We start from the raw sequence: 57183 nt of genomic DNA on the forward strand, positions 1-57183 counted from the left end.
ATGGCCGCAAGTCTGCTGAATTGCGCTATGGCGAAAACCCGCATCAGCAGGCTGCGCTGTACCTGCCCGTCGGGCCGCACGCCAAGGGCATAGCGCAGGCCCAGCAAGTGCAGGGCAAGGAACTGAGCTACAACAATTACAATGATGCCGATGCCGCGCTGGAACTGTGCGGCGAATTTGCCGGCGGCGATCCGGCCGTGGTGATTGTCAAACACGCCAACCCTTGCGGCGTGGCGCAGGCCTCTACCCTGCTGGCAGCATGGGAAGCCGCGCTGCAATGCGACAGCGTATCGGCCTTTGGCGGGATTGTGGCAGTCAATGTCCCGCTGGATGGCCCGACAGCTGAAGCCATCTGCCAGATCTTCACCGAAGTGGTGGTGGCCCCCGCGGCTGATGAAGCCGCGCGCGCAGCCTTTGCCAAAAAGAAGAACCTGCGCCTGCTGATTACCGGCGATTTGCCTGATCCGCGCCGGCCCGGCCTGATGGTGAAGCCGATTACCGGCGGACTGCTGGTGCAAAGCCGCGACAATGGGACCATTTCGCAAGCAGACTTGAAAGTGGTCACCAAACGCGCTCCGACAGAGCAGGAGCTGAAAGACTGTCTGTTTGCCTGGACCATTGCCCGCCATGTGAAAAGCAATGCCATTGTCTATGCCAGGGACGGGGCAACCGCAGGCATTGGCGCAGGCCAGATGAACCGGCGCGACAGTTCGCGCATTGCCGCCATGAAAGCGGCCGAAGCGGCGGAAACCTATGGCTGGGCGCAAGCGCGCACCGTTGGCAGTGCCGTCGCATCCGATGCCTTCTTCCCCTTTGCCGACGGGCTTCTGTCAGCTGCCGAAGCAGGCGCGACTGCCATCATCCAGCCGGGCGGTTCCATGCGCGACAATGAAGTCATCCAGGCTGCCGATGAGGCAGGCCTTGCGATGGTATTTACCGGGATGCGCCACTTCCGCCACTAGGGACGGTTCGCCGGATCATGCCGGCAAACCTGCGTAAGAACGTCATTTCATCGCCGTAGCGGTGCGTCTGGGCGTGGCTGCTGCGTCTTTTTGCCCCAATTCAGCGTAGTGTAAGTGAGGCCCGTGCATAACGGGGGCGAATTTGATGAAACACATAAGAAGAAAAGAAAGCCCATGGGCCTGTTCAAACCTGATCTCTATCGCAATTTCGCCATCGGCTTCGCGCTCGGCGCGGTCATAGTGGCGTCGCAAATCGGCCCCGATATGTGGCAGCAGATTGTGCCGGAAGCGCATGCTGCGGTCATTAGCGTGATCGACCGTTGATCAGGTCGCTTCCCGTGGTTGCGGCACTGGGTCTCGCCCTGTCCGCCTGTCAACCGGTGGCCATGGCGGCTGAAACAGCGGTTGCGGCCCCTGCGGCTGCCCGTGTTGCCCGCGAATCGGGCGGGCTCAAAACCGCAATTTTTGCCGGCGGCTGTTTCTGGGGCGTGGAAGGCGTGTTCAGCCACGTCAAAGGCGTGACCAGCGCCGTATCAGGCTATCACGGCGGCAATGCCGCCACTGCCACCTACGCCCGCATTGGCACAGGAATGACCCAGCACGCCGAAGCGGTGCAGGTGACTTATGATCCCAAGATCGTGCGTTATGATGAATTGCTGCGCATTTTCTTTTCAGTCGTGGCGGACCCGACATTGAAAAACCGACAGGGTCCGGATGTTGGCCCGCAATACCGGGCCGCGCTGGTGCCGGTCAGCAGCGAACAGCGGGCCGTGGCGACTGCCTATCTGGCGCAGATGAAAAAGTCCGGCAAATGGAACCGCCCGATTGTTACCGCGCTGGAAACGCACAAGAAATTCTACAAGGCGGAGGATTACCATCAGGATTTCCTCGCGCTCAATCCGCGCCATTCCTACATCGTCAGGTGGGACATGCCCAAGGTGCGGGCGTTGAAAACCATGTATCCGCAGAAATACAGCGCCCGTTTCCAGCGCGATTGATTGGCAATCGGCCATGGGCAACGCTATATGCCGCGCATGGCCCAGCACCTGAACAAACCCCAGCAGCAGCATAACCATAGCGAGCATGCCGGCGAAACCCTGATCGATGCCGCGCGCACTGCGCTTACGGCAGCAGGGGAACAATGGACTGGCATGCGTTCAGATGTGTTCGAGGAACTGGCCCGCCACGAACGGCCCGCGTCGGCCTATGATATTGCGGATAATCTATCCAAAACCCGCGGCAAACGGGTCGCGCCCAATAGCGTTTATCGCATTCTCGACCTGTTTGTGAGCAACAACCTCGCAATGCGGGTGGAAAGCGCGAATGCCTATCTCGCCAACACCCACCCCGGCTGCACGCATGACTGCATTTTCCTGGTGTGCGATGAATGCGGCGAGGCCACCCATGTCGATAATGACGACATTTCCCGCAGCGTGCGCGCCATTGCCGAAACGGCAGAATTCAAGGCGGAGCGCCCGATCATCGAAATTCGCGGATTATGTGCTGCCTGCCGATAGGCGCTTGCGTTCAAACCCATGCGCTGTCGTTCATCGACAGGCACGATTTCGCGGTGTAAGCCACCTTTCATGACTTCACGACCCGACACTCCCCTGCTCGACACCGTTGATACGCCAGCCGATCTGCGCAAGCTTGAGCCGAAGCAATTGCGCCAGCTGGCGGACGAACTGCGCGCCGAGATGATTTCCACGGTTGGCAGCACCGGCGGGCATCTTGGTTCCGGCCTCGGCGTGGTCGAACTGACCACGGCCATCCATTATGTATTCAATACGCCGGAAGACCGGCTGATCTGGGATGTGGGCCACCAGGCCTATCCGCACAAGATTCTGACCGGCAGGCGCGACCGGATCCGCACTTTGCGTCAGGGTGGCGGCCTGTCCGGTTTTACCAAGCGCAGCGAAAGCGAATATGACCCGTTCGGCGCGGCGCATAGCTCCACTTCCATTTCCGCCGGGCTTGGCTTTGCCGTGGCCAACAAGCTGGCAGGCACGCCGGGCAAGGCGATTGCCGTCATCGGTGATGGCGCGATGAGCGCGGGCATGGCCTATGAAGCCATGAACAACGCCGAGCAGGCGGGCAACCGGCTGGTGGTGATCCTGAACGATAATGACATGTCGATTGCGCCGCCGGTGGGCGGGCTGTCCGCCTATCTGGCGCGGATGGTGTCCAGCAGCGAATATCTGGGCCTGCGCAGCCTCGCGTCCAAAGTCGCCCGTAAATTCTCCCGCCGCGTGCACACTTCGCTGGAAAAAGCAGAAGAGTTTACCCGCGGCATGGTGACCGGCGGGACCTTGTTTGAAGAACTGGGTTTTTATTACGTCGGCCCGATTGATGGACATAATCTCGATCATCTGATTCCGGTGCTGGAAAATGTGCGCGATTCAGACCAGGGCCCGATCCTGATCCATGTCGTGACGCAGAAGGGCAAGGGCTATGCTCCGGCCGAGGAAAGCGCCGACAAATATCACGGCGTGGCCAAGTTCGACGTAGTGAGCGGCAAGCAGGACAAGGGTCCGGGCGGCGGCCCACCAGCCTATCAGAACGTTTTTGGCGAAACGCTGGCGAAACTGGCCAATGACGATCCGCTGATCTGCGCGATTACCGCGGCCATGCCGTCAGGCACCGGGGTGGATAAATTTGCGCAGGCGCATCCGACCAAGGCTTTCGATGTCGGCATTGCCGAACAGCATGGCGTGACTTTTGCTGCTGGCCTTGCCGCGCAGGGGATGCGGCCATTCTGCGCCATCTATTCCACTTTCCTGCAACGCGCGTTTGACCAGGTGGTGCATGATGTGGCGATCCAGAACCTGCCGGTTCGCTTTGCGATTGACCGTGCCGGGCTGGTCGGCGCTGATGGCGCGACCCACGCGGGCAGTTTTGACATTACCTATCTGGCAACCCTGCCCAATTTCGTGATCATGGCTGCGGCGGACGAAGCGGAACTGGTGCATATGACCTATACCGCCGCCATGCATGACACAGGCCCGATCGCGTTTCGTTACCCGCGCGGCAATGGCACTGGTGTGGCTTTGCCGGAAACCCCTGAATTGCTAAAAATCGGCAAGGGACGCATTGTGCGCGATGGCAGCAAGATTGCCCTCCTCTCGCTCGGCACGCGGCTGGCGGAAAGCCTCAAGGCGGCAGACCAGCTGGAAGCCAAGGGGCTGTCGACCACCGTGGCTGACCTGCGGTTTGCCAAGCCGCTCGACCATGAAATGATCGAACGGCTAATGCGCACACATGAAGTCATCGTGACAGTGGAAGAAGGCGCCATTGGTGGACTGGGCGCGCATGTATTGACGCTGGCGAGCGACAAGGGGCTGACCGATGCGGGTCTGAAAATCCGCACCCTGCGTCTGCCGGACATTTTCCAGGACCATGATACGCCGGACAGGCAGTATGACGAAGCCGGCCTCAACGCTGACAACATCGTCGATACTGTGCTGAAGGCACTGCGCCATAACAGCGCCGGGGTGGAAGAAGCGCGCGCCTGATGCCTGCCTGAGCGGCGCTGCGGCGATTACGCTGGCGCTGGCTTCGCGGCCGACATAATAGCCGCCGATGGACACGCAATTGCTGATAATCTGCCTGCTGACAGCGGGTATCAACCTGATTGGCACGCTGGCCTATGGCGCGCGCATTGCCGGTGTGCGCACGCGGCGTATCGCGATGAGCTTTGCCCTGTTCAACGTGCTGGTGCTGGTGTCGCGCACGTCCAACGGATTTCTCGGGCCATTTTTGGCCAAACGGATCGAAACCCGGCTGGATGATGGCGGCGGCGCCGCTTTGCTGGGCGATTTCCGACTGGTGCTGCTGTCCGCTTCCGTCGCAGTAGCAGTCGGCATAATCCTGGTTCCCACCGCGCAGCGACTGTTCGTCCGGGCTATCGGTTATTTTCAGGAACACCGTTCCACCACGCGGCTGGTAATGCGGACATTTACTCCGCCAGGCCTTCGGACCATGCGTGATTCGATCGCTTTGCCGCGCCGCGACCAGATCCGCGCGCTGGCCAGCCCGCGCGGCGTTGGCTGGGGCGTGCTGCTGGCTAACTGCCTCGCCCAGGCATTGCTGACCGTGGGCGTTCTCGCATCGCTTTATGCAGGCTATCTCAATCCCGAATTCAGGGTGACGGCATCGCAGCTTTCCGCCGTTATCAACGGGCTGGCAACGATCCTGCTATTCGCGCTTATCGATCCGCAATTGTCGGTCATTACCGATGATGTGGTGGAAGGCCGGGTGGCTGAACCCCTGTTCCGCCGCACGATCATCTGGATTTCGCTGAGCCGGCTGGCCGGCACCATTCTGGCGCAGGCCCTGTTTGTGCCTGCCGCGATGGCCATCGCCTTTATCGCCAATTACGTCTGACTGTTGATATTCGGGCTAAAAAAGGGCGGCAGCGCAGTACTGCGCGCCGCCCCTTTTATGTCTCGGCTGGCTTACCAGTCGTACGCCTTCGGCAGGTCGCTTTCATCCAGATCGCGGTACCGGTCGCGCAGGCGGGTCTGGTGGTTGTCCACCGGCTGTTCCACCCCGTCGATGAACACTTTGACCGGCGCTGATGATGTTTCCAGCGGGTCGCCATCCCACACCACCACATCGCCCGCGGCGCCCGGCGTCAGGGAACCGAATTTGCCTGCCATGCCGGCAATTTCCGCCGGGATGGAAGTGATAGCCGCCATGGCCTGCCCCCAGCTCAGGCCGCTGGCGCGCGGCACATTCTGCAATGCCACCAGATTGCCGGCATATTGCGGCAGATAGCGGGGCTGGCGCATGGATGCCGCGTTCAGCGCCACTTTCACCCCTGCGCGCACCATGCGGCCGATATTGCTTTGCGTGGCGGCCAGTTCCTCGAAATTGGCGGGCAGATCGTCCAGCGCATCGGCAATGACCGGGACGTCTGAGGCGGCGATATCATCAGCGACCAGCCAGCCTTCCGTCACGCCGACCAGCACGAGGTCGAGGCGCGGAAATTCGGTTTTCAGCGCCAGCACGGCCCGAATGTCAGCCGCCCGTTCCACCTGCACATAAAGCGGCTGCGTACCGTTCACGACGGGAACCAGCGCCGCCGCATCAAAGCGGGTCAGCAGCGTATCCGTGCCCCGTTCCGCATTATTGTCCAGCATGCGCGGATCGACCGGAATATCATCCCCCGACTGGCGCGGCGCGGATTGCGCTGGCGAGCCGGAAATACGCGCCCGCTTGCCATAATCACGCGCTTCACGCAGCGCATTGCGGAACAGGGCGTGGGCCGCCATGCGGCTGCCGCCCGCCAGCCTGCCGCCAGCTTCGCCCAATGCCACCACCTGGAAGGCACGGCTGCGCGTTACCGCATCGGCATCATTGCCAAGATCGATAATGGCGCCTTGCCCGGCAAAGATGGAACCGGACGGGCTGGCCGACACCGTGGCCCGCGTTACGCCGCCAGCGCGGCTGATCAATATATGCTGCGAGGATGGGTTGATGGCCGGGGCCACGTCCAGTGCCGCGCTGAAGGGTGAATTGCGCGCAGATGTATCATTGCTCTGCTGCACGGCGCCCACATCCCACAGGCCCAGATCGGTCATGGATGCAACGATGCCGGGCGTAACCCAGGTGCCAGTGCCATCGCTGGTGGGGACATCTGCGGGGACGGTCACCCCTGCGCCTGCGGCCACCACCTTGCCGCCGCGCACCACGACAGTGGCGTTCCGGATCGGCTCGCTGCCGTCACCTGTGGCGACAGTGGCATTGGTGATGGCGAAATCCTGCGCATGGGCATTCATGCCGGTAAATGCGCCAACAAAAGCGCAGGCCATGCCCAGTTTGCCCAGTTTGCCCAATGTGCCCAACAGTGTCAGGCGGCGGGGTGTGCGTGCAGCGCTCATTTCACGTCTCCTTCACCGGGCTGGCCCAGCTCGAAATCGCTCACCGGGCGGCGTTTTGCGTCAGTGGCATCGAACAGCAAGGCGCCGTCCACCCACACTTTTTCCGGGCGCGCATAAACGCTCAGCGGATTGCCGTTCCACAAGACCACATCGGCCATCTTGCCCTGCGTCAGGCTGCCGGTCATCGCGTCGATGCCCATGGCCTTGGCAGGGTTCAGGGTCAGCCAGGAAATCACCGTCGCATCGGATATGTCGATGCCCATGCGGCGGCCATCGGCCTGCGCCTTGGCGGCTTCCTGATTCAGCCGCTGGATGTCGTTTTCATCATCGGAATGAATGACAACGCAGGCCCCTTCGCGCTGCAACAGGGCGGCATTTTCAGGAATGCCGTCATAGGCTTCCATCTTGAAACCATACCAATCGGCCCAGATGGCGGAACAGGTGCCACTCGCCTTCAGCAGATCGCCAATCTTGTAGCTTTCCACCGCGTGATGGAAGGCACTTACCTTGTAGCCGAATTCCTTCGCCATATCGAGCACCAGCGCCATTTCATCAGCGCGGTAGCAATGGTTGTGAATCAGGATATCGCCTGCCAGCACACCGGCCAGCGTTTCCTTGCCAAGGTCGCGTTTCTTGCGGTCGCCAGCGGCATATTCCTTGGCATCCAGCCATGTCTGGCGGTTGACAGCAAAATTGCCCATCCGGGTGGAAGGGGCGCGGCCCTTGCCGCCGTAAACGCGCTTGGGATTTTCACCGCAGGCCATTTTCATGCCGTAAGGCGCACCGGGAAATTTCATGCCCTGCACCGTGCGGCTGGGCACATTTTTCAAGGTGACGGAACGCCCGCCCATCAGATTGGCGGAACCGGGCAGGATCTGCAGCGCGGTGATGCCGCCATTGGCCAGCGCCCGGGTGAAGCCGGGGTCTTGCGGCCAGACTGAATGTTCCGCCCAGACTTCCGGCGTAGTCGGGCTGGTTGCCTCGTTCCCGTCGGAATGGGCATCGACCGAAGGGGTCGGGTAATCGCCCAGATGGCTATGAATGTCGATGATGCCCGGCGTGACGAATTTGCCGGTACCATCTACCCGTGTGTAGCCAGCAGGAATGGCCAGATCCGCTCCGCCCACGGCGACCACCTTGCCATCGGCAAACAGCACGGTGCCATTTTCGGTATGGCCGCCTTCGCCGTCAAACACCGTTGCGCCAACCAGCGCGGTGGGGGCGCCGGGATAGGCTTTGTATGTGGAAGCATAGGGCGCTTCGGCATCGGTTTTTGCCGCTCCACTGGCCGGACGGCCATTACCAGTGCTGGCACCAGTGGTGGAACAGGCGGCGAGCGCTACCGCGCCCCCCATGATAAGGCAGGCACGATAGGGCATCGGGTATTTCCCCATTCAGGTTCAGGTGTTGCGAGTGGCCGGGTGAATGCCGGCAGCCTGCGGCTCGCCAACTTCTTTTTGCCCCAGCAGATCGTCACCGACAGTATCATCCACCAGCGTATCGAGATGCATCAGCTTCTTGATCAGCGGGCTGATGACCATGACCGCAATGCCGACCCCCACAGCGGTCCAGCCGACCGTGGAATAGACACCTAGCACGGTTGCCTTGCCTGCCGTTTCGCCAACGCCTTCAGCGCCGGTTGCAGCGGCAATCAGGCCAGCGGCAAAATTGCCCATGGCCGAAGCAAAGAACCATGTGCCCATGATCAGCGAAGCCATGTGTGATGGCGCCAGACGGTTCATCGCGCTGAGGCCAACAGGCGACAGGCACAATTCACCGGTGGTGTGCAGCAGGTAGATCAGGAAGATGAAGATCACCGGCGTCGGCACGTTCACGCCAACCGAATTGGCGCCCCATACCAGCACCAGGAAGCCAAGCCCGACCTGAACAATGCCCAGGCCGAATTTGAGCGGGGTGGAAGGTTCCGCCCCGCGCTTGCCCAGCAATTGCCACATGGCCGCAAAAACAGGAGCCAGCAGCACGATGTAGATCGCATTGATCGACTGGAACATCGATGCTTCGACACCCTGACGGTCAACATGGCGATCGGTAAACAGGTTAAGGCTGGAGCCGGCCTGTTCAAACAGCGCCCAGAAGATGATCGAGGTAAGGATAAGGAACAGGGCAGCAAAGATGCGGTCACGTTCCTGCGACGGCAGTTTTACCACTGCGATATAGATGACGTAAAGCACCAGCCCGCCGCCAAATACGCCGAGGACGGTGCCAACCAGTTCCTGATACTGAACAGCTGCCCAGCACAGTGCGACCATCAGGATGCCGAGGCCGTAGATGGACCATTCACGCGGCATGCCGGCCACTTTCTGCTTCAGCAGAGCCGGATCCTTGGGTTCGCCCTTGCCCTTGAGCAGCGGTTTGCCCAGCACGAAGAAGATGAGGCCGATGAGCATGCCGAAGCCAGCAAGACCGAAGCCATACTGCCAGCCATAGGTCTGGCCCAGATAGCCACAGATGATCGAAGCTGTGGCAGCGCCGACGTTAATACCCATGTAGAAGATGGTGTAGCCAGCATCGCGGCGCACATCGGTGCGCGGGTAAAGCTGGCCGACGATGACCGAAATATTCGCCTTCAGGAAGCCGGAGCCGACAATGATCAGCGCCAGCGCCATCCAGAAGATGTTGATGACCGGGTCACCTTGGCCGCCGTCACCTTCGAATGCCATGAAGAAATGGCCCAGCGTCAGCAGGATGGCGCCGAACAACACCGCCTTGCGCTGGCCCAGATAGCGGTCGGCCAGATAGCCGCCGACAACCGGGGTGATGTAGACCAGCGCGGTATAGGCGCCGTAAATGACGGATGCTTCCGCATCGGAGAACAGCCAGTGCTGCACCAGATAGAAAATGAGCAGGGCGCGCATGCCGTAATAGGAGAAACGCTCCCACATTTCGGCCAGGAACAGCACGAACAGGCCCTTGGGATGGCCGGCGAATTCATCGCCCTTGGTAGTGGTCGTGATGACGACCCCACCTAGAAGGAATGCTGCCAGGACGACGATAGCGCCCCAGAACAGGATAAGTTCAAAAGTCATGGGCCTGCGACCTCTCCGTAATTTTATGGCGGCCCCTCAGCCGCAAATCAAGCAGGCACCCTAGCGGCTGTTTCGGCCATGTGAAGCGCTAGTTTCATCAGAAACCGCCCTTTTTTGCCGTGATGCGCCCCGGACAGGGAACTTGACGCGCCCCGCTGTATTATGGCACTGATGCACCTTATCGAGGAAAGCGAATGACCCAGCAAAGCCGCCCTGTCTATCTCAAGCTGCGCGATCTGATTGCTGCCGCCATCATCGAAGGGCGTTACAAAGAAGGCGAAATGCTGCCATCCGTGCGCGCATTTGCCGCCGCGCAAGGGGCCAACCCGCTCACCGTGGCCAAGGCTTACCAGCAATTTCAGAGCGATGGGCTGGTCGAAGTGCAGCGCGGGGTCGGCATGTATGTGGTGCGCGGTGCTGCAGCCAAATTGCGCAGCGCAGAACGCGCACGGTTCATTTCCGAAGAATGGCCCGAAATAAGGGCGCGCATGCGCCGCCTACAAATCGATCCGGCAGCCCTGCTGGAAGGGGCGCAGGCCTGATCTGATGGCGGTGCCGGGCAAAATGCGGGCCTGACAGAAAATTAGCAAATATTAACAGTGCTTATTGCGCCATGCATCGCACTCTGGCAGATTGGACTCCGTGGTCGCAATCACGCTTCCTGCAATCCCGACGTGGACGGCAGGAAACTCCAATGACGTATCGGTCTGATCGAAACGGATTTGGAGATGGGAGAATACAATGATCAGGTCTGAGCTCTTGCAGGCTATCGCCAAGGACAACCCCGAACTTCGCGCTGAAGAAGTCGAGCAGGTTGTCGATATTTTCTTCGATGAAATTGCCCAACGCCTGGCCGATGGCGGCCGAGTGGAATTGCGCGGTTTCGGCGCATTCTCGACTCGCGATCGCGAAGCCCGCAAAGGCCGCAACCCCCGTACCGGCGAAGCCGTCGACGTGCCGGGCAAGCGCGTTCCCTATTTCAAACCGGGCAAGGAAATGCGTCACCGCCTCAACGCGGACTGACCCGGTCCCTGCCCCCGGCCAAACCAGGCAAACCGATTGCGGTCATGCACACGCGCCCTGTTGCGGCGAATTCGGCTGTGCGCGCTTTGCTGCACAGGCAATCTTGGCACGTGCCCGCTACTTGGCTAGAGCGGCGCTGTGCGGGTGTGGCGGAATGGTAGACGCCGGGGACTTAAAATCCCCTGTCCTTTGGACGTGTGGGTTCGAGTCCCACCACCCGCACCAAGCTTTTCCGCCATTTTTGGCGTATCAATCGGTGTGTTCGGTTCCGTCGATAGGGGCAGCGGTGTAATTTCGGGGTAATCCACGTTAGCCCGCCTTTCTCGATCTAAGCGAGCGATCGAGAGCGGAGACGGTCTTATCGACAGTGCGGTCTGCGATATGAGTGTAGCGCATCAGCATGGTTAGGGTCTTGTGCCCCGTCACTCTCTGGACAGCAGGAAGCGACATTCCCGCAGCCACCATCATTGTTGCTGCGGTGTGCCGCATGACATGAGGGGTGATCAAATCCGCGCGCAACCCTGCCGCCTTTACTGCGCGCTTGAAGGGACCGTTGAACTCATTCACGTGTCCTGTTGCCGTAAAAGAGGACGGAAATATCCAACCGTCGGGGTCGGGTCGGCTTTCCCTCTCGGCGCGTAGCATCTCGACAAGCGAGTTTGTGAGCGGCTGGGTCCGGTCCCCGGCCTTCGCTCTCGGTAGGTAAAGGCGACGATTGCCCCAGTCGATATGGTCGAAGCGCGCCGAGACTATCTCTGCTGACCGCATAGCGGTGTTTAATCCGAACTCGACAAAGAGCCAAAGATAGGGGTGACTGTCGCGCTTTGCGGCTTCGATCAGCGCGTCACATTGTTCGTCAGAGAGTACAACGGTTCGACCTTCCGGCTCCACGAGTTTGGGTATGGCACAAGGCGCTCGTCTGAGCTTACGCCTGCGGACCGCTGTACTCCAAACGTGCCGCAAGGTAGCAAGGTCGCGATTCACGGTTGCGGGAGCTAAGCCGCTTTCAATCAAATCCTGCTTGTACCGTCCGATATGCTCTTCTGTGATCCCGTCCACGATGAGGTCACCGAGATGGGGTACGAGGCGGCGCTCGATCTGCAACTTCTTGCGTCGAAGATTTTTGCCGCCCGATGCTTCCATCTCGGCCAAATACCATGAGGCCAGTTCAGAAAGCTGCATCGGCACTCTGCGGCCCTTCGGCTGGGTGTCTAGTCCCTCCCGGATGTCGGACCTAGCCTGATCTCGCGCCTCGACGGCTTTCGTGCCGTTCCAACCCTCGCTTTTTCGACCGAGCAAGGTCTTTTTGCGCTTGCCCAGGTACATGAACTCTAGCGACCAACGCTCGTCACCGTTTTCGAGCTTGGTAACGATGATACCGCCCTCTCTAATGCACTCTCCGGGTTTGAGTTCTTTGCGTCGCGACGGGGTGATCTTCTGCAATTTCATTCAGAAGGCCTCACACTTCCAAGTTGCGCTTGTAGGTGCGTCGCGTCGAAGGCTTATTCGTATCCGGTTTTTCGCCAGTAGCTTGGACCTCGGCGGTCGGCGACATGCCCTCGATGTAAGCGCCGAAATCGTGGATGGCCTGATCAAGGTCGTTCGCCATCCCCTTGAGCAAGGTGCTCGCAGTTCGCGTCCACAACGCAACATCGGCTGTACCGTCATGTGGAGGCATCAGGGGGAGCATCGCGTCCTCGAAGGCGCGCAACTTCGGCGCGAAGTACCGACGAAAATCGTCTTCCAAGTCCAAGCCTCGAATAAGAGCGGCCTCACCCTTCTGGCTGATCGACATCTCCGACGCTTTGGCAGAAGCGGTAAGGCGCTCCAGCGTGCTGTCAGTGATCTTCGTTGTGAAGGTCGTTTTGCTCCCCGAGAACGGCCCACGCCGTGCCCCTCCCCTCTTTGGTATCGTGCTCTTAACCATAACAAGCTCCTAGGTTTACTTGAATTGCAGTAAAGGTATTGACGGCTCCGTCAACCCCCGTTAGAGGCCCGCCGCCACCCACAGGAGAAGGAGCCAAAACCATGATGCAGCGGCGCGTTAGAGAGCGACAGATGATCATCACCCCAGATGGGCGGCTGACACGTTCCCATGCCGCGAGGTATCTGGGGGTTGCACCACAAACACTTGCGAATTGGCACACGCAGGGGCGTGGTCCGAAGTCATTCAAGATCGGAGGGAGAGCCTTCTATAGGCGCGATGACATCGACGCTTACATTGCCGAGACGATCAGCGGTCAATGATGCAACCCGTTGCAACTCACGGGTCATCTCGTGCTCGCATAATTGAACCGGCTTGCCCGCATTGCTCTGCAAGAGCGCGAGATGGGGAGGAACTCACATTCCACGCCCTTCTCCAAGTGATCGTCAGCAACCCGAACGCGGCAGCGCGCCTATGCAGGGCGTCTGAAAGAGGCCTCCGGCGGTGGTGCCGCTTGCGCACCAGAGCTTCATCTACCGCAATCCAGAAGCTGCACGACGCCAAGCATTACAAGAACGCGCGAAGGGCGCGGGCAGAACACCTCGCCAGACTTGAGGTTCAGGTTGATGCGCTTTTCATGGCAGCGCGGAAGCGATGGCGCACGCGCGAAAGCCAGTCAGAAGTTGAGCGCGAAGTTATACGCCAGAAGCGGCTAAGGGCGGTCTTTGACAAACTGCCAGAGGTAGGCCGATTGACCCGGCCCGCGCGAGCGCGCCAGTTCCTGATCAAAAAGGATAACAACAGAGGCACGCGCCTCATCACCTCATTTTATTGGGTGGATCGAGCACGCCAAATCATGCTCCGATCCGCTCTCTCACCCTTTGCGGACCTCCATGACGCACAGTACATGCTCGCGCGTGATGCTAACCGTCGTGGACCAGCGGCGGTCCGCGAAGCTCTCCTAACGGCCCTCGAACGTTGCGATGCGAACTGGGAGTTCATCCATCTTGATGTGGTAGACTTCTATGGCTCCATCTCGCAGGGCTGGCTGGAGAGGCACCTGGGCCTGGACCCGGCAATCATACAGCATCAGGTTCATTTGGGCCGAATGATGTTGGATGCTCCAAGGGAAATGGCCACCGTTCTTGCCACGCAAGAAGCAATCAGAGAGGGGGGCCAGCGGGGCATCCCGCAAGGCTCGGCACTATCTAGCCTCATCGCAGAGCAGGTGATGGCGGCAGTGATCCGAAGCGCCGTTGTCTTCGAGGAACTGCCGACATTCATATGGTCTGACAATGTCGGGGTGCTTGCTCCGCGACATAGAGTGAGGGAAGTCGTCGAGCTTGCCCGTACCGCATTCGCGGACCACGGCGCTGGCCCCTTCAAACTGACCGTTACGACCTGGCCTGTCAGCAAGCCATTCAGGTTCCTCGGCGTCTGGTACATTCGACGTGAGGACAAACCGGACGCCCTAGTGCCTTGGGAGGTCTTGAACGCATGGCAGGCCTCAATCGCATCGCGCCTCCAGCTTTGCTGGGGCTACGAGATCGACGCCATCGAACATGCGGTGGAAAAGAAGTTGGCTCGTTGGCGTTGGTGTCCCGATGCTCGCAGAACGGTTCGGGCCGTTCGTCGCCTAATCGCTTCTCGGCGTTCGCAATTCAGTGAGCGAGAGCCGAACCGCATGGCACGGGCGGAGGATGGCGTGATGCCGTTGCTGGTATAACGCCTCTTACCGACCTGCCAAGGAGGCACAGTACCGATCGACGGTTGCCTTCGATATGGAAAATTGAGCCATCGTTTCGCGGATCGTCGCGCCGTTTTCTGCTCGCCAGCGGCGAACCTCAATAGGGTCGGCGGCCAAAGGTCTGCCAAGGCTTGCTTTGCCTCTATGGGTCTTGCCCGTCTCGCGGATCGACTTTCGCGCAGCGGCGCGGCCCGCTTCACACCGTTCCCGGATGCGTTCCCGCTCCATGTCTGCGATCTGGGCGAGTACTGCGACAATAAGCTCGCCTACGCCTTTGCCAATCGGCCCCAAACCTCGCACGTCTAGCGTGACGCCTTCTTCAAGCAGGCGACGCACAGTTGTCTGCACGTCCAGAGCGTCGCGGCCAAGGCGATCAAGGGCGTAAACACACAGCGTATCGCCATCGCGGATGTACGACAGAAGCTTGGAAAATGCGGGGCGCGATGCTGCCAAGCTGGCACCGCTTACCCCCTCGTCGGCGAACTCGCGATCAAACGGCCCCGCCAACGCCTCGCGCTGGGCTTCGATGCTCTGCCCCCCAGTGGAAACCCGGTAGTATGCGATACGGCTCATAGTGTCTCCGATGCCTCAAAAGGTACCATAACATTATGATATTGCATCAGAATTAGCAATCCGTATCTTTCGACGCAGGCGGGCGTGCCCGATCGCGCTGCATCAAAACCTACAACTTATGTGCGCGGTCTGAGTATGGAGCCTTCTCGTATGCGCGCGAGCTACTGCAGCTCGTCGGGCAGACCAGCACGGCTTTGATTATTCGTCTTCATCGAAGTCACTTTCCGCAAAGCTGCCGGCCTTCTGCGGGTCTGCAAGTTCATGAGATTGGTCGAAGAGCTCGTCATCCCCAACCTCAACTTCTACGGTGTTATGACCGAAATCGAAACGCAGAAGCATCACGTCCTCGATATCTGCTCCTGACAAGGCAAGAATATCTCTAAGGCCAGCGATCCCCTGAGCGTTCGCCTCAATCTGACCGGACTTTGTGCCATCGGCTAGGCGGACCGGCCAGGTCCCAGACACAAGGTCGATGACAAAAGCTGGTAGATAAAACATGCCCATCTTAATTCCGAGGCGATTTAGGCGAGTCGCAAACCAGAGGCGCCCTTGGCCATCCCATCCGTGTTCAGAGCGGGCGGTTTTCTTTCTAGTTGTCGCAAGCTCTTCTATCATTCCGGGAGGAACGGGAGCGCCCACAAGACCATAAATGCCAGGCGCAATCTTCCCGATTATCGGTGAGTAACTCAGATACATATAGAATGAATTGTCATTGATGCCGCGCTCGTCGATACAGTAGCTTTCAATTTCCTCACGCCTTAGCGGTGAACCTTTGGCCTGAAAGCAATCATGGAATGCTGTCTCGATCTCACCCAGAGGCGCTGGCGAAAATTTCGCACTTCTATGCACTGAGCATTCAATCACCGGCAGTTCACAAATCTTTTCCGCAAACGAGGACAAGACAGCTTGAGGCGGCACAAAAGCGAGCCGATGACTTCGCAGCGCGGCCTGCCGTAGTTCCGATATATGCACCGTGCTGGTGACCGTCAGAACTTTGCGAATGGTATTGCTAAGCCGGTTTCGCTCGGCCTTCAAACTAGCCCAGTTGTGTTCCCGGTCCAACCAAACGGTTTCCGGTAAACCATTGAGGGCCTGACGGATCTCGTCACGCTTCTCTAAGTCTTGCGTGAGCCTCAAACACGTTCGGTCAATATTGACGCAACCGCTCCGACTTGTCGCCCTTCGGAAATCTACAGCGATCTCATGTAATGACGGCGAGCGTCCTTTCACATCCATGAAAGTTGCGATGCCCTCCTTTACGAGCTGCAATTCAGAAGGAATGTCGAAGACGTTCGCCACGTTGAGTAGTGACTCTACTGGGAAGGTTCTGTCGCCGAGATCTTGCTTAAGAAGGTCTTGAGCAACCTCCAAACCAAGGGGCGAAACACGTTCCATCTTCTTTATGAGTCTTTCGCAGTGTGCAGTTGGAAGCCACATCGCTCTTCCGGCATCCTCTGCGCGCGTTGTGATCTGCCGAACGCGCTCTCGCGTCATTCCATACTCTTGACCAACCGATTCAAGGGTGCGCGGCTTGTCCCCCAAAAGCCCCCAGAACTTCCCAGCAATATCTCTGTTTCGGCCGTCAAGAAGTGCCGCGAGGATGGCTTCAACTTCGTCCCTTGCAGTCGGATACTGACGTTCAAAGACGCCAAGTTTGACGGCAACTATCCCTCTAACTGCCTTAAGGTGGCCCTCTCTGATGAGGTTTGCCTTTTGAATGGTCCAGCCTCGAACGTCGGTGCCGAACACCAGATCCAGGCGTGATAGAACCTCCTGGGTTTTAGTTAGGGATGTGCGGCCGAAGTTTGGGATCCGCAAAAAACGTTCAGGATTGTCCTGCACAAGCTGGCCAACAAACCGGATCCCCTCATTATGAAACGCGTTCACGGCTCGCGGAGGGAGTTGTAATTCGTCCACGTCCACAGAAAGCAATAAGTCCAAATTCGTAAAGCCGGCGGGCCCAAGAGGGAGGCTCAAGGCGGTACTCATTGATAGAGGGACGCCGCCGCTCTCGAGAGCCTATTAAGTGTTTCACGAATGGCGACTATCGGTTCGGCGGGATCAATGTACCACCCGACATTATTGCACTCTGCCGAGAGGCCAATTGCGTACTCAGAGAATGCAACTTCATAGGCCATACGCCGGAACAATGGATCGTCGATGCCCCCATCCCGCTTGGCGGCTACAATCTGCGGATGGTCTAAGTTAATCAAGATTGTTCGAGATGCGTCTTCGTACTTTGCCCTCGCATTCTCTTCGCCCATCTCCAAAAAGTCGACGTGAAAACCGCCCCTTTTCCTTCTATTGGTTGGCGATGCTGGCTTTTCTTGAGCTTGCCGTTCACCTTCTTCGTCAGCTTCGTATTCGGGTCCCGGACGAGGCTCGTCGGAAGGGGGGGTGGGTTTGGGTAGATCATTATGAATGTCACTAACCCCAGCCTCTTCGTCAGACAGGATCGCTAACACATCGTCGCCAGGAGTGAGCAGCGATTGATCTCCCTCGCTACTAGGCCCATCACGCAGATCAGAGGTGCCTTCTGCATCAGCAACGACCTTTTTGAGCTGCTTGCTCCAGTCGTCAAAATCCGCATTGATAATGTCTGCGATTTTATCTGCTTCTTGCTTGAGCTTCTTTGCGTCTTCTGAGGCCTTCCGCTGCCTCTCTTCTTTTTCGAGATTATCAATAGCTTGCTGCACGTTCATGCCGATGAATGCCATGACTGCTCTGACAGTCTCATTTTGACGGTTGAGCACCATTGAGCGTGACATATCGAACGGGGAGATACCGCTTTCATCATCGGCGAGTTGCGGCACTTCGATCGACCCGAAGATGTACTTCGACAAGTGCTTTGCCTCACAACCTGCTAAAGTGGTTTCGTGCAAAACGCCTTTTGAGGTGACAGCAATGCCCCGGAAGTTTTCCTCTAACGGTGCCTTGGCGATCTTCAATACAAGCTCTACCGCTGGGAGCCTTTGTTCAAATGAGGTGCCACTTGTGGAGACGGTAAACTGTTTTGCAGCCACCGGCTCGACAAACTCGCATTTGTGGTGGTCTACGTAGACAGTGGCGCTTGGCCAATGCGCGATGTGGCGCTCAATTTCTCTGATAATGGCGCCCCGGTCGATCTTTGAAAGTTTGACATCCTCTACGTCAATCTGAGTTCCATTGTGCCGATCCACCGGTTGATCGCGCTCTATGACCTTAACGGGAACCCTGCTCGAAGCTTCGGGTGAATCTATGTCCTCCCGTGAAAGTTCGACCGTAGATCTTTTACCGTCCTTGACGGTCGTTACTCGCAGCTTATTGGCGATCCCGAACGCGGCAGATTTGCCGGTTCCGAAGAACCCTCGACCAGGCCTACCGGTAGCTCGATCAATATTCTCCCCGTGCATCTGAAAGAATTGATGAAGGTCATCGAAACTCATCCCCCTGCCGTTGTCGATGATTGTGATGGACTTCGCCTTTCGATCGATTAAAACTCGAACTAAGGGCTTCTCTGCGTCAATATATTGAAGCCCGTTTGAAACATATTCCCAGACCACCTGATGCTCATGTTTGAACAGTGCAGAGCTCTGGAGAATATCGCGCCCGACATGGCTCGTCACCGACAGATCTGTCATTCGTCAACTCCAACAATTTCAGCGATTTCTGCGATTGCTTTCTCTAGACGCTGTTGGCCTCGGAATATTTGCTGTGCCCTGTCAATCCGTTTTTGGCGAGCTACACCTTTAATATAGTCGTCCACTCCGAAAAACCTCTCGGCCTCTTGGCGCGTGATCTCATTCACCTTGCCGGCTTCCCACTTCGCAAAAGCAGCCTCGGAGATCATCCTTGCGCCCTCACGGTGCTGCCAGGTCTTCTCTTTGACGGATAGACGAGGAGCGAATTTGAGACCGTGTGCGAGGATCTCAGGGTGCTCTTCGCAGAAAGCGAGGCCCGCCGCTGTCAGCAACCAACCTTCTCGCTCTCCTCCAGAAATGAGGCCGCCCTTGGCAGGCTTTGCGGCGTCATAGAGGCGCTTTCGGACTGCTTCGATGTTGATCTGGTCGGTGTATTTCCGCCAAGAGAACCGCCCAGGCGCAATCTCATTAGCTTTTATTGCGATATCTTCTGTATCGGTGAGCTGCTGCGATGCGCCTGCTAGGTAGGCCGCCAAGACAACAATCTTGTCGTTGGGCAACGACGCTTCTTGCGGCAATTCATCTTCTCCAAAGTGAATGGTGGCGTGGCCACACATTGAAGCACGCTTTCGATGAACATTCCATCATTTGCCGTCAAGCACGAGAGGCAAAAAGGCATCTATACCCGAGCCGATACAGCCGTTTAGGTAACATCCCTGCTATTTCGAGAGTTCTTCAAGTGCGAAACCGTAGCGGTCTGGTTCTTTGTACAAAATGACTCGGTCGGGAAAGACCGTCGCCAGCCAACCGTCAGGCAACAATGCAACTGATTTTACAATTAAACTGCGCATGGTCTCGTTGCTTCCCACTTGCAATTCTCCAGCCGCACGGAAATCCTCATGTCCAACTCGATAATGCGCCTGCCGCTCTTTGCCTTTGGCACCGACAACGGAGTCAGTTTGGTATCGAAAAAGGTAAGGCAAGGTTTCCTTGAGCTCAATAAATAGCGCCAAGATCTGGTGGCGGCCTGGATTGATTTCCAGTGGTCGATCTATGTCGATAGGGCGCTGTTTATCAAAATCGGCGGGCTCCTGCGTTTCTCGCCGGTGACCTGGGTCATTAGATCCGAAGCCACTAGTGTTCCAAAGAAGCGCCGTGGCGTCCGCCTCACGCAATGAATTGATCAGGATCGCCTCAACATCGAAGTTTGAAAAGACGAGGATGCGGATCGCCTTAAAGGCGATATCATCAGGATTGAGGTTTTGCCTATGCTGAACCGTGAATGCATGCCGCCCAAGGCGATCTCGAAAACCATGTCTGGTATCGGTCTTCCCGGCGTAGACCGGATGACCTCGCTCATACAGAACATAGGCCCCTTTAGCTCCGACCGGTATCGCTTCTATTGCCTCGCGAGTAAGAGGTGCGAGAGGGACCTTATCCAGAACGCCGGGGAGATCGGAGCGTAATACTCGTTCGATATCTATCTCATACTCCACGTACCCTGCGGGGGCCGTGTGTATTACGCTCGCTGCTTTTGTGTGGTCGGCCATCAGGCCGCCATAGGCACTTTCCGATCGTGTCGAGTCAAGGTCTTAACGATGGCATTGCCCACCGCTTCCGAAAGTTGACAGGGTACGGCGTTTCCAAGTTGCCGCATGCTTTCAGTCCAGCTTCTCGGGAACATATAGTCATCTGGCAGCCCTTGAAGGCGCGCAGCTTCTCGGAGGGTGAAATAGCGCACGGTATCATCGTCTTTGACCATCATATTTTCCCCACCAGGAACGCCGTGGTCTCCCGCCTTGAGGGCCTTAGATGGCAAATCAAGAGGACTACCTGTGTGTCCCGGATAGACCTTGGCGCCCGCCTGAAAAACATGGTTGTTCTCGCCATTGGGCTCTCCAAGCCCGCGAAGTGCGTCCCTGACCGTGACCCAGCGTTTTCCTTGCGGTTCAACGCCTGAGTCCCGTAATTTACGCACTGCGGCTGCGTCCCTCTTTGCGAAACCTTCGAGCCGTGGCTCGAGTTGATGTTCACTCCAATACGCACCTTCGACGTACTGATCCCAAAGCATCCGCTCGCGAGAATGCGTCGCTTCAAGCTTGAGCGATGCGGCATCTTCGTCAGACCTTAGTCCAACAATCACTACGCGATGCCTTTGCTGAGGGGCACCAAAATCGGCAGCGTTCACTTTATGCACCGTCACATCGTATCTTAGGCCCTTCGCTGGGGTCCGAAGCCGATCAACAATGGAAGCCAGATACCCAGCAAATTTAGGACGCGCGAGGCCTCTTACGTTCTCGAACAGAAAGGCTCTGGGCATGGTCTCAGCGACGGCGCGGACCGCGTGTGGCCACATATCTCGCGCATCAGCGTTACCTTTGTGCTTTCCACCAATGCTAAAAGGTTGGCAAGGTGGGCCGCCCGCTACAAGGGTCATATCCGCAAAATCGTTCCAATGAAGATCGCGCACGTCTGCCTTAATGACGGGCCAGTGTTCGACATGCTCAATCCCTGCGGCTTTGTTATGCAGGACAGTCTCGACTGCGTCATTATCCCACTCAAAAAGTGCTTCGTGCTCAAAGCCTGCGCGGGAAAGACCCAGCGCCAACCCACCGCACCCAGTAAATAATTCGACGCTTCGCACCTGATGTCCCTCTTAGCTGCGGTCTCATTTGTAGGGGATGGCTACATGGGCCTCCAAATCGCCACCATAGATAACTGGGGGTAACCCTTGTTCCGCGTTTGTTCAACCCTCACTTGCGGCTCCCGCGAATCATGAACGCTCCTTGAGTTCTGACTTTTCATGTAAATGTGCTCGCACCGAACGGGTGGCCTCTCTCAGTCTCTGGTGGCGTCAGATCCGATAGATCTCTACCAAGGATCATGGCCAAATCTCGCTCGTTGCAACGCGTTGCAAATCTTTACGACACTCGCCTCCCATAGGGAGGGTAGGTTCGGTGTAATTTTGGGGTAACGAGATACAGGAAAGAGTGACAATTGTAGGTAGCATTCGGTAAAAGCTGGCTGTTCAAATTCGCCATTCCGTAAGCATTTTCAAACGCTTTTGGTGGGTTTAGGGGGCTCCCGGTAGGCGCAGGTAATCGCACGCGGAGTGACTTAAAATCCCCTGATCTTTGATCGTGCTGGTTCGAGTCCAGTCACCCGTACCAATGGCGCAATTGATGCGTGGGCGCATGGCGCCTGCCCGTGACGCTACAGTTCGCGCACGATCTGGCTAAGCATTTCCTGCGTATCTATGTCCCTCAGGCTGGCTGCATTGTCAGGCGGCAACAGGCAGATCGCTTCGCCCCAATCAAGGCTGGCGGCGCCCTGTTCACCTGTAAGGCTGGCAAGATTTTCAAAAACCCGTGCCGGAAAAGCCGCAGGCACGCCGAATTTGCCGCCGGGGTATTCCGTAAAAGTGACGGCTGATCCCTGTGCCAGCGCGCGCAGAAATTCCGGCTCTATAAAGGGCATGTCAGCCAGCATGATAACCAGCCGTTTGCATGGGTTTGCGGCTTCCGCCGCTGCGCGGATCGACCCTGCAATGCCATTGTCCCGTTCATGGTTTATCACCCGCTCCCACCCTTGCAACTGGCCTGCAAAGCGGGGCGGCTGCGGCGCGGTTACAATCAGCCGGCGGAGAAAACCTGCGTGTTCGGCGCTGTCTGTCGCCCATTGCCCCACCGGCCTGCCGCCCAGATCTGCGTCGAGCTTTCCGCCGCCAAAACGCGTGCCCCGTCCGGCAGCAAGCACCGCCACCACAATGCCGCTCTCGATGGAGCGGTCATTGCGCAGGCTGGAGTGCTTCATACTTGCCGGCAATTTCACTGAGGATCGACAAGGCGAGCGCGGTAGGCGTTCTGCAGGCCGCAATGGTGCCGATCGGCCCGCGAATGCGCGCTACATCATCTTCGCGAGCGCCTGCGGCCATCAATTGGGCAGTGCGGCTGATCCGGGCACTTTCGCCGCCCTGCGCGCCGATGTAGAATGCGCGGCTGTCAAGCGAATGCATCAGAAGCGGCGTCTCCCATTCATGATCATGAAACAGCAATACCACCGCCGTCCATGCATCTGCGGCATCGAGCGCGGGCATCTGCCCCAGCGAGAGGCTATCTGGATCAAATGTTTCCACTGCGATGCCCGCCGCGCGGGCAAGGCGTTGCAGGGCGGCAAGTTCTGGCCCTTCGCCAAAAACCCGCAATTGCAGCGCGGGAATATAGCGGCGCTGCTGCATGAAGGGATTGGCTGCGAGCGGCAGAACTGCCATCTGCCGGTCCTGCAATCGCTGTGCGGCATCGCGGCAAGCCATAGAATCAGGTGCCGGATCAATCAGTATATCGAGCCCGCCGCCGCAGGGCAGGCGAAAATCTATCTGCGGTGATCCGCGCCCATAGCGTTTCACAACAGGCCCGGCGCAATCGCGGGCATCCCTGGCCAATTGCTGCTCCAGACAGCCATCAGCCAGACTGCCGGACAGCGCGCCATCGGGCCCGATAGCCAGTTGCGCGCCCAGCCTGCGGGAAAAGCTCCCGTCGATGCCAACAATCGTGCACAGCGCAGTGCCGGGATTGCAGCAGGCCAGCAGTGCGGCGTGTTCCTCATCCCCCGTCAGCAAGCCGTGGTCAGTCTGCATCGCAGGGTTCGCCCGCCCGATCATTGTCAGTCAGCCGGCATGGCAGCCAGAACGCGGTCAGGCGTCATGGGGAAATCATGCAGCCGTGCGCCGCAGGCATTGTAAATGGCATTTGCGATTGCGCCTGCACCGCCGCACATGCCCAATTCGCCCACGCCCTTTGCCTGAATGGGGCTGGCTGCCCCATCACGTTCTTCCACCAGAATGACATCCATGTCAGGCACGTCGCGGTGCACCGGGACATGATATTCCGCCAGATCGCAATTCACCAGATGGCCGTCAACAGGGTCAAACAACAGGCTTTCTGTCAGCGCGCTGCCAATGCACCACACCATTCCGCCCAGGCATTGTGACCGGGCGGTTTTTTCGTTTAGCACGCGGCCAATGCCGAAAGCACCGGTCATCCGGCGCACACGAGTTTCACCTGTCCATTGGTTGACGGCGACTTCGGCAAAAAACGCGCCATAGCTTGATGCGGCGTAATCATCTTCGGTATCGCCCGGCTCGTAATGGCCGATTTTGGTGATGGCCTTGCCATCCAGAATTTCTGTCACAGGCCGCGTTTGGCCGCCCCATGAGGCAATGCCGTCTTTCAGGGTCAGATCATCCTTGGCAGCGCCAAGCAGCGATGCAATTTCTTCGGCGATCGCTTCGCAGGCAACAAACACTGCCGAGCCTGATGATGCCGCACCCCAACTGCCGCCGGAACCCGGGCCGCGCGGATGCTTGGTATCGCCCAGTTCCACCAGCACGTCATCGCGGCTCATTCCCAGCATCTCACCGGCGATCTGGCCCAGAATTGCGTAAGTTCCGGTGCCGATATCGGTCATGTCGGTCTGGACCAGCGCAGTGCCATCGGCCTGCAAAGTCACGCGGGCCTTGGCTTCACCCACATTATGGACGCGGGCGGCAGACGCCACGCCAGTGCCGATCCACCATTCACCCTCACGCTGCATCCGCGGTGTGCGCGGCCCTGAATCCCAGCCAAATTTCGCTGCGCCTTCTTTCAGGCATTCAGCCAGCTTGCGCGAACTGAACGGCGTACCTTCGGAAGGGTGAACCTCCGGAATATTGCGCAGGCGCAGTTCCACAGGGTCAATGCCCGCTTTTTCCGCCAATTCGTCCATCGCCGCTTCCAGCGCGGGCATACCCACCGCTTCGCCCGGGGCGCGGACTGAGCCTGCGGTCATGCGGTTGATGCGGGCCACTTCAATCTGCAGCACGCGGTTTTCTCCGCCATAGAGAAATTCGCTCGACTGGGTGACCGGTTCGGCAAATTCTTCATTCGGCAAATTGGATACCAGCGCTTCATGGCCAAATCCGGTCAGCTTGCCGTCGGCATCTGCTGCCAGACGCAGGCGCTGCGTGGTTTCGGACCGGCGCATGATGGTCTGGAAAACCTGCTGGCGGCTCATCACCACGCGCACGGGGCGGCCCAGTTCCATCGCCGCGACAGATGCCGCGACAACATCCTGGCTGACGCCGAGTTTGGACCCGAAGCCGCCGCCGACGAAGGGGGACAGCAGGCGCACTTTGCCTTCCTTCAGCCCCATGGCATCAGCCAGTTCGGTAATATTGTAATTCAGCATTTGCAGCGATGCATGGACAGTCAGCGTATCGCCGTCCCACTGGGCGATGGATGCGTGCGGCTCCATCGCGGCGCTGGCATGCCCTTCGGTGGAATAATGCAGATCGACGCTGGCGTCTGCCTGTTTCATCGCATGGGCCAGATCACCCTGCTGCGTCGCGCCATCTTCGGTCTCGCTGTCCGCCGCTTCGGGATCAAAGATTGCATCGGTATCTTCAGTGTAATCGAATTTCAGATGTTTGGCCGCATCACGCGCCTGTTCGAAAGTTTCGGCCACCACCAGCGCAATCGGCTGGCCCCAGTAATGCACTTCGCAGACATTCTGCTTGGGCGCTTCATTGGCAGTGCCTTGCGCGGCGCGCGCGGTCAGCCGTTTGTCGGTGATGACCTTGATGACGCCAGGCATGGACGAAACTGATTTTTCATCGATGGAATTGACCTGCCCCTTAGCAAATGGGGCGGTGACCAGAACACCTTCCAGACATTCGTCAAACGCATATTCCGCTGCATAGGTGGCGTTGCCGGTAACTTTCAATATGCCTTCGGGCCGGGTCAGCGGCTGGCCGATGATGCCTTGCGCTGTATGGTCCAGCACATTGCGATTATCGGGTTTGTCATGTTTGAAAAGTGCGGTCATGCTGTCAGCCCCGTTGCATCGCACAAGGCTGCGGCAAGCGCGCGCCGTGCCAGTGGAATCTTATAGTCATTTTCGCCGTAACCCTGCGCATTTTCGAGCAGGAGATCAGCCGCCTTGTCGAACAGTGTGAGCGATGGCTTGGCGCCCACCAGCAATTCCCCGATGCGCGGATCATGCCATGGTTTATGCGCCAGCCCGCCAAACGCCAGATCAGCGCGCGTGATGGTGCCATCCGCCTGATCGACAATGGCCGCGACCGAACACATGGCAAAGGCATAGGATGAGCGTTCGCGCACCTTGCGGTAAATCTGCTGGCCCGAAACAGGCGGCGGCAACAGCACTGCGGTGATGATGTCGCCATCTTCCAGCACATTTTCGCGCTGCGGCGTATCACCCGGCAGCAGATGAAAGTCGCGCACCGGAACGCTCCGTGTCGAACCATCGCCGCCAGCAATTTCGACCGTGGCATCAAGCGCGCACATCGCCACGGCCATGTCGCCGGGATAGGTCGCAATGCACTGGTCGCTGGTGCCCAGAATGGCATGCAGACGGGCAATGCCCTTGATCGCGCCGCAGCCTGAGCCGGGATCGCGCTTGTTACAGGGCTGGTCGATATTGGTGAAATAATAACAGCGCGTTCGCTGGCACAGATTGCCGCCAGTAGTGGCCTTGTTGCGCAATTGCTGGGTTGCACCGGCCAGAATGGCGCGGGCCAGCAAAGGATATTCGCCGCGAATGCGCGCATCAGCCGCGGTCAGCGTGTTGGTGACAAGCGCGCCAATGCGCAAGCCGCCATCAGCTTCGGCGATAGTGTCCAGCGGCAGGGCACCCAGATCAACCAGCGTAGCAGGTGTCTCAACCTGTAGCTTCATCAGGTCGAGCAGGTTGGTGCCGCCGGCAATCGCCATCGCGCCGCTATCGGCAACCAGCTGGCCTGCATGTTCCAGCCGCTCCGCGCGCTGATAATCAAACGGCTTCATAGCTCTGTCTCCGCGACTTCCCTGATGGCGGCAATGATGTTGGGATAGGCCCCGCAGCGGCACAGATTGCCGCTCATCCGCTCCCGAATTTCTTCGTCGGTAAGTTTGGGGGCCTGTTCCACATCACCGGTGGCATCACTGGGCCAGCCAGCGCGTATTTCCTCGATCAGGGCCGTTGCCGAACAAATCTGCCCGGGGGTGCAATATCCGCACTGGAAGCCGTCATGTTCCAGAAACGCCTTTTGCAGGGCGGATGGCTGGTCAATTGTGCCCAATCCTTCGATGGTGGTTACCTCATCCCCGTCATGCATCACGGCAAGCGACAGGCAGCTGTTGATGCGAACGCCGTTCACCAGCACGGTGCAGGCCCCGCATTGGCCATGATCACAGCCTTTCTTGGTGCCGGACTGGCCCGCATCATGGCGGATGAAGTCGAGCAGGCTGACCCGTGGGTCATCGGGCAGGTCGTAAGGCTGGTGATTGATTGAAATTGGCATCCGGGATCCTTCTGTCTTGCGAACGCACGAAGCCATCATCGGGTCCGAAATTTGCCCGCGTTCCTTAGAAAAAAGGCACGGGGGCGGCGAGTTTTTTGCCAGCAGGGCGGAACAGATGGCAGGTTCGGCCCTTGTTAGCGTGAGACCATCCCCGATGGCACGAAAAAAATCAGGCCCGGACGCTGGCCTGAAATCAGCCCCGAATTCAAGCCGGGCCGGGCGAGCCATCCTGCAGGAGCAATACCATCGAACATCTGGCAGAAAATTTCTGGAACATCCGCGGCGACTTCAAGATTGCCAAGGTCCTCAACATCGGCACCCACATGTCGCTCGTGCGGCGGCCGAACGGCAAATTTGTGCTGCTGGATTCCTACGATCTGGATGCGGATGACCAGCGCGAACTGATGGCGCTGACAGATGATGGCAACCAGATTGAAGCGGTGCTGAATGTCCACCCGTTTCACACCGTGCATTGCAAATCGATCAAGGAAATGCTGCCCCATGCGCGGTTGATCGGGACCAGGCGGCACCATAGCGAAGCTGCGCATCTCGACTGGGATACCGACCTGATTGAAGATGAGGCCACCCAGCAGCAATTTTCCGATACGTTCGATTTTTCAATTCCCGACGGCGTGGATTTCATCCCCGAGGATGAGAGTATTCATGTCAGTTCCATTATTGTGCGGCACCGTGAAAGCGGCATCATCCACGTGGATGATACGCTGATGTTCCTGGATGTGCCGGCATTGCTGGAAAAATTCGGCCCCGGCCCGCGCCTGCGGTTCCATCCCAATCTGGCAGGCGGCCTGGAAAAACGCGCCGGCGCCGCGGATGATTACATCCGCTGGGCCAAACAGCTTGGTCAGGACTGGGCGGATACGAAAATCATCTGCGCGGCGCATAAGGGCATCATGCGCCTGACGGACCAGACCTTTTCTGACATCATCGACAAGGCGCTGGAACACTCGATGCAGACGCTGGACGAGCACCGCGAAAAATATGGCTGAAAGCAGCGCTGTCGCTGCGTTTCAAATTCCTGATACCCCCTCTTTCTAAACCCAAGGCAATCCCATGACCGACAAACCCCTGCAAACAGTCAATCCGCTCACCGAAAAGGTTCTCGAAACCTATGCGATCATGTCGGACGAAGCGGCCATGGATGTAGTCCAGCAAAGCCATGACGCGTTTCTGGAATGGCGTTTGAAAAGCCTTGAGGAACGGGCCAGTGTCATCAGCGCCATTGGGGCAGAGCTGCGCAAGCGCAAGGAAGAATTCGCCCAGTTGATGACCGATGAAGTGGGCAAATTGCTTAGCGATTCCCGCAATGAAATCGAATTATGCGCCAGCATTTGCGATTATACCGCCAAGAACGGGCCCGGGATGCTGGCGGATGAAGAACGCGAATTGCCCAAGGCGCGCGGGCTGATCACTTATGCGCCGCTGGGCGTGATTTATGGCATCCAGCCATGGAACTTCCCCTGCTATCAGGCCATCCGCTATTCCATCTCCAGCCTGATGGTGGGCAATGGCGTGCTGTTGAAACACGCCGAAAACTGCACCGGCAGCGGCCTGATGCTGCGCGATATTTACGAAGCTGCTGGCCTGCCCGAGGGTCTGTTCGGGGTGCTGTTGATTACCCATGACCAGTCCGACAAAATCATCGAACACAGGCTGGTGCGCGGCGTGACGCTGACCGGCAGTGACAAGGCCGGCCGCGCCGTGGCGCAAAAGGCGGCGTCGGTATCAAAGAAAACCGTGCTGGAGTTGGGCTCTAATGATGCATATCTGGTGTTTGATGATGCCGATCTGGATCTGGCGATCAAGGCCTGCGCGCGCGGCCGATTGTTCAACAATGGCCAGACCTGCGTCAATGCCAAGCGTTTTATCGTGACGGAAAAGAACTATGACGCCTTTGTCGAAGGCTATGCCGCCATCTTCAAGGATGCGACCATGGGCGACCCGAATGACGAAGCAACCAAGCTGGGGCCGCTGGTATCATGCAGCCAGCGTGACCAGGTGCATTCCCAGGTCGAAAAAAGCGTGGCCAAGGGCGCGAAAATTGTCGCTGGTGGCAAAATTCCCGAGGGTGAGGGTTGGTTCTACCCGGCTACTGCGCTGGTCGATGTCGCCCCCGGGCAACCTGCCTATGATGACGAGATTTTCGGGCCCGTTGCTGCCATTATCAAGGCCAAGGACGATGAAGACGCCATGCGTATCGCCAATGAAAGCCGCTATGGTCTGGGCGGCGGTATCTTCAGCAAGAATGTCGAACGGGCGGTAAAAATGGCCGCGACCCACTTCGATACAGGCATGGTGAACATCAACACGTACACCATTGCATCGCCATCCATGCCCTTCGGCGGAGTGAAGGATTCAGGTTATGGCCGCGAACATGGCGAAGTCGGGCTGAAGGAATTCGTCAACGTGAAATCCATCACGATCGCTTCCTGAAATGGCTGATACTCTGCGCTGCGATGTCGCAATAATAGGCGCTGGCACAGCGGGACTGGCGGCGGAACGCGCTGCCCGTTCCAACGGGGCAAGCACCCTGCTGATCGATCCGGAATATCGTGGCACCACGTGCGCTGCAGTGGGCTGTATGCCGTCCAAACTGTTGATTGCTGCGGCCCATGCTGCCCATGCGGCCAGTTCTGCGGCCATGTTCGGGGTAAATGTCGGGCAAGTGACCATAGACGGAAAGGCCGTGATGCAACGTGTCCGCGACGAGCGGGACCGGTTTGTGCGGCTGACCAAGGAAGGGATCGAGGAAATCCCCGCTTCGATCCGGATCAAGGGGCGCGCCGCCTTTACCGCGCCGGGCTGCATCAGCCTGGATGATGGCCGCCAGATTGACGCTGCCAGCATTGTAATTGCCACCGGTTCTGCGCCCTTTGTGCCGGACGAATTTGCCAATCTGGGCGAACGGGTTCTGACCAGTGACAGTATTTTTGAACTGGAAGATCTGCCCGGGCGGCTGGCAGTGATCGGGTCGGGCGCAATCGGGCTGGAAATGGCGCAGGCGATGGCACGGCTGGGTGTGGCCGTGACCCTGTTTGACAAGGGCGAGCGGCTGGGCGGCATTCGCTGCGACAAGGTGCATGCCGCGCTGAAGGACATTCTGGCAGACGACCTCGATCTGCAACTGGGCGTCAATGTCGCCGCCAGCGCATTGGACGACAGCATCTGTCTTGAATGGAGCGGTGCATCAAAAGGCCGGGCGGATTTTGATTACATATTGGTAACGACGGGCCGCCCGCCCAATCTGGACAGTCTCAACCTGTCTGCATCCGGCCTTGAACTGGATGATGATGGGGTGCCGGTGCATGACCGGCAGACCATGCGATGCGGCGATAGCGCAGTGCACCTGGCGGGCGATGTGGCGCAGGATTTGCCGGTGCTGCATGAAGCATCGCATGATGGCGCGATTGCGGGGCGCAATGCGGCGGCCTATCCGGCGCCGGTCAAGACGGATCGGTTTACCAAATTCAGCCTTGTTTTCACCACCCCGGCAGTCGCCCGGATCGGCCAGTCCGAAGACGAGGGCGTGGTTACGGGCACTGCAGATTATAGCGATCAGGGCCGCGCGCGGGTCGAAGGCAAGAACAGGGGGGTGCTCACCCTGTATGCGGCAGCGCCCGATGGCCGCCTGATTGGCGCGGATCTGTGCACACCTGGCAGCGAACATCTGGCGCATATGCTGGCCTGGGCCATTCAGCAGGACCAGACGGCCAGCCAATTGCTGACCATGCCGTTCTATCATCCCACGCTGGAAGAAGGGCTGAAACAGGCCTTGCGAACCATTTGCGCGGCTACCCCCATCGCCCTACCCGACAGTCAGGATAGTGGCGCACCATCCGGTGCCTGACCCGGGCTGACGCGCATTGGCCAGATTATTGACCAGTCTCTGAATCCCGCAAGGCCTCGCCTTTTCGCGCTCTTTTTGGGAACCCTCGTATTTTCCCTTAAGGCGCGAATAGCAGCGTGCTAGCGATGTTGCTGTTATCCCGAAGGTTCCACAATCCACGGAAATTTCGAGGGATAGCAATGGATTACAGAGCAATTGACCGCGCTTCGGCATCACCTGTGGAGGTGAGCCTTGATGGCCGCACTGCCGAGCGATTTACCTTGATGATGCGGACGGCCAAGCTGATGACGGAGGTGGCGGAATATCTGTGCGTCATCCGCGATGTGTCATCTTCCGGCCTTAGTGCCCGCCTGTTTCATCCGCTTGCGCCGGTCGGCCGCGTGACGCTGGAAATGCAGACAGGGGACCGTCATGTGATGTATCCGGTGTGGCAGCGCGAGGGCGAAGCAGGCTTCCGCTTCTGCACCCCGGTCGATGTGGAAAGCATGATCCGCAATTGCAGCCGTTTCGCCAAGCGCGAGCTCAGATTTGCTGCGGACATAGACGTAGACCTTCATGCCAGGGGGAACTGCAGCGAAGCCATCTTGCGCAATTTCTCGCAGCAGGGCGCCATGCTTGAATGTGCTGACCATTTTTCGCTGGGGCAAGTGCTGCGGCTGGAAAGTGACCACTTCCCCCAGACTGTGGGCCGGGTGCGGTGGCGCATGGGCAACCGTTACGGTCTGGCATTCGATAGCACGATCCAGATGCTGGAACTGGCCAATCTCATAGTCAGGATGAACCGCACCGCGCCAGTTACCATGGACAGCCCTGCCATCATCGGCATGCGGAGCGTCACTTAACCAACCTTTAACCACTTTCCTTCACTCTCGGGGTAATTACAGGACCGGGGGGGCGTATGACGGAGATGACTGCAGACAGCTTGGCCGGCACCTATCAATCAGCGGCCACCGCGCCTGCACCCGCAGATGGCAGCAGGGCAGCCTGATGAACATCCGGCTAGAGCGCAGACGCCCGGCCTTTGCGCCTGAATTATACGCCCGCGCGGCGCTGGCATGGACCATGATCTGTGCGCTGCTGCTGGTCACCAACATGGACGCAATTGCCAATCTGCGGTTCGGCCATCCCGATGATATCATGCGGCTGCAACAGGTGCGTGATCTGCTGAACGGCCAGAACTGGTTTGATCTGGCGCAGCACCGGGTTGATGCAGCGGCAGGCGGGGTGAACTTTGGCTGGTCGCGCCTTGCCGATCTGCCGCTGGCCGCGACAATTGGGTTCCTGTCTATTTTCATGTCCAGCGCAGCCGCAGAAGCCATTAGTGTGGTGGTGGTGCCATTGCTGGCGCTGGGTCTGGCAGTGCTGCTGGCAGGGCGCATTGCGTGGCGGCTGGTGGGGGAAGAAGCGGCCGGGCTTACCTGCCTAGCCATGGCCCTGTCCGTGCCGCTGATTTCCCAGATGCGCCCATTAAGCCTTGGGGATTATGGCTGGCAAGTGGTGCTGGCCCTGGCGGCGATGAACGGAATGATGGCCCGCAATCCGAAAACCGGCGGGTGGATGACAGGCATTGCGCTGGCGCTGTGGCTGGCAATTTCGGTCGAAGGCCTGCCAGTGGTCCTTGCCATCTGCGCGATTGCCGTGCTGCGCTGGCTGCGTGACCGGCGCGACCATGGCTGGCCGGTGCATGTGCTGGCATCCCTGGCCAGTACATCCGCGGTTCTGTTTGCGGTGCTGAATGGCGCGGATTTTTCCATGAATGACTGCAGCCGGATTGCCCCTGCCCATCTTGCGGCATTCGCTTTATTTGCAGGCTGTGTCTGGGGGCTTTCCCGGCTGGAACCGCTACCGCGTGCGGCGCTGGTTACTGCCTTGGCCAGCACCGGGGCTGGATGCGCGGCATTGTTCTACTTTGCAGCGCCTGTTTGCGGTGTTGGCGGCTTGTCCGGTGGCACTACTACGGCAGCGCCATTTCCCTTCAGCGGTATCGGCGCCAGTTTGCCGGTATGGCAGCAATCACCCATGCTGGCCGTGCAAATCGTGGTCCCGCCGCTGATTGCGCTGCTCGCCACGCTTCAGCTTGCGGGCAAAAGCGCAGGCTGGCTGCGCCAGTGGTGGCAGGATTATGCCCTGCTGCTGATCGCGGCGCTGGCAGTTTCCTTATGGACAGCGCGGGCTGGCGCGGTGGCGGGCGCGCTTGCGGCCATTCCGCTGGGCTGGCAGATCTCGCAATGGATACGCAATGCACGCAACATGCGTCGTCCGGGCAAACGGGTGCTGGCCCTGGCAGGCGCGGCGCTGGCGCTGCTTCCGGCCATGCCGCTGACGCTGCTGGCCATCGCGATGCCCGCGCAGGCATCGCTGGGACAAATGCCGAAACCCGCTGTTTCCTGCGACATGAAGCCGCTGGCAGCGATGCTGACGGGCGCGCAGGCAGGCGAAATTCTCGCGCCGGTGGATCTGGGCGCGCATCTGCTCGGTTATACGGCGCATTCGGTCATCGCCGCGCCGCAGCACCAGTCTGCTGCACAAATGCGCCAGGTGCAGGCCATCTTTACCGGCGATCCCTCGGCCGCGCGCGAAATAGTGCGGGCACGCGGGACAGCCTATGTGGCGCTTTGTCCCGGCCACACAGAACCTGCCCTTTATGCCGCCGCTGCGCCGCACGGACTGATGGCACAACTGCTGAACGGCAATGCGCCTGCATGGCTGAAGCCGATTTCGCCCGCCGGAACGGGCGGCATTCAAATCTGGAAAATAGCGCTTACGCCGGCCTGAAATCCATCGCATCGCCATTCATGCAATAGCGTTTGCCGGTGGGCTGCGGCCCGTCGTTAAACACATGGCCCAGATGCCCGCCGCAATCCGCACAGAGAACTTCGGTTCTGGGATAGCCGATTTTGTAATCAGTATCCGTCACAATCCCGCCTGCCAGCGGTTTCCAGAAACTGGGCCAGCCAGTGCGGCTGTCGAATTTGGTTTTCGACGAATACAGCGCATTGGCGCAGCCAGCGCAGACAAAAGTGCCAATGCGCTTTTCCTTGTCCAGCGGCGACGAATAGGGACGTTCGGTGCCCGCCTGACGCAGTACGTAATATTCCTTCGCTGTCAGCCGCTTGCGCCATTGTGCATCGCTCAACGCCTTGGGAAAACTGCGCGCTTCTGCCCGGCCAGACCCGCAGCTGGCCAGCACCACGCCTGATGCAGCCGTGCCCAGCCAGCCAAGCATGGACCGCCGCGAATTCCTGCCATTCAAAATCATGCCAAATCCTTTATGCCCCGGCCTATTTCCGGTCTTTGTTCCTGCATAGAGATACGGACCGAACGGCAAAAAGGTTTCAGCTGGTTGCGCCGGGCGCGCGTCAGAAGTGAGTGATTTCCACTTCCAGCTTGCGGAAGCCATGGACAAAATTGGCGCGCACCCGCTCCACATCACCGGCCACATGCACCCGCATCCGCCGCTTGTGCATTTCTTCCAGCAGCAGGCGAAGTTGCAATTCTGCCAGCCGCGCACCGACACACCGATGGACGCCATAGCCGAAGGAAATGTTCCGCCGTGCATTCTCGCGGGTGATGTCAATCTTGTCGGGGTTGTCGAACACCGTCTCGTCGCGGTTGGCGGAAAGATACCACATGACGACCTTGTCGCCTTTCTTGATCTGTTCGCCGAACAGTTCGGTGTCTTCCGTGGCAGTGCGCCGCATGTGGGAAAGCGGGGTCTGGTAACGGATGCATTCCTGCACCGCATTGGGGATAAGATCGGGGTTTTCCTCGAACAATTTGCGCTGGTCGGGGAATTTGTCGAACCCGTGAATCATGCCGGACATGGTGTTGCGGGTGGTATCGTTCCCGCCGACAATCAGCAGCACCAGATTGCCCATGAATTCCAGCGGGTCCATCTGGTTCATGGCCGGGCTGTGGATCATCATGGAAATTAGGTCGGGGCTGGGCTCTTCATTGGCCTTCTTCATCCATAATTGCTGAAAATAGGCTGCCATTTCATGCAGGATTTCGCGGCGCTGCATGTCCAGATCGCGGGCGAGGGACAATTCGGTATCGCCCGCCCAGTCTGACCAGTAAGTCAGCAGATGGCGGTCTTCCCACGGGAAATCGAACAGGATCGCCAGCATCCCGGTGGTCAGCGGGATGGAGACCTTTTCAACCCAGTCGAACACTTCGCCTTCGGGCAAACTATCCAGCAGTTCTGCCGTGCGCTGGCGGATTTCCACTTCCATCCGCTTCATTTCGGCAGGGGTAAAGGCAGGCGCGACGGTGCGCCGCTGGCCGGTATGTTTGGGCCGGTCCATGGCGATGAACATGGGCAGCTGGAACCGTTCCTCGCCTTCTGCAAGTTCCTGTTCCCAGTCCGGGTCGGTAATGGTGATGCCGCCATGTTCCCAGCTTGACGAGAACAGTTCGGGCAGGGATTCGACGTGCTGGATGGCCTTGTGCTGGACCACGTTCCAATATGCGCCGAACGGGCTTTCCGGCACATAATGCAGCGGGCCCTTGGCGCGCATTTCGGCAAAGATGGGCTGCCACCTGTCTTCCACGTAAATATCGCTGCGGCTGACATCGAACTTGTGGCTGTGGGTGGGCCGGTTCTGCGGATTGGCTGCCAGATATTGCGTCAGGGCATCAAACGCAGTGGGCGATGTGCGGCATTTGGGCATTTCCTGCCCAGCGGGATCTGCAACTTTGGTCGCCATGAAATCTCTCTCTCCTGAGTCGCAGCCTTACCGGCTGGCGATCTTCAGGATGCATCCTGCGCTTACTTACCGGCTTGTCAATAGTGGGTTGCAGTTTGCGACCTATCCTTGCGCCAGCACGTAATGATGCTGCGCGGCAAGGCTGCAAATCTGGTCCGGCGCATGGCCCGGTGCTGGTCAGGCAGCGGGTTTGCGGGACCACCATTTGCGGCCGCTTTTCACGCCTTGCGGGCCGGACTTCATCACGCGTGAGCGGAACAGTGCTGCGCCCATCTTGACCAGAATTCCAGTGGCCAGCACCTGATAGCCAATGGCCAGCACATGGGGCCAGAGGGCTGCCTGCTGCGCGGCGCGCCCCAGCATGGCATAGGGTGAACTGAGCGGGAAAATCACCGCCAGCGTTTCGATCGGCGATCCGATGTCGTTGACTGCAAAGGTGGCGAGGAAAAATACCGCCAATTGCAGGATGGTGGCGGGCATGGACAGGGTCTGCACATCGCGCACGGTAGGCGCGAGCGAACCGATGGCGAGGAATATCGAGCCAATCAGCAGATAGGCCATCGCAAAATAGACCAGGAACAGGGCGCAAAACACCGGCCAGCCCACGGCAGGTTCGGGCAGCGGGCCAATTGCGCCGGCACCCAGTGCCAGCACGGCACCGCCCAGCCCGCCCCACACCGCAATACCGACAAAACTGATCGCCAGCATGGCAAACAGCTTGCCCAGAAACACGGCATCCATGGGAATGGCGGCTGCCAGCACTTCGATGATCTTGTTGCCTTTTTCTTCCACCAGATTGGACAGCACCATCCCTGCCAGCAGCATGGTCAGCAGGAACAGCAGCGTCAGCGAGCCAGTGGCAATGGCCGCGTTGGAACTGCGCTTGCTGGCAACGCTGCTTGCGGTCGGCTCCAGCGAAACGGCAGGATAGCTGCCCGTGTCGCCGCGCGCCGTGGCCGCGATGAGGGCGACGGGGCCTTTCCAGCTTTCAATCCGCTCGTCAGGCCCGATCAGCCGCGGTGCGGCGAGCGACCCTGTCAGGACTGCGGCGACATTGCGGTCTGCATCTTCCAGCAAAGCCTGCGGGTCCATCTTTGCGCCACTGCCAGCACCAGTGCCAGCATCAGTGCCGGCATCAGCACTCAGGCCCGATGTTGCAGGCACGAAGATTTCGGGCATGCGGGTCAATTGTTCAAGCTGGCCGTGGGCAGCGACAAATGCCGCGCTCTCGCTGGCATCCAGCGCCACTGCCATGGTCGGATCTTGCGATCGTTCGGCCGCTTTGGCGCCCAGCATTCCGGCACCGCCGCTGATACCAAGGAAGAAAATCGGCCCGAGCAGGAAAAACAGGAACGCCTTGCTGAACAAAACGGCCTGAAAATCCCGCCGCGCGATAATATAGGCCGCCTGCCACAGCGACAGGCGCGCATTTTCGATAGGCCCGGAGTTGCCATTTTCTCTGGCGTTCATCGCACTGTCTCCGCCAATTTGTCTTCTTCCAGCGCGCGCGCGGCAGCTTCACCGGCGATATGGACGAAAGCATCGTGCAAACCGGCCCGTTCGATGGATAGCGACAGGATGCCTGCCTCGCCTTCGATCAGCGCCCTGAGCAGCGGTTCGATCCCGCTTTCCGGCAGGGAAAACATCCAGAAATCCCCTTCCCGGCGGGCATCGGCAGGCAGGGCGTCACGCCAGCGGCCTTCATGGGCCTGCGTTTCCAGCCGCACTTGCGCCGGGATCCGGTCACGCGCTTCATCCACAGAACCGGCATAGGGCACTTTGCCGCCGGCAATGATCGCCACACCTTCGCACAGGCGTTCTGCATGGGCGATGACGTGGGTGGAGAAAATCACCGTCGTGCCATCTGCCGCCAGATCGCGGATCATCCGTTCCAGCTTGCCCTGATTGATCGCATCAAGGCCCGAAAACGGCTCGTCCAGCACCACCAGGCGCGGCTGATGGACCAGAGTGCCGAGCAGTTGGACCGTTTGCGCCATGCCTTTGGACAATTGGCGGATCTGCCGGTCAGCGGCATGGCCCAGATCGTGTTTTTCCAGCAATTCGCGCCCGCGCCTTTTGCCTTCGGCCAGCGGCAGCCCGCGCAAAGCACCCAGAAAGCCGATTGCCTCATACGCTTTCATGGACGGGTATAGGCCGCGTTCTTCGGGCAGATAGCCAATCATCCGGGCAATATCGTGCGGGCGATCATGGCCCAGCACCCGGCGCACACCGGCGTCAGGGTCAATAATGCCGAGAAGCATCCGCAAAGTGGTGGTCTTGCCCGCGCCATTGGGGCCAAGAATGCCGTAAATTGCCCCTTGCGGCACAGCCAGGTCCACCCCGTCCACTGCGGTTGTCCCCTCGAACCGTTTGACCAGCCCGATGGCTTCTATCGCCAAAGGAGCACCTGTATTGAGGCCCCCTGTATTGAGACGGGTGATGTCGGGGGCGTGATTGTCGGCATTGCCCAATCCGCTGCGTTCGCTTAGCGCCATATCCATGTTTGCTGATTAACCAGCAGGCGTGAACGGGAGCAACCCCAAGAATGGTTAACACCGAAACCATTGCTGATGTGCACCGGCAGTTGCAGCAGGGTCTGGTGGCCGAAGCCAGGCGGTTGGGGTTTGCGGCAATCGGCTTTGCACCCGCTGAAGACAATCCGCTTCAGGCAGAGCGGCTGACCCAGTGGCTGGACGCGGGCCACCACGGCACGATGGACTGGATGGAAAGCCGCAAGGATGTGCGGCAGGGCCCGCAATCCATGTGGCCGCAAGCTGCCAGCGTGATTGCGCTGGGCATGAGCTATGCCCCCGCGCACGATCCGCTGGCGCTGGCCAATGCGCCTGACCGGGCGCGTGTTTCGGTTTACGCGCAGGGCCGTGATTATCACGATACGGTCAAGAAAGGGCTGAAGGCGCTGGCCCGCTGGCTGGTGGCGCAGGCACGCACTCTGGACCTGCCGGAACCGCAGCTGAAAGTGTTTGTCGATACAGCGCCGGTGATGGAAAAACCGCTGGGCCAGGCAGCGGGGCTGGGCTGGCAGGGCAAACATACCAATCTGGTCAGCCGTGATCATGGCAGCTGGCTGTTTCTGGGCGCGATCTATTGCACGGTGCCATTCGTGCCCGATGACGCGCATGATGACCGGTGCGGTTCCTGCACAGCGTGCCAGGCGGCGTGCCCGACAGATGCGTTTCCGCGAGCCTATCAGCTGGATGCGCGGCGCTGCATTTCCTACCTGACGATCGAGCACAAGGGGCCGATACCGGAAGAATTCCGCAAGGCGATGGGCAACCGCATCTATGGCTGCGATGATTGTCTGGCGGTTTGCCCATGGAACAAATTTGCCGATGCAGCCGCGCGCAACAGGGCATTTTTGCCCCGCGCGGAACTGGTCGCGCCCGCACTAGCTGATCTGCTGGCGCTGGATGACACGGCGTTTCGCAGCCTGTTTTCAGGTTCCCCTGTCAAACGCATCGGGCGCAGCAGATTTGTTCGCAATTGCCTGATTGCGGCGGGCAATAGCGGCGATGCCGCGCTGGCAGCGCAAGTGCAAACCCTGTGCGCTGACGATGATGGAGTGGTGGCAGAAGCCGCCAGCTGGGCGCTGGCCCAACTGGCGCCCTTGGCCCCGTTGGCCCCACCCGAGCAGAACGCAGGCTAGAGCAGATCTTTGAGCGGCAGAGCCGCATCCGCCAAAATCGCCGGATCGGGTTCCAGCCGCGCTTCGATCAGCTTGCGGCCCTGGACATAATCCTTGACCGAATTGACACAATCGATCGCGATGACCCTCCCTTCCTTCAGATAAAGGACCGAGAAACGGTCCGTGGCCGGATCGCCCCGCAGAACGGTCTGGTCATGGTCCAGTGACAGACCGGCGGTCTGCAATTTCAGATCATACTGGTTGGACCAGAACCACGGGAAGGCATGATAGGGCTGCTTGTCCCCGCAAATCGCCCGCGCCGCAGTGCTGGCCATGTCATTGGCGTTCTGCACGGATTCCAGCCGGATCACGCTGTTGTCGGCATAGGGGTTGGCGTGGGCCGCGCAGTCCCCGATGGCATAGACATCATCCAGCGTGGTGCGGCAGAATTCATCCACATCCACCCCGTTGCCGCCAGCCGCCCCTGCTGCAATCAGCGGCCCTGTGGCAGGCACGATCCCGATGCCGACCACCACCATATCGGCGGGAAGCACTTCGCCATCTTCCAGCCTGACACCGCTGACCGTGCCATCACCTTCAATCCGTTCGACAGTGACATTCAGCCGCAGGTTCACGCCGTGGGCGCGGTGGCGGGCTTCGAAAAATTCCGACAGTTCCTTGCCGGCAACGCGCGCCAGAACGCGTGATTGTGCTTCCAGCACGGTTACGCTGCAGCCCAGCTTGGTCAGCACTGCGGCCGCTTCAAGGCCGATATAGCCGCCGCCCACCACCACCACGCGTTTGGCGCCAGCCGCCAGTTCGGCTTTCATCCGGTCAACATCGGCGCGGTTGCGCACTGAATGGATACCGGCAAGATCGGAACCGGGGCAGGACAGCCGCCGCGGATCACCGCCTGCGGCCCAGATCAGCTTGCGATAGGAAATGCGGCTGTCATCACCCAGCGTGATGGTGTGGTCCATCCAGTCCACCGCAGCCACATAATGGCCCAGCCTGAGGTCAATGTCCTTATCCGCCCAGAATTGCACCGGGCGGATCTGGATGCGTTCAAACGGCTTTTGCCCGGCGAGATATTCCTTGGACAAAGGCGGGCGTTCATACGGCGGTTCGTTTTCCCGCCCGATGAGGATGACGGAGCCTTCAAAACCGTTTTGCCGCAAGGCGATGGCCGCCTGCGCCCCGCCATGCCCGGTTCCCACAATTACAACATCTGCATGATCCATGGCAGGTGGTTTGGCGCAATATGGCCGTGGGTCAAGCCTCTATCGGGCGCAAAACAGGCGTGGGGCTGCTCGCCGCCGCGCCTGTTGCCCAGCCTATCTTGCCCAACCTGTTTTACCCGGCCTGTCTTACCCCGACTGCCTTACCCGGCGATAGTCGAGCAGCCGCCCAACCTAACGGCCCAGAATGTTGCGCGCCTGGCTGGCAATTTGCGCCAGCATGGCAGGGGCCACAGGGGTGCGTGCCTGCGCCCGGCTGATCATGGCGCGGAACTGGCGGATGGCGGCGGCATTATCGTCCGCCCAATTGGTAACTGCGCCTGCCGGGTCTGTTTTGGCATCCTTGCGGCGGGACAGGCGGCGCAGGAAATCAAGCCGCATCTGCTGGAAATCCCGCGCTAGGCCAGCCACCAGCAGCCGTTCCCACACATCGGATGGCTCCATCAGGGCAGCGGTGCCCTGCGCCCAGTCCAGCCCCAGCCTGCCGCCCAGATCGGTAAAGGCGCTGGTCAGCTTTTGCGCGCTGATCCCGGCGTCGAGAGACAGCCGCGCAAGACCCACAGAACCATCGATGTCGAACAGATGGGCCACTTCTGCGGCGATTTTTTCCGGTGCGCCTGCCTGTGCAAAGCCAGCCCGCAATTTTGCTGACTGCTGCCGCGCTTCGGCAGCCAGCAGACTGTCCTTGGCGACCGACAATTCCTGCACTCCCTTGGCCAGTTCGCCAATGATGCGCGATGGCGGCGCCGTGCTGGCACCTGTCCGCAGCAAGTCTGCCATCTGGCCGCGCATGGCAGAGGCCGTGCGGTCGAACAGCATCAGACGCGCAGCTTCCGGCATTTTTACACTGTCGAGCTGGGCCCACAGGGCGCCAATGTCGAACAGGCGTTCGGCTGCCACAAATGCGCCGGCAACCTGCGCCAGTTCCACGCCTTCTTCTTCGGCCAGTTCGAACGGATGAACCAGCCCCAGCCGGTTGACGATGCGGTTGGCCAGCTGGGTCGCGACAATTTCGCGGCGCAGCCGGTGGCCCAGTATCTGGCTCTTGAATTTCGTCCGCATCGGCGCGGGGAAATACTCCAGCAGCGGCGCTTCCATGCTTGGGTCGTCAGGCAGGTTGCTCCGCTCGATCGCATCTTGCAGCACCAGCTTGGTGGATGACAGCAGCACGGCCAGTTCCGGCCGGGTCAGGCCAATACCGTCCGCCGCGCGGCGGGCCAGCGCTTCGCCATCAGCCAGCCCTTCGGTGCGCCGGTCCAGATCACCGCGATCTTCCAGCGCTTCGATCAGGCGCATTTGCGCGGCGGTGGATTTGGCTCCGCCGGTTTCGGCAATGGACAAGGCCAGCGCCTGCAGCCGGTTATCTTCCAGCACGATGGCAGCGACATCGTCGGTCATGGATTCCAGCAGGGTCACACGTTTGGCCTCGGACAGTTTACCGCCACGTTTTGCCGCTGCCAGTGCGATCTTGATGTTCACTTCATTGTCGGAACAGTCCACGCCTGCCGAATTGTCGATGAAATCGGTATTGGAACGCCCGCCAGCCAGCGCAAATTCGATGCGGCCTGCCTGCGTGATGCCAAGATTTGCACCTTCGCCAATAACCTTGGCGCGGACCGTATCGGCATCTATCCGCAGGCCGTCATTGGCCGGATCACCGACGGCAATGTTATTTTCCGCAGATGCCTTGATGTAAGTGCCAATTCCGCCAAACCAGAGGAGATCGGCAGGGGCTGCCAGAATGGCTGAAATAAGGGCTTCAGGTTCCATCTCCTTGGCATCAATACCCAGCACACGGCGGGCCTGAACCGACAGCGGAATTTTCTTGAGCGATCTGCTGAACACCCCGCCACCCTTGGAAATGAGCGACGAATTGTAATCTTCCCAGCTTGAACGCGGCAGGTTGAACATCCGGTCCCGCTCTTTCCAGCTGGCAGCAGCGTCAGGATCGGGGTCGATGAAAATATGGCGATGGTCAAACGCGGCCACCAGCTTGATGGCCTTGGACAATAGCATGCCATTGCCAAACACATCGCCCGACATATCGCCGCAGCCGACCACCTTGATGGGATCGGTCTGCACATCCACGCCCATTTCCAGGAAATGGCGCTGCACCGATACCCACGCACCGCGCGCGGTGATGCCCATGGCCTTGTGGTCGTAGCCGTTGGAACCACCACTGGCAAAAGCATCGTCCAGCCAGAAATTCCGCGATTCCGCGATGCCATTGGCAATATCGGAAAAGCGCGCCGTGCCCTTGTCCGCAGCGACCACGAAATAAGGGTCCTGCCCGTCATGGATGACCACGCCTTCGGGGTGAATGATTTTATCATCCACGATGTTGTCGGTGATCGACAGCAGGGTGCGGATGAACACTTCGTAGCTGGCCTGGCCTTCGGCGGCCCACGCTTCGCGGTCCTTGTCAGGCGATGGCAGCAGCTTGGGGTAGAAGCCGCCCTTTGCGCCCGTTGGCACAATGACAGCATTCTTGACCCGCTGCGCTTTCATTAGGCCGAGAATTTCGGTGCGGAAATCGTCCCGCCTGTCAGACCAGCGAAGGCCGCCGCGGGCCACTGGCCCGGCGCGCAGGTGGATGCCTTCCACCCGGCGCGAATAGACGAAAATCTCGCGCCACGGCACTGGCTTCGGCATATTGGGCACCAACGCGGAATCGATCTTGAATGCCAGCGCTTCGGCGGCGGCGGGGGCAAACACATTGGTCCGCAAAATGGCATTGATGACGGATTGATACAGGCGCAGCAGCCGGTCATCGTTAATCGCGGCCACTTGCGCCAGGCCCTGTTTGATGGCCTGCTGCGCCGATTGCGCTGCCGCATCACGGTCACCCTTGAAGGCCGGGTCGTGGCGGGCGTTGAACAGATCAACCAGCGCCATGGTCACCGCAGGCGCGCGGCCCAGCGCATCGACCACGGTATAGATGGTAAAGCCCATGCCGACCTGGCGCAGATAACGGTAAAATGCCCGAAGCCAGTCAGTTTCGCGCGCAGAAAGGCCGGTGCTGATCACCAAACGGTTGAATGCGTCATCTTCGGCAGAGGCATTCAGGACAGCGGCAATCGCCTGTTCGATGGCATCGCTACGGTCCAGCAGGCCAGCAGCGCGGTCGCCCTGGGGCAGGGTGAGAATGTAATCATGGATGGTGCCAAGGCGCCCGTCGTCCAGTTCCGTTGGCGTTTCTGCCATGACCCGGAAACCGAAATTTTCCAGCGCCGGGACCGAATCGGACAGCGGCAGCGCGCCTTCGTTTTCATAGATTTTCAGCCGCAGCTGGTTTTCTGGATCACCTTCCAGATGATACAGCCGCGCATCGCGCTGCATCACATGGCCGAGCGCATGTTCCGCTTCGGACAGGTTCAGATGGCGCATCCGCAGGATGTCGCGCGCAGCCTCCGCCGCGCCGTAACTGCTGCGGTAGCCAACCGGAAATGCCTCGGCATAACGGGTGGCAATGGCAGCAGCGCGCCCCGGTTCGCACGAGGCAATAAGTTCGCCTTCCACCGCTTCCGACCAGCCGCGCAGCATGTTTTGCAAACGGGCTTCAATGTCGCGTTCGCTATCGACATTGTGGCCAACATTATGGACGCCGCGAATATCCAGCACGAAGCGCAGCATGGCCAGATTGCCGCCTTCCACCTGCAGGCTCCAGTCCAGCAATTCGGCATTGGCGCCCTGTTCCAGCAATGCCTGGATCTGCATCCGCACCTGGGTGGACAGCATATCGCGCGGCAGCCAGACAAAGGCGAACAGATGGCGTGACAGCGGGGCTTCGACCATGGCGAGGCGTGGGCGGGGCCGGTCCACCAGGCTCATCATGGTGGTGGCCACGCGTTCGATGTCCTGTCTGGGGAAACCGATGACCAGATCATGCGGCAATGCAGTCAGCGCATGGACCAGCGCCTTGCCGGCATGGCCCTTGTTGTCGAACCGGAATTTCTCGATCAGCTGCGACATCTGCGTGCGCAGCCGCGGCACTTGGCTGGGGGCTGCGGCCAGCGCGGCGCTGGTCCACACCCCTGCATGAACGGACAATGCGGCAACCGCGCCATCTTCCATGACAGGCACGATAAACAGGTCCAGCGGCACGCGGCGATGCACCAGCGATACACGGTTGGCCTTGACGATAAGAGGCACCAGCCGGTCCTTGTCGGACGCTTTTTCAAACCATTCAAAGGCCCGGTCATATGATTGGTCGGCCAGAATCTGCTTGGCACTGCGGCGGCAGATGCCCAGCAATTGCGCCTGGCTGCCGTCGCGGCGGCGCGTCAGATGGCCCAGCTGGGTCAGCATTCCGCCTTCCAGCCAGCGCAGCAATTCTGCGCCTTCTTCATCTTCGATCCGGTCAGCATCTTCGCGCATCATATCGCGCATTTTCGGCCAGTCGGTCACGGCTGCACGCACATCGGCCAGGGTCGTGCGCAGCGCCTTTTCCAGATCGCGGCGCTGGCGCGCGTCAATCCGGACCGTTTCGATGTAAATCATCGATTCCAGCGGCGTTTCACCGGTTTTGGCCTTGGGGATGGATTGCAATGTTCCATCCTCCGACCGGCTGACGGGCACCACAGGATGGACCAGGCGGTCAATCGACAGGCCTTGCGCGGCCACGGTCGATGCCACCGAATCGACCAGGAACGGCATATCGTCATTGACGATAGCAATTCGCATGAAGCGCCGCTCGTCACTGGCTGAAACCAGCGCCAGCGCCGGCTCGCCCGCTTCGCGCGATGCCGCAGCGTCGGTCAGGAAAGCGGCAGCTTCTGCCAGCTTGTCGTCAGCAAAGGGCGTGTCACCGGGCAGCAGGGAATGGCGGACATGGGCGGCGAGCGCCATGACCTGCCCTTTGTGGCCCGCGGTATCGCGGTTCTGGCCGCGAGGTGTCTTTTGATCCGATGCGGTGGTTTTCGAACCCATCCGTCCAGCTCCTGCAGGCCTTTGTGGCCTTATTATTATGTTGCTGCACCGTGCAGCATAAATACGCGAATAGGCCGATGTGTCGCGGCCTGCAAGCCGCGTTGCAAGGGATTATTTGCATGCCTTACTCATGCCTTCCGCCCGCATCTGCCTGTCGCTCTCTATAAGTCCAGAAGTTAGCGCGGCAGCATGCCAGGGCCCCTTGCCGTGCCGCCGCCTGACAGCCAGTCCACGGACCGGTTCTTCGTCCCCGCCGGTTTCCCAGCCGGCAACCGGGCCCGCTTGTTCAGCCCTTTACGGCTGCCATGGTCAATTCCAGCGAGCGGGCCCGGGCTTCGGGTTCAAAGGTCGATCCGCTGACGATGATTTCGTCCGCGCCGGTGCGTTCCACAAAGCGGGATATGGCATCGCGCACAGTGGCAGGCGCGCCAATGGCGCTGGCCTGGCCAATATGGGCCAGCATGGCTGCGGCAGGGGCCGGCAGACTTTCGCGATATGCCGCAACTGGCGGCGGCAGCTTGCCCGGCGTGCCGCTGCGCAGCCGGACAAATGCCTGCAATTGCGATGATGCCAGCAATTCGGCCTCGTCGTCACTTTCGGCGCAGATCACCGTCATGGCAGGCATGACATAGGGCTGTGCCAAACCCGCGGACGGCCGAAATTCGCGGCGGTATATGTCCAGCGCGGCATCTAGATGGTCGGGCGCAAAATGGGATGCAAAGGCGTAAGGCAGGCCCAGCTGTGCGGCCAGCCGCGCCCCGAACAGGCTGGAGCCCAGCATCCAGAATTCGATATCGGCGCCAAGGCCGGGCGTCGCGGTCAGCGGCAATGGCGGATCGCCGGTGATGAGCGCGCGCAGTTCCACCACATCCTGCGGGAAATATTCTGCTGCCTGACCCAGATTTTTGCGAAAAGCCTGGGCAATGCGGCTGTCAGCCCCGGGCGCCCGCCCGAGGCCAAGGTCGATCCGGCCGGGAAATAGCGCGTCCAGCGTGCCGAATTGTTCAGCAATCACGAAAGGGTTGTGATTGGGCAGCATGATGCCGCCCGATCCGATGCGGATGGTGGAAGTGGCGTGGCCGATATGCGCCAGCACGACTGCCGTGGCCGCCCCTGCAATCCCTTCCATCGCATGATGTTCGGCCACCCAGAACCGGTTGTATCCGGCTTTTTCTGCAGCCTGCGCCAGACTGGCACTGGCCGCATAGGCCTGCCCCAGCGTGCCCCCTTCGCGGACCGGAACAAGGTCGAGAACCGATAGCGGGATCATGGCGTTTCCACTTGCGAAATATAGGCCTGGGCGGTTTGGGCAAAGGATGTTCCGGGCGCGGTTTCAAGTACGGACGCCCAGCTTTTGCGCGCGGCATCAGGGCGTCCGGACAATATGGCAATGACCCCGGCTTCCACCCCTGTTTCAGCGTCCATCGGTGCCAGCATGGCGGCCCTCTCGATCTGTTCCTGCGCTGTTTCCAGCAGGTTCATGCGGCGCGACAGCGTGGCGGAAAGAAGCCATGTCTGGGCATGATCTGGCTGTGCCTGTCGGGCCAGCCCCAGCACCGTTGCGGCATCCTCCAGCCGGTCCAGCGCCACCAGCGCGCGGGCGCGGTCCAGCATGATTTCGCCGGCCAGAACGCTGTTGCCCACCTGTCCCGCATCGGCCTGCGCAATATCAAGCGCGGCCAGCGCTGCGCTGGCATTGCCGGCAGACAATGCCGCATTGCCGGCCATTGCGCCCAGTTGCGCGCGGTATAGCTGGGCGCCGGGCATGGCGGCATCACGCCCATTGATAAAGGCTGCGGCGGCATCATCCCAGCGGCCCTGCTGCACCAGTGCCATGCCCAGACATTGCGCGGCCCATGATTTGCGGCTCAGTTCGGCAGTGTCCAGCCATTGGCTTGCCATTGTCCGCGCGGCTTCGGGGTCAGTTTCGGCAAGGGTGATGCAATCGGTCAGCGGGTTGTCGATGGCGGTCTGTTTTTCGGCTTCACGTTTCGCCTGCCGGGTCAGCTGGCGCTGTTCATACAATTCATCCGGAACGGCCGATACAGGGCTGGGGGTTGGCGAAATGCCAACCTGGAGGAATATGGCAAGAAGGACAGACATACGCGTTCTTTCGCAAACTTGGACAGGATCAGGCGGCGTCAACCAGCAGGGCTGCCGTGCGCAGCAACAAGGCGATATCCGCGTCACGGGACATGCGATGATCCGCCGCCTTAACCAGCGTCACCTGTATATCATCCGAACAAAGGCGCTGCGCCAGTTCAAGGCTGGTCTGCCAGGGAACGTCGGCATCGTTCTGGCCATGCAGCAGGCGCACGGGGCAATGGATTGCAATGTCGGTCGTCAGCATCCGGTTGGCTTGGGCGTCATGCCAGAACCCTGCGTGCATGGGCGTTGGCTCAGGACCATAGGGATTGTCCTCGAACACGGTTTCTCCGCATTGCAGCCGCGCCTTCTGGCCTTCGTCATAGCCCCAGTCGGAAAAATCAGGCGCTGCGGCAATGCCAACCATCCCCGCCAGCCTGCCGCCCAGCGCAAGGCCCACCATCAGCATCAGCCAGCCGCCCATGGACGAACCGACCAGTATGATTTCGCCTGAAGCTTGCGCGTGGATAAGATCCAGCACTTCATCGCGCCAGCGCGACAAGGTGCCATCGGCAAAATCCCCCGGGCTGGATCCGCAGCCGGAATAATCCAGCAGCAGGCAATCGCGCCCTTGTTGTGCGGCCCATTCGAACAGTGCCGCTGCCTTGCCGCCTTCCATGTCGGACATATATCCGGGCAGGAAGATGATGGTGGGGCCGGGCAGGATTTTCGATGGAGTGCCTGTCCGGCGAAAGGCGATTTTTCGCCCGTCTGGCAGATTATGGAATTGTAACTGGGTCATCAAGGCCCGCTTGTCGGCCAACATCGCGGGCAGGGCAAGTCAGTAGATTTCAGGAACCCTGACCGGCTGATCGTCCGAACGTTCCCTATCGGCAGTGCCGCAGGCTGACAACAGGGCCAGCGAAATCAAAACAAACAGTCGCATTTCACCCCCATTATTCAGTCTTTTGTGAATATTTCTTCTATAGACATATCAAATGTTTCAGCAATGCGAAAGGCCAGCGGCAGGGATGGATCGTATTTGCCTGTCTCGATAGCATTGACGCTCTGGCGGGATACTTCCAGCCGGTCTGCCAGGTCCTGCTGGCTCCAGCTGCGTTCTGCACGCAGCACTTTCAGCCGGTTTTTCATCGCAGCTGTCCCCACGCACCATAGGTGATGCGGTTGGAAACAGCGCCGATACCAAAGCCCAGAAACCACAGGATCGCCACCCAATAGGCATCGACATGCGGCACCAGTTCAAAATTCTCCAGAAAACCCCAGATCGTGGCGAGCGACAGGGCAAAACCGGTTGCCACCAATGTCTGACGAACAATCAGCATGCGGATGAATTCATCCGGCGTCTCGGTGATCAGCTTGCCGATGGCATAGAATGCACCGACAATGGCGAGGCCGGGCAGCAGGCCCAGCAGCCAGACCACCGGCCGATCCACCAATTCGCGTCCCACCAGATATTCGCCGGTAAACAGGGCGGCGATATAGACCGCCATCGAAATACCCATGCGTTTCAGATAGGCGCGCTGGGCCTGTTGGTTGCTTGTGCAGACCATGGTTTATGCGTCCTTCCTGGCAGAAAAAATGGCGCAGCGCCGGGATGATCCCAGCCATACAGACGGGAATATGGCGAGCAGCGCCACCGGCGCCCATTGGGCGAAAGTTTCAGGAATGATGTCGAAAATGGCAAGCAGCGCAGTGCCGATCATGGCAGCGCCCAGCAACAAAGCCTTCTGTATCGGGTTCATGACAATGGTCCTTTTCACTATGTAAAGGGTGTTTGACAATGATTCGCTGTCTTGTCAAGCACCATTGACATGAAGGACAGGTACCTTGTCAAAAATTGGTGAGAACAGCCTTGCCACAGACAGTCTTGGCGGTGTCACGCAGTCAGGCTAAGTCTGGCTGTATGACCATGCCGCCACCCGCATCCGCCAGCCCGCCATCCGTCCAGTCGCTCGACCGCCGCGGGTTGTTCCGAGCGGGCCTTCTGGGTGCGGGCCTCGCCGCGCTGCCAGTAGCAGCCGCAGCAGCGCAAGAGCGCGGTTTCACCCACGGGGTGGCCAGCGGCGAACCGAGTGCAAACAGCGTGCTTTTATGGACGCGTTTCGCTTCTGGGGACCCTGTAAAACTGCGCTATGAAGTAAGCGACAGCATGGATTTTGCCAAAGTGGCAGCGAGCGGCGATGTGGAGGCAACGCCCGCGCGTGACGGTTGCGTCAAGCCGGTGGCGGCGGGCCTTGCGCCTGATCGCTGGTATTATTTCCGCTTCATCGCGCCCGATGGTTCCATGTCCGACATTGGCCGCACGCGCACCTTGCCCATGGGCGACACATCGCGCTTCCGCATGGCCGTGGTGGGCTGTTCCAACATCGGTTTCGGCTGGTTCAACGCCTATGCCCATATTGCCGCGGCTGACGCGTTCGACCTGGTGGTGCATACCGGCGATTATATCTACGAATATGGCGCTGGCACCTACCCGGCCGAAGGCGAAGCGGTGGCGGGCCGCACTCTTGTCCCGCAGACGGAAATTATCGCGCTGGCCGATTACCGGCTGCGCTATGCTGCCTATCGGGCAGACCCGGATTTGCAGCGCCTGCACCAGCTTTACCCGATGATTGCGGTGTGGGACGATCATGAAACGGCCAATGACAGTTACCGCGATGGCGCTGAAAACCATGATCCGGCAACCGAAGGCACATGGGACATGCGCAAGCGCGTTGCCATGCAGGCCTATCACGAATGGATGCCTGTTTCCGATGCGCCGTGGGCGGCTTATGAAATCGGCAATCTGGCCACGCTGTTCCGGCTGGAAACACGGCTGACGGCGCGGACCAAGCCGTTTGATCTGACCACGATCATTGCGCGCGGGGGTGACAATCCGGCGGCCATGATGGCGGCGCTGGATGCGTTCCGCGATGGCGAATGGCGGGATGAAAACCGCACCTTGATGGGCGCCGCGCAGGAAGCATGGCTGGCGGCCGGCATGGCGCGGTCCCGCAAGGAAGGCAAAACCTGGCAAGTGCTGGCGCAGCAAGTGATCATGGCCAGCCTGTCCCTGCCCAAGGGGATTGCCGATAATCTCAGTGATGGGATGCCTGCCTATATCCGCAAGCGGTTGCTGGCAGCGGCCGCCACCAGCCGCGCGGGCCTGCCGTTCAACATGGATGCGTGGGACGGCTACCCCGCGGCCCGTGCACGGCTGCTTAAATCCGCGCAGGAAACGGATGCAAATCTGATCGTGCTGGCGGGGGACAGCCACAATGGCTGGGCCAGCGAGCTGGATAATGAGGGCGCTGCGGCAGGGGTGGAATTTGCCGGTCATTCCGTCACATCTCCCGGCGCAGAAGGGTATCTGCCATGGATCAAGCCGGCTGATTTTGCCGCGCAATCCGTGTCTCGCAATCCGCAGCTTCAATGGGCCAATACCGGCCAGCGCGGCTATATGGCGGTGGAACTGACGCCTGCCAGCGCCACGTCGGAATATCGCTTTGTGTCGGGCGTAAAGACGCGCTCTGCCACGCTGGCCAGCGCGCAGCGGATCAGCACCAAGGCCGGGTCTGCCCGCCTCGACATTGGTTGAAAGCGCAATCTTGCCGCGCTATGAGGGGCGAATGACGCAGGTATGCATCACGACAACGACTACTACCACCCGGTTTGCGCCGGGGCGGCTGGTCGCGATCTGATCGCTGCCACCGCCGCCCGGGTTCGGGCGGCATGGTGTCACTTCCCGAACCTTTGACAATTGCATGATGCCGAGACTTCCGGTGCGCGCCGGGCTGTGCCATGGCACGCGCAAATAAGGTGAGACACATTCGATGAGTGAAATGCTGAAGATCAGCCTTCCCGATGGTTCCGTGCGGGAAATGCCGCAGGGGTCCACCCCTGCCGACGTGGCTGCCGCCATTGGCCCCGGCCTGGCAAAAGCTGCGCTGGCCGCCCGGATCGATGGCGAAGTGCGCGATATCATGCGGCCTTTCGACGGCGATACACAGCTGGCGCTGATCACCAGCCGCGACGAAGCCGACGCGCTGGAACTGATGCGGCACGATTTTGCCCATGTTCTGGCAGAAGCCGTGCAGGCATTATGGCCCGATACGCAGATCACCTTTGGCCCGGCCACGGATGACGGTTTCTATTATGATTTCGCGCCAAGTGCGGAGCGCGGGCCATTCACGGATGAAGACCTGCCGGTGATCGAACAGAAAATGCGCGACATCATCGCGGCGGACAAACCGCTGATCCGCGAAGAATGGGCGCGTGACGACCTGATTGCATGGTTCAAGAAACAGGGCGAAAGTTTCAAGGCGGAATGGGCCGCTGAACTGCCCGAGGGCGAGCCGCTGACGGTCTATCATTCCGGCAATGTCGGCGCCGGCGATACGTGGCTGGACCTGTGCCGCGGCCCGCATCTGGCATCCACCGGCAAGCTTGATCCCAAGGCGTTCAAGCTGACGCGTGTGTCGGGCGCCTATTGGCGCGGCGACCAGAAAAACGCCATGCTCAGCCGCATTTACGGCACCGGCTGGCTCAACAAGAAGCAGCTCGATGCCCATATGCACCGGCTGGAAGAAGCTGCCAAGCGCGACCACCGCAAGCTGGGCCGCGAGATGGACCTGTTCCACCTTCAGGAAGAAGCGCATGGCAGCGTGTTCTGGCATCCCAAGGGCTACAAGATCTGGCGCGAGCTGGAAGCCTATATGCGCCGCCGGATGGACGGGGCCGATTACCGCGAAGTGAAAACGCCGCAACTGATGGATGCCCGCCAGTGGGAACAGTCCGGCCATTGGGGCAAATATCGGGAAAACATGTTCGTCATTCCCGATGAAGTTCCCAATGTGGATGATGAAGGCCCGGTCATTTCCGGCGATGCGGAATGGATGGCGCTGAAGCCGATGAACTGCCCGGCCCATGTGCTGGTGTTCAAGCAGGGCATCACGTCCTACCGCGATCTGCCGCTGCGCATGGGCGAAATGGGCTGCTGCCACCGCAACGAACCGCATGGCGCGCTGCATGGTCTGATGCGCGTGCGCCAGTTCACGCAGGATGACGGGCATATTTTCTGCACCGAAAACCAGGTAGTGGAAGAAGTGCGCAAGTTCTGCGAGCTGGCCAGCACGGTCTATCGTGAACTCGGCTTTGAAAGCTACGCGATCAAGCTGGCGACGCGGCCGGAACAGCGGTTCGGCAGTGATGCCGACTGGGACAAGGCCGAGGAAGAACTGCGCAATGCCGTGCGCGAAGCGGGCATGGCGACGGACGAATTCGGCTGGGAAGAACTGGAAGGCGAAGGCGCGTTTTATGCACCGAAGCTGGAATGGCACCTGACCGATGCCATTGGCCGCACCTGGCAGGTGGGCACCATCCAGTCCGACCGGGTGCTGCCGCAGCGGCTGGATGCAAGCTATGTCGGGGAAGATGGCGACCGCCATCGCCCGGTCATGCTGCACCGCGCCATTTTCGGGTCGTACGAACGCTTCATCGGCATTCTGATCGAACATTATGCCGGCAAGCTGCCACTGTGGCTGGCCCCGGTGCAGGCAGTGGTGGCAACCATCGTGTCGGATGCGGATGCCTATGGCAGCGATGTGACGGCCCGGCTGAAGGCAGCGGGCCTGCGGGTGGAAAGCGATTTCCGGAACGAGAAGATCAATTACAAGGTGCGCGAACATTCGGTCAAGAAAGTGCCGCATCTGCTGGTGGTGGGCATGCGCGAGGCGGAAGAAGGCACGGTTGCCATCCGCACCCTGGGTGAACAGCAGCAGAGATTCCTGCCGGTGGATGAAGCGATTGCCATGCTGAAAGCAGAAGCGACCGCGCCGGATCTGCGCCCCGCTTGATCGCGGATTTTACCAGCCTGCAGATTGCTGCGGCGCTGGTTGCGGCGCTGGCCGCCGGGTTCGTCCGCGGTCTGGCAGGCTTCGGCATGGCGCTGCTGCTGGTGCCGGTATTGGGGCTGACCGTGGCACCGCAATCAGCGGTGGTCACGGTCACGATTTTGAGCCTGTTCATCGGCCTCATCAGCCTGCGTAGCGCCGTGGGGCAGGCTGAACGGTCCGCCCTTCCCATCGGTGCATTCGCAGTATTGGCAACGCCGCTGGGCCTGTGGCTGCTGCGGCTCACCGACCCTGATCTGGCGCGGATGCTGATTGCGCTGGTGGCACTGGGCGCATTCATTCTGGTGTTGCTGCCCAAGCAAGCCGGCACCCATGCGCCAGGCAAGGCGGTGACGGGCCTGACCGGCATCGCATCGGGCGTGCTGACAGGGTTTGCCGGAATGCCCGGCCCGCCGATTATTCCCTATTATCTGCGCCGCGCAGTAACCCCGCAAATGGCCCGCGCATCCATGATGGCCATTTTCGTGGCAACATCGACTGCCGGATGCACGGCAGCCTATCTGATGGGCATGATGCAACCCAGACACGCCATGCTGGCGGCCATCCTGTTCCCGGCAATCCTGATCGGCAACGCGTTTGGCGGCCTCGCCTTTGGCAAAGTCAGCCCTGCGCTATGGCGCATTTTTGTAGGGTTGGTGCTGGGCGCAGCCGCAGTGGGCGCGCTGGTCAAGCTGGTGTGATTACAGCGCCAATACCGGAACAGGCTGGCCCGCCATGATCAGGGCCAAGGCGCAGCCGGTCACGATCATCATGCGAAGCGCATCGACAGGCAAGGACTGCGCCCGCCGCATGAATGTGATCATATGTTCCATCACCGCTTTCTCCGTCACAAGCCCTAATGAAGCGTTAAGATGGCAGGGGCGCACCAAAGCTGTTTTCCGCGCCCCATTTTCCTTGGCCCGCGCGCCCTTGGTCAATGCGGACCGGGATTCGCTTTCTACGTACAGTCCCCAATCGACAGTCAGCCGCGGCGGGGTGCAGACTTCGTGGCAGGGAACGACGCGCAATGGTTCCGCAATACTGGGGAATTGCTCCTTAAAAAATTGCCCGCGGTAACCCTTCGTCATTTTGTTATGGAGAGGCCGAATTATGGTACATTTATGGAAGCCAACCCTGGTCATCGCTGCGGGGCTGGCATTGGCGGCGACGTCAGACATTGCCCTGGCGCAATCATCAACTTCGCAGGAAATTACCGTCACGGCGCCGCGAGTGTCGGTCCACAAGGAAGAACGGACCTCTTCGGGTATGGCCCGGGTCATGGTGTATTCTGTGGACCGGCAGGTCAGCTTTGGCGATCTTGATCTCATGACCGCCGCCGGAATTGAAACTTTCAGGGCGCGCATCCGCGAAGCGGCAAAAGAAGGCTGCGCGCAGATTTCCAAGGACTATCCGCTGGTCAAGGATTCCAGTTGCGAGCGCGTGGCAATCGATCAGGCCAATCTGCAGGCGAACCAGATTATCGAGGCCGCGAGAATGTAGCTATGTTCAGGCGGGCATCTGCTGGCTGGCGCAGTGAAAGCCCCCGCCGCCTGCCAGCACCGCATCGCCCGGCAGGCCGATTGTCGCGCGATCCGGAAACAGGCTGGCAATGGCGGCCACGCCATCATCATCATACATGGACCCGAAAGTCGGCACCACCACCAGATGGGTGGTTATGGCGAAATTGGCATAGCTGGCAGGCTCGACGAAATTGCCCCGGGTGATGAGACCGGGCGACGGAATTTCTGCCAGCGTCACCCCGAATGCTTCGGCCCGTGCCCGTGCATCCGCGTAAATCGCGGCATTGGGATCATCCTTGCCAGTGGGGCCGGGCAGGGCCAGCACATTGGGCGCCACAAATCGCGCCAGATTATCGACATGACCATCGGTATGATCGTTGAGCAAGCCATCGCCCAGCCACAAGACCCGCGTAAATCCAAGATCGGAAGACAGCCGCTGTTCAATCTCGGCGCGGGAAAGATGCGGGTTGCGATTGGGGTTGAGCAGGCATTGTTCGGTCGTCACCACCAGGCCAGTACCGTCACCATCAATCGCGCCGCCTTCCAATATCCAGTCGGACACTTCCAGCGGCAGGCCTGCATCCTGCGCCAGCTCCGCGCCAATGGTCTGGTCGCCCGGCATCAGATATTTTTCGCCCCAGCCGTTGAAGCCGAACCTGCGTGCCTTGCGCGCCGCGCCCACCGCGCCCGCCGCCCTTTGGGCCAGCACCAGCGGGCCGGTATCGCGCAGCCAGATATCGCCATAAGTCCGCCGCTCCAGCTTCACTGCGCTGCTCACCAGCATCCGCGCCCGCGCTTCATTGGCCGCGTCACGCACCAGCAGGCGCACTTCCTGCCCGCTTTCGGCCACGGCATTGGCAAAAGCAGCAATCTGTTCCTGCGCCGTACCGAGGTAGCCCGGCCATTCTTCTGCGGCATGGGGAAAGCCGATCCAGATCCAGTCCTGCGGTGCCCATTCCGGCGGCATTGAAAAAGTCATGGGCACATGGTCCTTCGGCAAGTTCAGCAATGGCCGCGCAATATGCGCTGCGTCGTTTACGCATCGGCGCCCGTTCCAGTTTACAGCATTTGCGTCAAATGAAAGAAGCCGGACGCGCACTTGCCTGCACGATCAGAGCAAGGCAGGGGAGGGCAGATGCAGGCAGACTGGCCCGATGCGATTGATCGCGCGCGCAAACATGCGCCGTTTCTGGCGCGCGGGCTGGAACGCCTGCCGGAAATAGCCGCCCTGCTGCAACAGGGGCGCGGTGAAGATGCGCTGCACTTGGCGCGTGCGGCGGGCGAAATCCGCGATGTTGCAACCGATGATGTGGGCGTGATCCTGCGGCGTGAACGGCTGGCCCATGCAGTGGTGCTGGCCATCGGCGATCTGGCGGGCGCATTTCCCGTGGACCGGGTGATGCGCGAATTGTCATCGCTGGCCGACCGCGCGCTGGATGCAGCCATCAGCGCGGCCATTGCGCGGCGGGTGCCGGGCACAGCGCCAGCGGGCTTCATCGCTCTTGCGCTGGGAAAACATGGCGCGTGCGAATTGAATTACAGTTCCGATATCGACCCCATCCTGCTGTTCGATCCTGAATTGCTGCCCCGGCGCGAGCGGGATGAGCCGGGCGAGGCAGCGCAGCGTTATGCCCGCGATATTGTCCAGATGCTGGCCAGTAACACTGCCGAGGGGTATGTATTTCGCGTGGACCTGCGACTGCGTCCGGCATCGGAAGTCAGCCCGCTCGCCATTTCGCTGGGCGCGGCGCTGACCCATTACGAATCGTCCGCCCTTACCTGGGAACGTGCCGCTTTCATCCGCGCCCGCGCCTGTTCGGGCGATGTGGAAGGCGGCGAGGCGTTCCTTGCCGCCATCCGGCCATTTGTCTGGCGCCGCAGCCTCGATTTCGGCGCGATCGAGGAAATTGGCCGCCTGACCGCGCGCATCAGGGCCAATTACAAGGGGCCCAAACAGCCCGGCCCCGGCTTCAATCTGAAACATGGACGCGGCGGCATCCGCGAAGTGGAATTCTTCGCCCAGACACACCAGCTGATCCATGGCGGGCGCGATCCTTCGCTCCGGATGCGCGGCACCCGTCCGGCGCTGGATGCGCTGGCCGCAGCCGGGCTGATTTCCGCCGAAGATGCCAGCGTGGTCGGCAATGCCTATGACCGGCTGCGGGTGCTGGAACATCGGTTGCAAATGGT

51 protein-coding genes and 1 tRNA gene (2 of these 52 only partly in view) are annotated in these 57183 nt (G+C 59.9%); 22 read left to right on the forward strand and 30 right to left on the reverse strand.

What is annotated here, in order from left to right:
* The 6 genes from purH to GRI44_RS11165 form a co-directional block, all read left to right on the forward strand.
* On the forward strand, positions 1-962 hold the 3' portion of the coding sequence (gene purH / locus GRI44_RS11140) for a bifunctional phosphoribosylaminoimidazolecarboxamide formyltransferase/IMP cyclohydrolase (protein ID WP_160602360.1). The gene continues 622 nt to the left of window position 1, outside the view; only the last 962 of its 1584 coding nucleotides appear in the window; its start codon lies beyond the left edge, outside the window; it ends in the stop codon at positions 960-962.
* Positions 963-1085: 123 nt separating this feature from the next.
* Positions 1086-1286 carry a hypothetical protein gene (locus tag GRI44_RS11145; RefSeq protein WP_160601850.1) on the forward strand — a complete coding sequence of 67 codons (201 nt, stop codon included), beginning with the start codon at positions 1086-1088 and terminating at the stop codon, positions 1284-1286.
* Positions 1283-1960, forward strand: coding sequence for a peptide-methionine (S)-S-oxide reductase MsrA (gene msrA, locus GRI44_RS11150; protein ID WP_232843118.1), 678 nt, complete (start codon positions 1283-1285; stop codon positions 1958-1960). Before GRI44_RS11145 ends, msrA begins: the two co-directional genes overlap by 4 nt.
* A gap of 36 nt (positions 1961-1996) precedes the next feature.
* Positions 1997-2479, forward strand: coding sequence for a Fur family transcriptional regulator (locus GRI44_RS11155; RefSeq protein ID WP_160601851.1), 483 nt, complete (start codon positions 1997-1999; stop codon positions 2477-2479).
* 69 nt (positions 2480-2548) lie between these two features.
* Positions 2549-4474 carry a 1-deoxy-D-xylulose-5-phosphate synthase gene (dxs, locus tag GRI44_RS11160; protein WP_160601852.1) on the forward strand — a complete coding sequence of 642 codons (1926 nt, stop codon included), beginning with the start codon at positions 2549-2551 and terminating at the stop codon, positions 4472-4474.
* 67 nt (positions 4475-4541) lie between these two features.
* Positions 4542-5345, forward strand: a complete 804-nt coding sequence (locus GRI44_RS11165) for a lipid II flippase Amj family protein (RefSeq protein ID WP_160601853.1) — start codon at positions 4542-4544, stop codon at positions 5343-5345.
* Positions 5346-5416: 71 nt separating this feature from the next.
* On the opposite strand, the gene GRI44_RS11170 is transcribed toward GRI44_RS11165, so the two are convergent.
* From GRI44_RS11170 to GRI44_RS11180, 3 genes are all read right to left on the reverse strand, one after another.
* Positions 5417-6775 (reverse strand): amidohydrolase family protein, encoded by a 1359-nt coding sequence (locus tag GRI44_RS11170; RefSeq protein ID WP_160602362.1) that lies wholly within the window; start codon positions 6773-6775, stop codon positions 5417-5419.
* A 65-nt stretch (positions 6776-6840) separates the two neighbouring features.
* Positions 6841-8223: an amidohydrolase gene (locus GRI44_RS11175; protein WP_160601854.1), complete on the reverse strand. Its 1383-nt coding sequence runs from the start codon at positions 8221-8223 to the stop codon at positions 6841-6843.
* Positions 8224-8244: 21 nt separating this feature from the next.
* Positions 8245-9891, reverse strand: a complete 1647-nt coding sequence (locus GRI44_RS11180) for a peptide MFS transporter (protein WP_160601855.1) — start codon at positions 9889-9891, stop codon at positions 8245-8247.
* 194 nt (positions 9892-10085) lie between these two features.
* On the opposite strand from GRI44_RS11180, the gene GRI44_RS11185 reads away from it, so the two are divergent.
* The 3 genes from GRI44_RS11185 to GRI44_RS11195 all read left to right on the forward strand — a co-directional run bounded on the left by GRI44_RS11185 (position 10086) and on the right by GRI44_RS11195 (position 11139).
* Positions 10086-10433 (forward strand): GntR family transcriptional regulator, encoded by a 348-nt coding sequence (locus GRI44_RS11185; RefSeq protein WP_160601856.1) that lies wholly within the window; start codon positions 10086-10088, stop codon positions 10431-10433.
* A 199-nt stretch (positions 10434-10632) separates the two neighbouring features.
* Positions 10633-10914, forward strand: a complete 282-nt coding sequence (locus GRI44_RS11190; RefSeq protein WP_160601857.1) for an integration host factor subunit beta — start codon at positions 10633-10635, stop codon at positions 10912-10914.
* Positions 10915-11054: 140 nt separating this feature from the next.
* Positions 11055-11139, forward strand: a tRNA-Leu gene (locus GRI44_RS11195).
* 84 nt (positions 11140-11223) lie between these two features.
* On the opposite strand, the gene GRI44_RS11200 is transcribed toward GRI44_RS11195, so the two are convergent.
* Both GRI44_RS11200 and GRI44_RS11205 read right to left on the reverse strand, forming a co-directional pair.
* Positions 11224-12363, reverse strand: coding sequence for a tyrosine-type recombinase/integrase (locus GRI44_RS11200; RefSeq protein ID WP_160601858.1), 1140 nt, complete (start codon positions 12361-12363; stop codon positions 11224-11226).
* 10 nt (positions 12364-12373) lie between these two features.
* Positions 12374-12841, reverse strand: a complete 468-nt coding sequence (locus tag GRI44_RS11205; RefSeq protein ID WP_160601859.1) for a hypothetical protein — start codon at positions 12839-12841, stop codon at positions 12374-12376.
* A 131-nt stretch (positions 12842-12972) separates the two neighbouring features.
* On the opposite strand from GRI44_RS11205, the gene GRI44_RS11210 reads away from it, so the two are divergent.
* Positions 12973-13161: a helix-turn-helix transcriptional regulator gene (locus tag GRI44_RS11210; protein ID WP_100261414.1), complete on the forward strand. Its 189-nt coding sequence runs from the start codon at positions 12973-12975 to the stop codon at positions 13159-13161.
* Between the two features lie 191 nt (positions 13162-13352).
* Positions 13353-14564 carry a reverse transcriptase domain-containing protein gene (locus tag GRI44_RS11215; RefSeq protein WP_160601860.1) on the forward strand — a complete coding sequence of 404 codons (1212 nt, stop codon included), beginning with the start codon at positions 13353-13355 and terminating at the stop codon, positions 14562-14564.
* 6 nt (positions 14565-14570) lie between these two features.
* Here the strand turns inward: GRI44_RS11215 and GRI44_RS11220 are convergent, their stop codons facing one another.
* The 11 genes from GRI44_RS11220 to GRI44_RS11270 all read right to left on the reverse strand — a co-directional run bounded on the left by GRI44_RS11220 (position 14571) and on the right by GRI44_RS11270 (position 27116).
* Positions 14571-15158, reverse strand: coding sequence for a recombinase family protein (locus GRI44_RS11220; protein WP_160601861.1), 588 nt, complete (start codon positions 15156-15158; stop codon positions 14571-14573).
* 198 nt (positions 15159-15356) lie between these two features.
* Positions 15357-17099, reverse strand: coding sequence for a DNA-directed RNA polymerase subunit alpha C-terminal domain-containing protein (locus tag GRI44_RS11225; RefSeq protein ID WP_160601862.1), 1743 nt, complete (start codon positions 17097-17099; stop codon positions 15357-15359).
* 44 nt (positions 17100-17143) lie between these two features.
* On the reverse strand, positions 17144-18778 hold the full coding sequence (locus GRI44_RS11230; protein WP_160601863.1) for an ATP-binding protein: 1635 nt from the start codon (positions 18776-18778) through the stop codon (positions 17144-17146).
* Positions 18775-19395 carry a hypothetical protein gene (locus GRI44_RS11235; RefSeq protein WP_160601864.1) on the reverse strand — a complete coding sequence of 207 codons (621 nt, stop codon included), beginning with the start codon at positions 19393-19395 and terminating at the stop codon, positions 18775-18777. Before GRI44_RS11235 ends, GRI44_RS11230 begins: the two co-directional genes overlap by 4 nt.
* Positions 19396-19497: 102 nt before the next feature.
* Positions 19498-20328, reverse strand: coding sequence for a GIY-YIG nuclease family protein (locus GRI44_RS11240; protein WP_160601865.1), 831 nt, complete (start codon positions 20326-20328; stop codon positions 19498-19500).
* Complete coding sequence (locus tag GRI44_RS11245) at positions 20328-21422, reverse strand: DNA cytosine methyltransferase (protein WP_160601866.1); 1095 nt, start codon at positions 21420-21422, stop codon at positions 20328-20330. The genes GRI44_RS11240 and GRI44_RS11245 overlap by 1 nt, the downstream gene beginning before the upstream one ends.
* A 569-nt stretch (positions 21423-21991) precedes the next feature.
* Positions 21992-22591 carry a nucleotidyltransferase family protein gene (locus GRI44_RS11250; protein WP_160601867.1) on the reverse strand — a complete coding sequence of 200 codons (600 nt, stop codon included), beginning with the start codon at positions 22589-22591 and terminating at the stop codon, positions 21992-21994.
* On the reverse strand, positions 22566-23414 hold the full coding sequence (locus tag GRI44_RS11255; protein ID WP_160601868.1) for an XdhC family protein: 849 nt from the start codon (positions 23412-23414) through the stop codon (positions 22566-22568). Before GRI44_RS11255 ends, GRI44_RS11250 begins: the two co-directional genes overlap by 26 nt.
* Positions 23415-23440: 26 nt before the next feature.
* On the reverse strand, positions 23441-25639 hold the full coding sequence (locus GRI44_RS11260; RefSeq protein ID WP_160601869.1) for a xanthine dehydrogenase family protein molybdopterin-binding subunit: 2199 nt from the start codon (positions 25637-25639) through the stop codon (positions 23441-23443).
* The gene (locus GRI44_RS11265; protein WP_160601870.1) at positions 25636-26619 is read right to left on the reverse strand and encodes an FAD binding domain-containing protein; all 984 of its coding nucleotides are present in this window, start codon (positions 26617-26619) and stop codon (positions 25636-25638) included. Before GRI44_RS11265 ends, GRI44_RS11260 begins: the two co-directional genes overlap by 4 nt.
* Positions 26616-27116 (reverse strand): 2Fe-2S iron-sulfur cluster-binding protein, encoded by a 501-nt coding sequence (locus GRI44_RS11270; protein WP_160601871.1) that lies wholly within the window; start codon positions 27114-27116, stop codon positions 26616-26618. Before GRI44_RS11270 ends, GRI44_RS11265 begins: the two co-directional genes overlap by 4 nt.
* 323 nt (positions 27117-27439) lie before the next feature.
* Here GRI44_RS11270 and GRI44_RS11275 point away from each other — a divergent pair, with 323 nt between their 5' ends.
* The 5 genes from GRI44_RS11275 (at position 27440) to GRI44_RS11295 (ending at position 33756) form a co-directional block, all read left to right on the forward strand.
* Positions 27440-28123, forward strand: coding sequence for a hypothetical protein (locus GRI44_RS11275; protein ID WP_232843119.1), 684 nt, complete (start codon positions 27440-27442; stop codon positions 28121-28123).
* Between the two features lie 64 nt (positions 28124-28187).
* Entirely contained in the window at positions 28188-29567 is a 1380-nt protein-coding gene (locus GRI44_RS11280; protein WP_160601872.1) for an NAD-dependent succinate-semialdehyde dehydrogenase, read from the forward strand.
* 1 nt (position 29568) lies between these two features.
* Positions 29569-30981, forward strand: a complete 1413-nt coding sequence (locus tag GRI44_RS11285; RefSeq protein ID WP_160601873.1) for a dihydrolipoyl dehydrogenase — start codon at positions 29569-29571, stop codon at positions 30979-30981.
* A 179-nt stretch (positions 30982-31160) separates the two neighbouring features.
* The gene (locus GRI44_RS11290) at positions 31161-31823 is read left to right on the forward strand and encodes a PilZ domain-containing protein (RefSeq protein WP_160601874.1); all 663 of its coding nucleotides are present in this window, start codon (positions 31161-31163) and stop codon (positions 31821-31823) included.
* 145 nt (positions 31824-31968) lie between these two features.
* Positions 31969-33756 carry a hypothetical protein gene (locus GRI44_RS11295; protein WP_160601875.1) on the forward strand — a complete coding sequence of 596 codons (1788 nt, stop codon included), beginning with the start codon at positions 31969-31971 and terminating at the stop codon, positions 33754-33756.
* Here GRI44_RS11295 and msrB read toward each other — a convergent pair.
* The 4 genes from msrB to GRI44_RS11315 form a co-directional block, all read right to left on the reverse strand.
* A complete protein-coding gene (gene msrB / locus GRI44_RS11300; protein ID WP_160601876.1) occupies positions 33743-34240 on the reverse strand; it encodes a peptide-methionine (R)-S-oxide reductase MsrB in 498 nt (165 codons plus the stop codon). The two genes, GRI44_RS11295 and msrB, sit on opposite strands and share 14 nt — an antisense overlap.
* Before the next feature lie 100 nt (positions 34241-34340).
* A complete protein-coding gene (locus GRI44_RS11305; protein ID WP_160601877.1) occupies positions 34341-35687 on the reverse strand; it encodes a cytochrome P450 in 1347 nt (448 codons plus the stop codon).
* Between the two features lie 177 nt (positions 35688-35864).
* Positions 35865-37157 carry an ABC transporter permease gene (locus GRI44_RS11310; RefSeq protein ID WP_160601878.1) on the reverse strand — a complete coding sequence of 431 codons (1293 nt, stop codon included), beginning with the start codon at positions 37155-37157 and terminating at the stop codon, positions 35865-35867.
* Positions 37154-38188 (reverse strand): ABC transporter ATP-binding protein, encoded by a 1035-nt coding sequence (locus tag GRI44_RS11315; protein ID WP_160601879.1) that lies wholly within the window; start codon positions 38186-38188, stop codon positions 37154-37156. The genes GRI44_RS11310 and GRI44_RS11315 overlap by 4 nt, the downstream gene beginning before the upstream one ends.
* Positions 38189-38232: 44 nt before the next feature.
* Here GRI44_RS11315 and queG point away from each other — a divergent pair, with 44 nt between their 5' ends.
* Complete coding sequence (gene queG / locus GRI44_RS11320; RefSeq protein ID WP_202386329.1) at positions 38233-39351, forward strand: tRNA epoxyqueuosine(34) reductase QueG; 1119 nt, start codon at positions 38233-38235, stop codon at positions 39349-39351.
* Here queG and GRI44_RS11325 read toward each other — a convergent pair.
* From GRI44_RS11325 to GRI44_RS11360, 8 genes are all read right to left on the reverse strand, one after another.
* Positions 39348-40571 carry an NAD(P)/FAD-dependent oxidoreductase gene (locus tag GRI44_RS11325; RefSeq protein ID WP_160601880.1) on the reverse strand — a complete coding sequence of 408 codons (1224 nt, stop codon included), beginning with the start codon at positions 40569-40571 and terminating at the stop codon, positions 39348-39350. The genes queG and GRI44_RS11325 overlap by 4 nt on opposite strands.
* Positions 40572-40742: 171 nt before the next feature.
* A complete protein-coding gene (locus GRI44_RS11330) occupies positions 40743-45497 on the reverse strand; it encodes an NAD-glutamate dehydrogenase (RefSeq protein ID WP_408609198.1) in 4755 nt (1584 codons plus the stop codon).
* A 286-nt stretch (positions 45498-45783) separates the two neighbouring features.
* Positions 45784-46767: an LLM class flavin-dependent oxidoreductase gene (locus GRI44_RS11335; RefSeq protein ID WP_160601881.1), complete on the reverse strand. Its 984-nt coding sequence runs from the start codon at positions 46765-46767 to the stop codon at positions 45784-45786.
* Positions 46764-47600, reverse strand: a complete 837-nt coding sequence (locus GRI44_RS11340) for a tetratricopeptide repeat protein (protein ID WP_160601882.1) — start codon at positions 47598-47600, stop codon at positions 46764-46766. The genes GRI44_RS11335 and GRI44_RS11340 overlap by 4 nt, the downstream gene beginning before the upstream one ends.
* Before the next feature lie 28 nt (positions 47601-47628).
* On the reverse strand, positions 47629-48384 hold the full coding sequence (locus GRI44_RS11345) for an alpha/beta hydrolase (protein WP_160601883.1): 756 nt from the start codon (positions 48382-48384) through the stop codon (positions 47629-47631).
* Between the two features lie 158 nt (positions 48385-48542).
* On the reverse strand, positions 48543-48734 hold the full coding sequence (locus tag GRI44_RS11350) for a helix-turn-helix transcriptional regulator (RefSeq protein ID WP_160601884.1): 192 nt from the start codon (positions 48732-48734) through the stop codon (positions 48543-48545).
* Positions 48731-49153 (reverse strand): hypothetical protein, encoded by a 423-nt coding sequence (locus tag GRI44_RS11355; protein WP_160601885.1) that lies wholly within the window; start codon positions 49151-49153, stop codon positions 48731-48733. The genes GRI44_RS11350 and GRI44_RS11355 overlap by 4 nt, the downstream gene beginning before the upstream one ends.
* A gap of 3 nt (positions 49154-49156) precedes the next feature.
* Positions 49157-49345, reverse strand: coding sequence for a hypothetical protein (locus GRI44_RS11360; protein WP_160601886.1), 189 nt, complete (start codon positions 49343-49345; stop codon positions 49157-49159).
* 161 nt (positions 49346-49506) lie between these two features.
* Between GRI44_RS11360 and GRI44_RS11365 the strand changes: the two genes are divergently transcribed.
* The 3 genes from GRI44_RS11365 (at position 49507) to GRI44_RS11375 (ending at position 54174) form a co-directional block, all read left to right on the forward strand.
* Positions 49507-51180, forward strand: coding sequence for an alkaline phosphatase D family protein (locus tag GRI44_RS11365; protein WP_232843120.1), 1674 nt, complete (start codon positions 49507-49509; stop codon positions 51178-51180).
* 235 nt (positions 51181-51415) lie between these two features.
* Positions 51416-53437, forward strand: a complete 2022-nt coding sequence (gene thrS, locus GRI44_RS11370; RefSeq protein WP_160601887.1) for a threonine--tRNA ligase — start codon at positions 51416-51418, stop codon at positions 53435-53437.
* Positions 53434-54174 (forward strand): sulfite exporter TauE/SafE family protein, encoded by a 741-nt coding sequence (locus GRI44_RS11375; protein ID WP_160601888.1) that lies wholly within the window; start codon positions 53434-53436, stop codon positions 54172-54174. Before thrS ends, GRI44_RS11375 begins: the two co-directional genes overlap by 4 nt.
* On the opposite strand, the gene GRI44_RS14085 is transcribed toward GRI44_RS11375, so the two are convergent.
* Complete coding sequence (locus GRI44_RS14085) at positions 54175-54306, reverse strand: hypothetical protein (protein WP_269801001.1); 132 nt, start codon at positions 54304-54306, stop codon at positions 54175-54177.
* 277 nt (positions 54307-54583) lie between these two features.
* Between GRI44_RS14085 and GRI44_RS11380 the strand changes: the two genes are divergently transcribed.
* The gene (locus tag GRI44_RS11380; protein WP_160601889.1) at positions 54584-54973 is read left to right on the forward strand and encodes a UrcA family protein; all 390 of its coding nucleotides are present in this window, start codon (positions 54584-54586) and stop codon (positions 54971-54973) included.
* Positions 54974-54979: 6 nt separating this feature from the next.
* Here GRI44_RS11380 and GRI44_RS11385 read toward each other — a convergent pair whose 3' ends face one another.
* Positions 54980-55972, reverse strand: a complete 993-nt coding sequence (locus GRI44_RS11385) for an agmatine deiminase family protein (RefSeq protein ID WP_160601890.1) — start codon at positions 55970-55972, stop codon at positions 54980-54982.
* A gap of 156 nt (positions 55973-56128) precedes the next feature.
* Here GRI44_RS11385 and glnE point away from each other — a divergent pair, with 156 nt between their 5' ends.
* Positions 56129-57183, forward strand: partial view of a bifunctional [glutamate--ammonia ligase]-adenylyl-L-tyrosine phosphorylase/[glutamate--ammonia-ligase] adenylyltransferase gene (gene glnE, locus GRI44_RS11390; RefSeq protein ID WP_160601891.1) — the 5' portion only. Its footprint extends 1666 nt past the window's final position; the window shows 1055 of its 2721 coding nt (coding positions 1-1055); the start codon lies at positions 56129-56131; the stop codon falls past the right edge of the window.

The organism is Allopontixanthobacter confluentis (assembly GCF_009827615.1).
Taxonomy (GTDB): domain Bacteria; phylum Pseudomonadota; class Alphaproteobacteria; order Sphingomonadales; family Sphingomonadaceae; genus Allopontixanthobacter; species Allopontixanthobacter confluentis.

Excerpts from the sequence above, each read along its gene's own strand:
- GRI44_RS11155 (WP_160601851.1), top strand. The coding sequence starts at position 1,997 with ATGGCCCAGCACCTGAACAAACCCCAGCAGCAGCATAACCATAGCGAG.
- dxs (WP_160601852.1), top strand. The coding sequence starts at position 2,549 with ATGACTTCACGACCCGACACTCCCCTGCTCGACACCGTTGATACGCCA.
- GRI44_RS11165 (WP_160601853.1), top strand. The coding sequence starts at position 4,542 with ATGGACACGCAATTGCTGATAATCTGCCTGCTGACAGCGGGTATCAAC.
- GRI44_RS11170 (WP_160602362.1), bottom strand. The coding sequence starts at position 6,775 with ATGGCCTGCGCTTTTGTTGGCGCATTTACCGGCATGAATGCCCATGCG.
- GRI44_RS11175 (WP_160601854.1), bottom strand. The coding sequence starts at position 8,223 with ATGCCCTATCGTGCCTGCCTTATCATGGGGGGCGCGGTAGCGCTCGCC.
- GRI44_RS11180 (WP_160601855.1), bottom strand. The coding sequence starts at position 9,891 with ATGACTTTTGAACTTATCCTGTTCTGGGGCGCTATCGTCGTCCTGGCA.
- GRI44_RS11185 (WP_160601856.1), top strand. The coding sequence starts at position 10,086 with ATGACCCAGCAAAGCCGCCCTGTCTATCTCAAGCTGCGCGATCTGATT.
- GRI44_RS11190 (WP_160601857.1), top strand. The coding sequence starts at position 10,633 with ATGATCAGGTCTGAGCTCTTGCAGGCTATCGCCAAGGACAACCCCGAA.
- GRI44_RS11200 (WP_160601858.1), bottom strand. The coding sequence starts at position 12,363 with ATGAAATTGCAGAAGATCACCCCGTCGCGACGCAAAGAACTCAAACCC.
- GRI44_RS11205 (WP_160601859.1), bottom strand. The coding sequence starts at position 12,841 with ATGGTTAAGAGCACGATACCAAAGAGGGGAGGGGCACGGCGTGGGCCG.
- GRI44_RS11210 (WP_100261414.1), top strand. The coding sequence starts at position 12,973 with ATGATCATCACCCCAGATGGGCGGCTGACACGTTCCCATGCCGCGAGG.
- GRI44_RS11220 (WP_160601861.1), bottom strand. The coding sequence starts at position 15,158 with ATGAGCCGTATCGCATACTACCGGGTTTCCACTGGGGGGCAGAGCATC.
- GRI44_RS11230 (WP_160601863.1), bottom strand. The coding sequence starts at position 18,778 with ATGACAGATCTGTCGGTGACGAGCCATGTCGGGCGCGATATTCTCCAG.
- GRI44_RS11235 (WP_160601864.1), bottom strand. The coding sequence starts at position 19,395 with ATGTGTGGCCACGCCACCATTCACTTTGGAGAAGATGAATTGCCGCAA.
- GRI44_RS11240 (WP_160601865.1), bottom strand. The coding sequence starts at position 20,328 with ATGGCCGACCACACAAAAGCAGCGAGCGTAATACACACGGCCCCCGCA.
- GRI44_RS11250 (WP_160601867.1), bottom strand. The coding sequence starts at position 22,591 with ATGAAGCACTCCAGCCTGCGCAATGACCGCTCCATCGAGAGCGGCATT.
- GRI44_RS11255 (WP_160601868.1), bottom strand. The coding sequence starts at position 23,414 with ATGCAGACTGACCACGGCTTGCTGACGGGGGATGAGGAACACGCCGCA.
- GRI44_RS11260 (WP_160601869.1), bottom strand. The coding sequence starts at position 25,639 with ATGACCGCACTTTTCAAACATGACAAACCCGATAATCGCAATGTGCTG.
- GRI44_RS11265 (WP_160601870.1), bottom strand. The coding sequence starts at position 26,619 with ATGAAGCCGTTTGATTATCAGCGCGCGGAGCGGCTGGAACATGCAGGC.
- GRI44_RS11270 (WP_160601871.1), bottom strand. The coding sequence starts at position 27,116 with ATGCCAATTTCAATCAATCACCAGCCTTACGACCTGCCCGATGACCCA.
- GRI44_RS11275 (WP_232843119.1), top strand. The coding sequence starts at position 27,440 with ATGTCGCTCGTGCGGCGGCCGAACGGCAAATTTGTGCTGCTGGATTCC.
- GRI44_RS11280 (WP_160601872.1), top strand. The coding sequence starts at position 28,188 with ATGACCGACAAACCCCTGCAAACAGTCAATCCGCTCACCGAAAAGGTT.
- GRI44_RS11285 (WP_160601873.1), top strand. The coding sequence starts at position 29,569 with ATGGCTGATACTCTGCGCTGCGATGTCGCAATAATAGGCGCTGGCACA.
- GRI44_RS11290 (WP_160601874.1), top strand. The coding sequence starts at position 31,161 with ATGGATTACAGAGCAATTGACCGCGCTTCGGCATCACCTGTGGAGGTG.
- GRI44_RS11295 (WP_160601875.1), top strand. The coding sequence starts at position 31,969 with ATGAACATCCGGCTAGAGCGCAGACGCCCGGCCTTTGCGCCTGAATTA.
- msrB (WP_160601876.1), bottom strand. The coding sequence starts at position 34,240 with ATGATTTTGAATGGCAGGAATTCGCGGCGGTCCATGCTTGGCTGGCTG.
- GRI44_RS11305 (WP_160601877.1), bottom strand. The coding sequence starts at position 35,687 with ATGGCGACCAAAGTTGCAGATCCCGCTGGGCAGGAAATGCCCAAATGC.
- GRI44_RS11310 (WP_160601878.1), bottom strand. The coding sequence starts at position 37,157 with ATGAACGCCAGAGAAAATGGCAACTCCGGGCCTATCGAAAATGCGCGC.
- GRI44_RS11315 (WP_160601879.1), bottom strand. The coding sequence starts at position 38,188 with ATGGATATGGCGCTAAGCGAACGCAGCGGATTGGGCAATGCCGACAAT.
- queG (WP_202386329.1), top strand. The coding sequence starts at position 38,233 with ATGGTTAACACCGAAACCATTGCTGATGTGCACCGGCAGTTGCAGCAG.
- GRI44_RS11325 (WP_160601880.1), bottom strand. The coding sequence starts at position 40,571 with ATGGATCATGCAGATGTTGTAATTGTGGGAACCGGGCATGGCGGGGCG.
- GRI44_RS11330 (WP_408609198.1), bottom strand. The coding sequence starts at position 45,497 with ATGGGTTCGAAAACCACCGCATCGGATCAAAAGACACCTCGCGGCCAG.
- GRI44_RS11335 (WP_160601881.1), bottom strand. The coding sequence starts at position 46,767 with ATGATCCCGCTATCGGTTCTCGACCTTGTTCCGGTCCGCGAAGGGGGC.
- GRI44_RS11340 (WP_160601882.1), bottom strand. The coding sequence starts at position 47,600 with ATGTCTGTCCTTCTTGCCATATTCCTCCAGGTTGGCATTTCGCCAACC.
- GRI44_RS11345 (WP_160601883.1), bottom strand. The coding sequence starts at position 48,384 with ATGACCCAGTTACAATTCCATAATCTGCCAGACGGGCGAAAAATCGCC.
- GRI44_RS11350 (WP_160601884.1), bottom strand. The coding sequence starts at position 48,734 with ATGAAAAACCGGCTGAAAGTGCTGCGTGCAGAACGCAGCTGGAGCCAG.
- GRI44_RS11355 (WP_160601885.1), bottom strand. The coding sequence starts at position 49,153 with ATGGTCTGCACAAGCAACCAACAGGCCCAGCGCGCCTATCTGAAACGC.
- GRI44_RS11360 (WP_160601886.1), bottom strand. The coding sequence starts at position 49,345 with ATGAACCCGATACAGAAGGCTTTGTTGCTGGGCGCTGCCATGATCGGC.
- GRI44_RS11365 (WP_232843120.1), top strand. The coding sequence starts at position 49,507 with ATGACCATGCCGCCACCCGCATCCGCCAGCCCGCCATCCGTCCAGTCG.
- thrS (WP_160601887.1), top strand. The coding sequence starts at position 51,416 with ATGAGTGAAATGCTGAAGATCAGCCTTCCCGATGGTTCCGTGCGGGAA.
- GRI44_RS14085 (WP_269801001.1), bottom strand. The coding sequence starts at position 54,306 with ATGGAACATATGATCACATTCATGCGGCGGGCGCAGTCCTTGCCTGTC.
- GRI44_RS11380 (WP_160601889.1), top strand. The coding sequence starts at position 54,584 with ATGGTACATTTATGGAAGCCAACCCTGGTCATCGCTGCGGGGCTGGCA.
- GRI44_RS11385 (WP_160601890.1), bottom strand. The coding sequence starts at position 55,972 with ATGACTTTTTCAATGCCGCCGGAATGGGCACCGCAGGACTGGATCTGG.